Annotated in this window: 48 protein-coding genes, 1 tRNA gene and 1 pseudogene (1 of these 50 running past the window's edge); 31 read left to right on the forward strand and 19 right to left on the reverse strand. The window is 32.3% G+C overall.

Going from position 1 to position 57,671, the window contains the following annotated elements; genetic code table 11:
* The first annotated feature begins 595 nt into the window (after positions 1–595).
* From Q0663_RS03380 to rfbB, 28 genes and pseudogenes are all read left to right on the forward strand, one after another.
* A complete protein-coding gene (locus Q0663_RS03380) occupies positions 596–1,579 on the forward strand; it encodes an SDR family oxidoreductase (protein WP_299006369.1) in 984 nt (327 codons plus the stop codon).
* Positions 1,580–1,762: 183 nt separating this feature from the next.
* On the forward strand, positions 1,763–3,046 hold the full coding sequence (locus Q0663_RS03385) for a nucleotide sugar dehydrogenase (protein WP_299006373.1): 1,284 nt from the start codon (positions 1,763–1,765) through the stop codon (positions 3,044–3,046).
* A 32-nt stretch (positions 3,047–3,078) separates the two neighbouring features.
* Positions 3,079–3,447 (forward strand): four helix bundle protein, encoded by a 369-nt coding sequence (locus Q0663_RS03390; protein ID WP_299006378.1) that lies wholly within the window; start codon positions 3,079–3,081, stop codon positions 3,445–3,447.
* Positions 3,448–3,565: 118 nt separating this feature from the next.
* Positions 3,566–4,498: a Gfo/Idh/MocA family oxidoreductase gene (locus Q0663_RS03395; RefSeq protein ID WP_299008050.1), complete on the forward strand. Its 933-nt coding sequence runs from the start codon at positions 3,566–3,568 to the stop codon at positions 4,496–4,498.
* Positions 4,499–4,518: 20 nt separating this feature from the next.
* Positions 4,519–4,940 (forward strand): annotated as a pseudogene (locus Q0663_RS03400) (adenylyltransferase/cytidyltransferase family protein).
* A 15-nt stretch (positions 4,941–4,955) separates the two neighbouring features.
* Positions 4,956–6,281, forward strand: a complete 1,326-nt coding sequence (locus Q0663_RS03405) for a UDP-glucose/GDP-mannose dehydrogenase family protein (RefSeq protein WP_299006383.1) — start codon at positions 4,956–4,958, stop codon at positions 6,279–6,281.
* Positions 6,282–6,332: 51 nt separating this feature from the next.
* Positions 6,333–7,868 carry an oligosaccharide flippase family protein gene (locus Q0663_RS03410; RefSeq protein WP_299006386.1) on the forward strand — a complete coding sequence of 512 codons (1,536 nt, stop codon included), beginning with the start codon at positions 6,333–6,335 and terminating at the stop codon, positions 7,866–7,868.
* Positions 7,865–9,202, forward strand: a complete 1,338-nt coding sequence (locus Q0663_RS03415) for a Coenzyme F420 hydrogenase/dehydrogenase, beta subunit C-terminal domain (protein ID WP_299006389.1) — start codon at positions 7,865–7,867, stop codon at positions 9,200–9,202. Before Q0663_RS03410 ends, Q0663_RS03415 begins: the two co-directional genes overlap by 4 nt.
* Position 9,203: 1 nt before the next feature.
* Positions 9,204–10,331: a polysaccharide pyruvyl transferase family protein gene (locus Q0663_RS03420; protein WP_299006392.1), complete on the forward strand. Its 1,128-nt coding sequence runs from the start codon at positions 9,204–9,206 to the stop codon at positions 10,329–10,331.
* 4 nt (positions 10,332–10,335) lie between these two features.
* On the forward strand, positions 10,336–11,226 hold the full coding sequence (locus tag Q0663_RS03425; protein ID WP_299006395.1) for a glycosyltransferase family A protein: 891 nt from the start codon (positions 10,336–10,338) through the stop codon (positions 11,224–11,226).
* Positions 11,226–12,179, forward strand: coding sequence for a glycosyltransferase family 2 protein (locus tag Q0663_RS03430; protein ID WP_299006397.1), 954 nt, complete (start codon positions 11,226–11,228; stop codon positions 12,177–12,179). Before Q0663_RS03425 ends, Q0663_RS03430 begins: the two co-directional genes overlap by 1 nt.
* The gene (gene wzy, locus Q0663_RS03435) at positions 12,176–13,483 is read left to right on the forward strand and encodes an O-antigen polysaccharide polymerase Wzy (RefSeq protein WP_299006400.1); all 1,308 of its coding nucleotides are present in this window, start codon (positions 12,176–12,178) and stop codon (positions 13,481–13,483) included. The genes Q0663_RS03430 and wzy overlap by 4 nt, the downstream gene beginning before the upstream one ends.
* Positions 13,476–14,573, forward strand: a complete 1,098-nt coding sequence (locus Q0663_RS03440; RefSeq protein ID WP_299006403.1) for a glycosyltransferase — start codon at positions 13,476–13,478, stop codon at positions 14,571–14,573. The genes wzy and Q0663_RS03440 overlap by 8 nt, the downstream gene beginning before the upstream one ends.
* Positions 14,557–15,672 carry a glycosyltransferase gene (locus Q0663_RS03445; RefSeq protein WP_299006409.1) on the forward strand — a complete coding sequence of 372 codons (1,116 nt, stop codon included), beginning with the start codon at positions 14,557–14,559 and terminating at the stop codon, positions 15,670–15,672. The genes Q0663_RS03440 and Q0663_RS03445 overlap by 17 nt, the downstream gene beginning before the upstream one ends.
* Positions 15,659–16,672, forward strand: a complete 1,014-nt coding sequence (locus tag Q0663_RS03450) for a polysaccharide biosynthesis protein (RefSeq protein ID WP_299006412.1) — start codon at positions 15,659–15,661, stop codon at positions 16,670–16,672. Before Q0663_RS03445 ends, Q0663_RS03450 begins: the two co-directional genes overlap by 14 nt.
* Positions 16,672–17,100 carry a dTDP-4-dehydrorhamnose 3,5-epimerase family protein gene (locus Q0663_RS03455; RefSeq protein WP_299006415.1) on the forward strand — a complete coding sequence of 143 codons (429 nt, stop codon included), beginning with the start codon at positions 16,672–16,674 and terminating at the stop codon, positions 17,098–17,100. Before Q0663_RS03450 ends, Q0663_RS03455 begins: the two co-directional genes overlap by 1 nt.
* On the forward strand, positions 17,079–18,221 hold the full coding sequence (locus tag Q0663_RS03460) for an NAD-dependent epimerase/dehydratase family protein (protein WP_299006419.1): 1,143 nt from the start codon (positions 17,079–17,081) through the stop codon (positions 18,219–18,221). Before Q0663_RS03455 ends, Q0663_RS03460 begins: the two co-directional genes overlap by 22 nt.
* Before the next feature lie 51 nt (positions 18,222–18,272).
* The gene (locus Q0663_RS03465; RefSeq protein ID WP_299006421.1) at positions 18,273–18,635 is read left to right on the forward strand and encodes a four helix bundle protein; all 363 of its coding nucleotides are present in this window, start codon (positions 18,273–18,275) and stop codon (positions 18,633–18,635) included.
* Positions 18,636–18,703: 68 nt separating this feature from the next.
* Positions 18,704–19,849 (forward strand): non-hydrolyzing UDP-N-acetylglucosamine 2-epimerase, encoded by a 1,146-nt coding sequence (gene wecB / locus Q0663_RS03470; RefSeq protein WP_299006424.1) that lies wholly within the window; start codon positions 18,704–18,706, stop codon positions 19,847–19,849.
* Positions 19,849–21,051, forward strand: a complete 1,203-nt coding sequence (locus Q0663_RS03475; RefSeq protein WP_299006427.1) for a glycosyltransferase family 4 protein — start codon at positions 19,849–19,851, stop codon at positions 21,049–21,051. The genes wecB and Q0663_RS03475 overlap by 1 nt, the downstream gene beginning before the upstream one ends.
* Positions 21,044–21,652: a sugar transferase gene (locus Q0663_RS03480; protein WP_299006429.1), complete on the forward strand. Its 609-nt coding sequence runs from the start codon at positions 21,044–21,046 to the stop codon at positions 21,650–21,652. Before Q0663_RS03475 ends, Q0663_RS03480 begins: the two co-directional genes overlap by 8 nt.
* On the forward strand, positions 21,642–22,253 hold the full coding sequence (locus tag Q0663_RS03485) for an acetyltransferase (RefSeq protein WP_299006432.1): 612 nt from the start codon (positions 21,642–21,644) through the stop codon (positions 22,251–22,253). The genes Q0663_RS03480 and Q0663_RS03485 overlap by 11 nt, the downstream gene beginning before the upstream one ends.
* A gap of 3 nt (positions 22,254–22,256) precedes the next feature.
* Positions 22,257–23,390: an aminotransferase class I/II-fold pyridoxal phosphate-dependent enzyme gene (locus tag Q0663_RS03490; RefSeq protein ID WP_299006434.1), complete on the forward strand. Its 1,134-nt coding sequence runs from the start codon at positions 22,257–22,259 to the stop codon at positions 23,388–23,390.
* The gene (galE, locus tag Q0663_RS03495) at positions 23,390–24,400 is read left to right on the forward strand and encodes a UDP-glucose 4-epimerase GalE (RefSeq protein WP_299006437.1); all 1,011 of its coding nucleotides are present in this window, start codon (positions 23,390–23,392) and stop codon (positions 24,398–24,400) included. The genes Q0663_RS03490 and galE overlap by 1 nt, the downstream gene beginning before the upstream one ends.
* A gap of 962 nt (positions 24,401–25,362) precedes the next feature.
* Positions 25,363–26,238, forward strand: coding sequence for a glucose-1-phosphate thymidylyltransferase RfbA (gene rfbA / locus Q0663_RS03500; protein WP_299006439.1), 876 nt, complete (start codon positions 25,363–25,365; stop codon positions 26,236–26,238).
* A 3-nt stretch (positions 26,239–26,241) separates the two neighbouring features.
* Positions 26,242–26,796, forward strand: coding sequence for a dTDP-4-dehydrorhamnose 3,5-epimerase (gene rfbC, locus Q0663_RS03505; protein WP_299006441.1), 555 nt, complete (start codon positions 26,242–26,244; stop codon positions 26,794–26,796).
* Positions 26,797–27,498: 702 nt separating this feature from the next.
* Positions 27,499–28,377: a dTDP-4-dehydrorhamnose reductase gene (rfbD, locus tag Q0663_RS03510; protein WP_299006443.1), complete on the forward strand. Its 879-nt coding sequence runs from the start codon at positions 27,499–27,501 to the stop codon at positions 28,375–28,377.
* On the forward strand, positions 28,374–29,423 hold the full coding sequence (gene rfbB / locus Q0663_RS03515; RefSeq protein ID WP_299006445.1) for a dTDP-glucose 4,6-dehydratase: 1,050 nt from the start codon (positions 28,374–28,376) through the stop codon (positions 29,421–29,423). Before rfbD ends, rfbB begins: the two co-directional genes overlap by 4 nt.
* A gap of 474 nt (positions 29,424–29,897) precedes the next feature.
* Here the strand turns inward: rfbB and Q0663_RS03520 are convergent, their stop codons facing one another.
* From Q0663_RS03520 to porV, 5 genes are all read right to left on the reverse strand, one after another.
* Positions 29,898–31,721, reverse strand: coding sequence for a LysM peptidoglycan-binding domain-containing protein (locus Q0663_RS03520; RefSeq protein ID WP_299006449.1), 1,824 nt, complete (start codon positions 31,719–31,721; stop codon positions 29,898–29,900).
* A gap of 33 nt (positions 31,722–31,754) precedes the next feature.
* A complete protein-coding gene (gene guaA / locus Q0663_RS03525) occupies positions 31,755–33,290 on the reverse strand; it encodes a glutamine-hydrolyzing GMP synthase (RefSeq protein ID WP_299006454.1) in 1,536 nt (511 codons plus the stop codon).
* Positions 33,291–33,361: 71 nt separating this feature from the next.
* Positions 33,362–34,426 (reverse strand): 3-oxoacyl-ACP synthase III family protein, encoded by a 1,065-nt coding sequence (locus Q0663_RS03530; protein WP_299006457.1) that lies wholly within the window; start codon positions 34,424–34,426, stop codon positions 33,362–33,364.
* A gap of 174 nt (positions 34,427–34,600) precedes the next feature.
* Positions 34,601–35,083, reverse strand: coding sequence for a cytidine deaminase (cdd, locus tag Q0663_RS03535; RefSeq protein ID WP_299006461.1), 483 nt, complete (start codon positions 35,081–35,083; stop codon positions 34,601–34,603).
* 80 nt (positions 35,084–35,163) lie between these two features.
* On the reverse strand, positions 35,164–36,264 hold the full coding sequence (gene porV, locus Q0663_RS03540; RefSeq protein WP_299006464.1) for a type IX secretion system outer membrane channel protein PorV: 1,101 nt from the start codon (positions 36,262–36,264) through the stop codon (positions 35,164–35,166).
* Positions 36,265–36,626: 362 nt separating this feature from the next.
* Here porV and gldJ point away from each other — a divergent pair, with 362 nt between their 5' ends.
* Together gldJ and murF are read left to right on the forward strand one after the other, a co-directional pair.
* Positions 36,627–38,330 (forward strand): gliding motility lipoprotein GldJ, encoded by a 1,704-nt coding sequence (gene gldJ, locus Q0663_RS03545; RefSeq protein WP_299006467.1) that lies wholly within the window; start codon positions 36,627–36,629, stop codon positions 38,328–38,330.
* 63 nt (positions 38,331–38,393) lie between these two features.
* A complete protein-coding gene (gene murF / locus Q0663_RS03550; protein ID WP_299006470.1) occupies positions 38,394–39,647 on the forward strand; it encodes a UDP-N-acetylmuramoyl-tripeptide--D-alanyl-D-alanine ligase in 1,254 nt (417 codons plus the stop codon).
* Here the strand turns inward: murF and Q0663_RS03555 are convergent.
* A complete protein-coding gene (locus Q0663_RS03555) occupies positions 39,644–40,495 on the reverse strand; it encodes an N-acetylglucosamine kinase (RefSeq protein WP_299006473.1) in 852 nt (283 codons plus the stop codon). The genes murF and Q0663_RS03555 overlap by 4 nt on opposite strands.
* Before the next feature lie 150 nt (positions 40,496–40,645).
* Between Q0663_RS03555 and Q0663_RS03560 the strand changes: the two genes are divergently transcribed.
* A complete protein-coding gene (locus Q0663_RS03560; RefSeq protein WP_299006478.1) occupies positions 40,646–41,398 on the forward strand; it encodes a CpsB/CapC family capsule biosynthesis tyrosine phosphatase in 753 nt (250 codons plus the stop codon).
* 31 nt (positions 41,399–41,429) lie between these two features.
* Here Q0663_RS03560 and Q0663_RS03565 read toward each other — a convergent pair whose 3' ends face one another.
* The 13 genes from Q0663_RS03565 to Q0663_RS03625 all read right to left on the reverse strand — a co-directional run.
* Positions 41,430–43,805, reverse strand: coding sequence for a tyrosine-protein kinase (locus Q0663_RS03565; RefSeq protein WP_299006482.1), 2,376 nt, complete (start codon positions 43,803–43,805; stop codon positions 41,430–41,432).
* 7 nt (positions 43,806–43,812) lie between these two features.
* Positions 43,813–44,580, reverse strand: a complete 768-nt coding sequence (locus Q0663_RS03570) for a polysaccharide biosynthesis/export family protein (RefSeq protein WP_299006486.1) — start codon at positions 44,578–44,580, stop codon at positions 43,813–43,815.
* A gap of 28 nt (positions 44,581–44,608) precedes the next feature.
* On the reverse strand, positions 44,609–46,513 hold the full coding sequence (locus Q0663_RS03575; protein WP_299006491.1) for a nucleoside-diphosphate sugar epimerase/dehydratase: 1,905 nt from the start codon (positions 46,511–46,513) through the stop codon (positions 44,609–44,611).
* A gap of 59 nt (positions 46,514–46,572) precedes the next feature.
* Complete coding sequence (locus Q0663_RS03580) at positions 46,573–47,088, reverse strand: DUF2892 domain-containing protein (RefSeq protein WP_299006496.1); 516 nt, start codon at positions 47,086–47,088, stop codon at positions 46,573–46,575.
* A 61-nt stretch (positions 47,089–47,149) separates the two neighbouring features.
* The gene (gene ccsA / locus Q0663_RS03585) at positions 47,150–50,296 is read right to left on the reverse strand and encodes a cytochrome c biogenesis protein CcsA (protein ID WP_299006499.1); all 3,147 of its coding nucleotides are present in this window, start codon (positions 50,294–50,296) and stop codon (positions 47,150–47,152) included.
* A 105-nt stretch (positions 50,297–50,401) separates the two neighbouring features.
* The gene (locus Q0663_RS03590) at positions 50,402–51,280 is read right to left on the reverse strand and encodes a phosphatidylserine decarboxylase (protein WP_299006501.1); all 879 of its coding nucleotides are present in this window, start codon (positions 51,278–51,280) and stop codon (positions 50,402–50,404) included.
* A gap of 5 nt (positions 51,281–51,285) precedes the next feature.
* Positions 51,286–53,349: a methylmalonyl-CoA mutase gene (gene scpA / locus Q0663_RS03595; protein WP_299006506.1), complete on the reverse strand. Its 2,064-nt coding sequence runs from the start codon at positions 53,347–53,349 to the stop codon at positions 51,286–51,288.
* The gene (locus Q0663_RS03600) at positions 53,342–54,688 is read right to left on the reverse strand and encodes a methylmalonyl-CoA mutase subunit beta (RefSeq protein ID WP_299006509.1); all 1,347 of its coding nucleotides are present in this window, start codon (positions 54,686–54,688) and stop codon (positions 53,342–53,344) included. The genes scpA and Q0663_RS03600 overlap by 8 nt, the downstream gene beginning before the upstream one ends.
* Complete coding sequence (locus tag Q0663_RS03605; RefSeq protein WP_299006512.1) at positions 54,688–55,005, reverse strand: septum formation initiator family protein; 318 nt, start codon at positions 55,003–55,005, stop codon at positions 54,688–54,690. Before Q0663_RS03605 ends, Q0663_RS03600 begins: the two co-directional genes overlap by 1 nt.
* A 1-nt stretch (position 55,006) precedes the next feature.
* Positions 55,007–55,612: a uridine kinase gene (gene udk, locus Q0663_RS03610; RefSeq protein WP_299008053.1), complete on the reverse strand. Its 606-nt coding sequence runs from the start codon at positions 55,610–55,612 to the stop codon at positions 55,007–55,009.
* Between the two features lie 98 nt (positions 55,613–55,710).
* Positions 55,711–55,784, reverse strand: a tRNA-Thr gene (locus tag Q0663_RS03615).
* A gap of 188 nt (positions 55,785–55,972) precedes the next feature.
* On the reverse strand, positions 55,973–57,328 hold the full coding sequence (locus Q0663_RS03620) for a hypothetical protein (RefSeq protein WP_299006515.1): 1,356 nt from the start codon (positions 57,326–57,328) through the stop codon (positions 55,973–55,975).
* Between the two features lie 23 nt (positions 57,329–57,351).
* Positions 57,352–57,671: the final stretch of a TonB-dependent receptor gene (locus Q0663_RS03625; protein WP_299006517.1), read on the reverse strand. 2,137 nt of this gene lie beyond the right edge of the window; the window shows 320 of its 2,457 coding nt (coding positions 2,138–2,457); its start codon lies beyond the right edge, outside the window; it ends in the stop codon at positions 57,352–57,354.

Here is a 57,671-nt window from a genome sequence, read left to right on the forward strand (position 1 = left end):
GGTTCTGCATGGCAGAAATTCCTATTGAAAAAGTGTCCTTTTTTGATTCGTTTTTTGGACAAGCAAAAAATGAATGGAGGGTAAAAAAAAGATCCTTACCATAAACTAACACTGAACGCTGCACCCCGAGCGTAGTCTGAAGGAGATCAAAATGGCAGTAATACAATTTTAAGGACAAGAGTGTAAAAAAATAACCCCGACCTACCGAAAATTTATAGTAAAATTTGAAGTGAAATTCCTGTAAAATTTTAGGCTGTTTGAGTCTAAACGAAATTTTATTTAAAGTACTGCTTTGTAAAGGCGAGTTCCTAAAATTTAGAGAACAAGCAAAAAATTTAGATAAAGGTTCGTAGGTCTAGATTTTTTTGGTTCGTTTTTTCATCAATGGAAAAAATGAACAGCATAAAGATTGTCACATCAAGTGATTTCTCGGAGAGAAGGGGAGAATCCCGACGCCTCGGAAGTATCTTTATATCTTGTGGAATAAAAAAAATAACTTATATAGCCTTTTTTGTTTTATAACCTTTTATTAATATTGTTTTTTGTAGTTTTGCGGACTAATAAAAGAGAAAAAGAAATTTTTAACTTCTTAAAAATGAATATAGATCTTTCCGAAAAGAAAATAGTAGTTACTGGAGGTGCTGGTTTTATAGGTTCCAATCTTTGTGAGGTACTATTAGAAAAGAACAACAAAGTAGTGTGTTTAGATAACTTCGCTACAGGAAAAAGAGAAAATATAGCGCACCTTCATGATAATCCAAATTTCAAGTTAATAGAAGGTGATATAAGAAATTTAGAAGATTGTAAGAAGGCTGTTGAAGGAGCAGATTTTGTACTACATCAAGCTGCTTTAGGTTCAGTGCCTAGATCAATTAACGATCCTATTACTTCTAATGACGTAAACGTAGGAGGGTTTCTAAATATGTTAGTGGCTTCAAGAGATGCAGGGGTAAAACGTTTTGTGTACGCTGCTAGTTCTTCAACTTATGGAGATTCAAAAGGGTTACCAAAAGTGGAAGATGTGATAGGAAAACCATTATCACCCTATGCAATTACGAAATATGTAAATGAATTGTATGCTGATGTTTTTGCGAAAACCTATGGTTTAGAAACAATCGGACTCCGTTATTTTAATGTGTTTGGTAGAAAGCAAGACCCAAATGGAGCATATGCAGCAGTGATCCCAAAGTTCGTAGGGCAATTTATGAAAGGGGAATCTCCTACAATTAACGGAGATGGAAATTATTCAAGAGATTTCACCTACATAGACAATGTAATTCAAGCAAATTTATTGTCTTTAGTAGCTGATAAACCTGAAGCGATAAATACGGTATACAACGTAGCGTACGGAGATAGAAACACGTTGAATGATTTAGTAGGGTATTTAAAAGATTACTTATCAGAGTTCGACGACTCTATAAAGAATATAGAGGTACAACATGGACCTAATAGAGTAGGGGATATTCCTCATTCGTTAGCAAGTGTTGAAAAAGCAACAAAATTATTGAACTACAATCCGCAATATTCACTTCAGCAAGGGTTAAAAGAAGCGGTGAAGTGGTATTGGGAGAATTTGTAATTGGAAGGTATTTAGTCTAAGACTAAATTATACTTCAGAAGTAGACTTTTTAAAAGTTTTAGAAGCAATAAATAGCTTGCAAAAAAGAATAGTTGGATTAAGAAAGAAAATAGTTAAGAAGTAAAATAAGACCAGTCTTAGTTTAAGTCTAAGTCAACGTCTAAGTCATAGTCAAAAAAAATAATGAAGCAACCAAAAATAGCTATTATAGGATTAGGGTATGTAGGATTACCATTAGCAAGATTGTTTGCTACAAAATATCCAACGGTTGGTTTCGATATTAATGCGGAGCGTGTAGCAGAATTAATGTCTGGAACGGATACTACGTTGGAAGTAGAGGATGAGGTGTTACAATCTGTATTAGTTGGAAAACCATTAGATGCTAAAGGATTGTTTTGTTCTACTTCTTTAGAAGATATTAAAGAATGTAACTATTATATAGTAACGGTTCCAACTCCGGTTGATAAGAATAACCGTCCTGTATTAACTCCTTTAGTAAAAGCGAGTGAAACAGTAGGAGCAGTGTTAAAGCAAGGAGATATTGTAGTGTATGAGTCGACAGTGTATCCTGGTGCAACTGAGGAAGAATGTATTCCTGTGTTAGAAAGGGTATCTGGATTAGAATTCAATAAAGATTTTTACGGAGGATACTCTCCAGAACGTATCAATCCAGGAGATAAGGAGCATACGGTTGAAAAGATTTTAAAGGTGACTTCAGGGTCTACACCTGAAATAGGAAAAAAAGTAGACGACTTGTACAAATCGGTGATTACTGCAGGGACACATTTAGCACCAACTATAAAGGTAGCAGAAGCAGCCAAAGTGATTGAGAACTCTCAAAGAGATATTAACATTGCTTTTGTAAATGAATTGGCGAAAATTTTTGGTTTGATGGATATCAATACACACGATGTGTTAGAAGCAGCAGGAACCAAATGGAACTTTTTACCATTCAAACCTGGATTAGTTGGAGGGCATTGCATAGGAGTAGATCCTTATTATTTAGCACAAAAGGCTCAAGAGTTTGGGTACCATCCTGAAATAATCTTGGCAGGTCGTAGACTAAATGATAGTATGGGAGAGTATGTTGCTTCTGAAGTGGTAAAACTGATGATTAAAAAAGATATTCGCGTAAAAGATGCGAACGTTTTAGTGTTAGGAGTAACCTTTAAAGAAAATTGTCCTGATGTACGAAATACCAAGGTAGTAGATGTGGTGGCAGCTTTAAAAGAGTACGGAACGGATATTACTATTTACGATCCTTGGGCAAACGAAGATGAAGTGATGCATGAGTACGGATTAACGTCAACAAGAGAGTTGCCAAATAAAACTTTTGATGCGATTGTATTAACAGTAGCGCATAAAGAGTTTGAAGACTTAGATTTTTCATCATTACGAAATGAAAAATCAGTAGTATACGATGTAAAGAATGTGTTATCTTGCTCAATAAAAGATAAAGGGCTTTAGTGGATTGAAACTAAGACATAGACTAAAAAAAGTTGAGAGAAAGGAGAATGAGAGATTTTAGAAAATATGATATTTGGCAAGATGCTATTAGCTTAATTGATGTTGTTTATGATGTCGTTTCTAGGTTTCCTGAAACAGAAAAATTCAGCTTAAGCACACAAATTATTAGAGCAGCGGTCTCTATTCCTTCGAATATAGCTGAAGGAAGTTCTAGAGAGTCAGAAAAAGATTTTGCAAGGTTTTTGCAAATAGCCCTTGGATCATGCTTTGAATTAGAAACACAAATTATCATTGCCATGAGAAGAAATTATATGAACCAAGAGACGGGAGATAACATTGTGATGAAGATTCAGAGCATACAGAAAAGGATTAATGGTTTAAAAAGAAAATTAAAGAAATGATTTATAAAAACGTTGTTTTTAAGGAAAATTATAGCCTTAGTCTAAGTCAACGTCTAAGTCTAAGTAAATGTCTAAGTCAACGTCTAAGTCTAAGTCTAAGTCTAAGTCTAAGTCAACCATGAAAAACTTTGCACTCATAGGAGCTGCGGGATATATTGCTCCACGTCATTTAAAAGCGATTAAGGATACGAATAATGTGTTAGTAGCTGCGTTAGACAAAAATGACAGTGTAGGGATTATGGATAGCTATTTTCCAAAAGCTGATTTTTTTGTGGAGTTTGAACGTTTTGATCGCCATATTGAAAAGTTAAAACGTCAGCAAAATATTCAGTTGGATTATGTAAGTATTTGTACACCGAATTACCTACACGATTCACATATTCGTATGGCATTACGTAGAGGAGCAGATGCGATTTGTGAAAAACCGTTGGTGTTGAATCCGTGGAATGTAGATGCGTTGGAAGCAATTGAAAAGGATACAGGAAACAGCATCAATACGATATTGCAATTACGATTGCACCAGAGTATCATTGCATTAAAAAATAAAATTGAAAAAGAAAACAAGAATGAAAAGTACGAAGTAGACCTAACCTATATCACTTCTCGAGGAAATTGGTATGACATTTCTTGGAAAGGAGATGAAAGTAAATCGGGAGGAATAGCCACCAATATAGGGGTGCACTTTTTCGATATGTTGTCTTGGATTTTTGGAAATGTACAAGAAAATAAAGTACATCTTAGAGAAAAACACAAAGCTTCAGGCTATTTAGAGTTTGAAAAAGCACGTGTTCGTTGGTTTTTATCGATTGATGAAACGACTTTACCAAAAGAAATTCAAGAAAAAGGACAAAGAACATACCGTTCAATTACTATAAATGGAGAAGAAATTGAGTTTAGTTCTGGGTTTACCGATTTACATACGACTAGTTACCAAGAAATTTTAAAAGGAAATGGATTTGGTTTGCAAGAAGCAAGGCAATCTATAGAGATTGTACATGATATAAGGAATGTAGAGTTGGTGAATGCAGGAGAGAAGCATTACTTTTTGTAAAAAACAAGAATAAGTAAATTATGAAAATAGGAATAACATTTAGTGCATTTGATTTATTACATGCAGGTCATATTAAAATGCTAGAAGATGCGAAAGAGCAATGTAATTATTTAATCTGTGGCTTACAAACAGACTCTACCATTGATAGACCTGAAAAGAATAAACCGATTTAGTCGATAGTGGAACATGCTATATCCAGTTAAAAGGATGTAAGTACGTGGATGAAATAGTACCTTATGCTACAGAGCAAGATTTGGAAGAGATATTACAATCTTTTAAAATTGATGTGCGAATATTAGGAGATGAATATGCGGAGAAACAATTTACAGGAAGATCGTATTGTGAAAAGAAAGGGATTGAATTGTTTTACAACAAAAGAGAACACCGATTTTCTAGTAGTGGATTACGAAAAGAAGTAGCTGAAAAGGAGAGTATAAAATAAGTAAAAAGTAAAGAAATGAAGATAACTGTTATAGGAACAGGCTATGTAGGATTGGTATCAGGGACTTGTTTCTCAGAAATGGGAAATAAAGTAACTTGTGTAGATATCGACCAAGAAAAAATAAATAAACTGCACCAAGGAATCATTCCTATCTACGAACCAGGATTAGAAAAAATGGTGTTGAAAAACGTAGAAAAACAAAACTTATTCTTTACGACGAAACTAGAAGAGGCGATTGAAGAAGCCGAAATTGTATTTATTGCGGTAGGAACTCCAATGGGAGAGGACGGTTCTGCTGATTTACAATATGTGTTATCTGTAGCAAAAGAGATTGGTCAAAAGATGAATCACCGATTGATCGTAGTTGATAAATCTACCGTACCTGTAGGAACAGCCGATAAAGTAAAAGCTACGATTCAAGCAGAATTAGATAAAAGAAATGTAAAAATAGAGTTCGATGTAGTTTCAAATCCTGAATTTTTAAAAGAAGGAGATGCAATTAACGATTTTATGAAGCCTGATAGAGTGGTAATTGGAGCAGAATCTGATTATGCGTTTGAAAAAATGCGTCAGTTATACACGCCATTTACCATGTCACACGAACGTTTTATAGGAATGGATGTTCGTTCTGCGGAAATGACGAAGTATGCAGCAAATGCGATGCTAGCAACAAAAATTTCGTTTATGAATGAAATAGCGAATATTTGCGAACGAGTAGGGGCTGATGTAAACAATGTTCGTGCAGGAATCGGTTCTGATTCAAGAATAGGGTACAGTTTTATTTATCCTGGAGCTGGTTATGGAGGTTCTTGTTTTCCGAAGGATGTGAAAGCATTGAAAAAAATTGCGGAAGAAAACGGTTATGAGGCACAATTGATAAGGTCAGTTGAAGAGGTAAACAATCGCCAGAAGTTTGTAGTAGCAGAGAAAATCATCAAAAGATTTGGAGAAGATTTAAAAGGAAAAACCTTTGGTTTGTGGGGATTGGCATTCAAACCAGGAACTGATGATATGCGTGAAGCTCCAGCAATTTATGTCGTAAAAGAACTGGTAAAAAGAGGGGCAAAAGTGCACGCTTATGACCCGAAGGCGATGGAAGAAGCAGAACATTTTTATTTAAAAGATGTTGAGAATATCGCCTATAAAAATTCAAAATACGAAGTGTTAGCTGATGCTGAAGCATTGATATTATTGACAGAATGGAAAGAATTCCGTTCGCCAGATTTTTCTGAAATTGAAAAACAACTGAAAACTCCTGTTATTTTTGACGGAAGAAATCAGTACAATAGCTATAGTTTAGAAGAACGAGGATTTGAATATTATCAAATAGGGAAGAATTAGAAAATAATTGAAAGAAATGTAGTATGATCTTTATACCCTAATACTTAAAGTTTGAAAAAAGAGAATATAAATAAAACCATAGCCAAGAACACTCTGTTTTTGTATTTTAGGATGTTCCTGACAATGGGGGTTGGGTTATATACCTCTCGCTTGGTATTGGATGCTTTAGGTGTAGTAGATTATGGTGTATATGGCTTGGTTGGTGGAATAGTAACTACGTTTGCGTTTTTGAATTCAGCAATGGCATCTGCAACCCAACGTTATCTCTCTTTTGATATCGGAAAGAATGATATAGAACGTTTGAAAAAAACGTTTAATGCAACACTGAACATACACATTTTAATAGCCTTTATTATTTTAATATTAGCAGAAACGATTGGTTTATGGTTTGTAAATTATCAATTGAATATTCCATCTGACCGAATGGTAGCAGCTAATTGGGTATATCAGTTTTCGGTTTTTGCTTTTATACTTAATGTAATACAGGTGCCTTATAATGCTTTGCTTTTTGCACGAGAGCACATGAGTGTATATGCGTATGTTAGTATTTTAGAAACGATTTTAAAATTAATTATCGTGCTCATTTTGGTTCAAGTAAATACTGATAAATTAATATTGTATGCCATTCTCACTTTTATAGTAGCTTTTGTAATAAGAATGATTTACAAATTGTATTGTAAAAAACATTTTAAAGAATCGGTTTATAAATTTTATTGGGATAAGGCATATTACAAAGAGTTAATGTCGTATTCAGGTTGGAATTTGTTTGGAAACATCGCAGCTGTGGCACGAGGGCAAGGAAGTAATATCTTACTAAATTTATTTTTTGGCCCTATTGCCAATGCATCTTATAGTCTAACAGTAATGGTTCAAGGAGTAGTTGGAAGTTTTGTAAGTAATTTTCAAGTAGCTGTTAATCCGCAAATTATAAAAAATTATGCGAAAGGCGATAAAGATGCGTCAATAAATTTAATTTATAAAAGTGCTAAGTTTTCCTATTTCGGAATGTTGATATTGGTAGTACCTTTATTGATTAATTTGGATTATGTAATGAATCTATGGTTAAAAGAAGTACCAGCCTATGCCATTGAATTTATTAGGTTGGCATTGGTATGTTCTATGATAGAGACTTTATCAAATCCATTGATGAGTGGACTGCAAGCAACAGGTAAAATTAAACTATACCAAGTAATAGTTGGTACTTTGGTATTCCTTAATTTTCCATTGATTTGGTTGTTGTTTAAATATACTAATCTTCCAATTAGTTTGTATTGGAGTTATTTGTTAATAGCTATAATTTCACTGCTCTTCAGATTGTATTTTATTCAGAATTTAATGAAAGTAAATATCAATCAATTTTTTAGTAAAGTTTTGCTAAGAATTAGTTTGGTAAGCTTAAGTATTGTAGTGTTATATTATTTAGGTGGAAATTATTTAATTGAAAGTGAAAAGTTCCTTTTGTTTATAGTTAAAACAATTATTACGGTATTAATAATTGTATTGATCACTAGTATGATAGGATTAACGAAAGGAGAAAGAAGGTTTATTATGCATATAGTACAATCAAAAATGAAGGCTAAATTATGAAATACACTATAGAAGATATAGTCAAAAATGATTTATGTATAGGCTGCGGTGTATGTGTCTCGGAATCCAAAGATTCGAGTATGATCTGGAATAAATATGGTTTTTTAGTTCCAGATATTACAAAATCCTTTAATAAAGACGCAATTAAAGTATGTCCTTTTAACCCTCAACCGGATAAAGAAATAGAAGATGAAGACAAAATTGCTCAATATTTTATGGAGGACACGCCTTATAAAGATCATGATATTGGGCATTATCATGAAATTTATGTAGGATATTCAAATAAATTTAGACCAACGTCTTCTTCGGGAGGTATAGGAACCTATATAGTAGAGCAGTTACTTCAGCAAAAGATTGTAGATCATTTGTTTGTTGTGAAAGAAAAAGACGGTGAATATACTTATCAATGGTTTGATTCAATTGAAGATATTACAGCAACTTCTAAAACAAGATATTTACCGGTGAGTTTAGAAAAACTATTTTTAGAAATAGATTCTAAACCTGGTAAGGTGGCTGTTACAGGCATTCCTCCTTTCCTAAAGGCCATCAGACTCAAACAATATTACTATCCTAAATATCAAGAAAAGATACCTTTTTTAATTGGAATTATTTGTGGAGGTTGGAAAAGTAAATTTTTTACTGATTATTTAGCACAAAAGGCAGGAATAAAAGGAGAATATTCCAGACAAGAATATAGGATAAAAGACGAAGCTTCCTATGCATTAGATTATTCTTTTGGAGCATATGATGACAATGAGAGCTTTCATCAAATGAAAATGAAATTAGCTGGTAATATGTGGGGAACTGGTTTGTTCAATGCAAATGCTTCAGATTTTAGTGATGATGTCACAGCTGAATTGGGAGATATTTCTTTAGGTGATGCTTGGATTAATCCTTATATGAAAGATGGAAAAGGGACTAGTTTATTCGTTACGCGTTCGGTTTTAGCAGATCGATTGATTCAAGAAGGAATACAAAAAGGGAAACTTAATTTAGAGAAATTACCTATTCAAGATTTTATTAAATCTCAGCTAGGAGCATTTAGACATAGACGTGTTGGATTAAAATTGCGTTTAAAGGAACTGAAGAAGTCTGATAAAATAGTGCCTTTTAAAAGGAATAGATTTTTAGTTAAAGCGCCTATTGAATATCAAATTGTACAAAAACAAAGAAGAATAATACGCTATTTAAGTTTGAAACTATGGCAAGAACATAAGGATGTAGATAAATTTGAACAACAAATTGAATCGCTCTTAAAAGGATTAAACAGAAAAACAGTCTGGTACCATAGATTTCAAAAAATAAGAAGAAAGTTAGGATTAAAAACCATTTAAAATGACCAAAAAGAAAATTGCCATATTAACACAACCGCTTCACGATAATTATGGAGGCCTGCTACAAGCTTACGCGTTATCAACAGTATTAAAAAAATACGGAGACGTTACCATTGCTAACAGATGGGGTGGCCATAATAATGCTTTATTAAGGTTGGCTTCAAAAATTAAACAGCAATTAGTAGGTTCTAAGCAAAAATTATCTTTCCAACAAAAGGAGGTTGTGTCTCAACATACTTTGGCTTTTAGAGAAAAGTACATTCCTAATTTAAGTGAAAAATTAAGCACTCAAAGCCAAATGGAAAATTTTGCTAAACAAGGTTTTAATACTTATGTAGTTGGGAGTGACCAATGCTGGAGGCCTAGGTACTCACCTTGCATAGAAAATTATTTTCTTGATTTCGTGCCTGAAAATAAAAGTATAACAAGAATTTCTTATGCGGCGTCTTTTGGTACTAGTGATTGGGAATTTAATGAAAAACAAACCGAAAAATGTAAAAAATTAATCCAAAAATTTAAAGCAGTTTCGGTTAGAGAAGATTCAGGAATTAATTTATGTGATAAATATTTAAACAAAAAAGCTGTTCACTTAGTTGATCCTACGATGCTGTTGGATATAAAAGATTATAATGCAATTACAAAAGCAGAAGAGCAAGCTTCTAGTAAAGGTGATTTAAAGGTGTATATTTTAGATAAAACGGATGAAAAGCAAAAAACCATTGATTTAGTTGCTTCTCAAAAAGGCTTAACAGCATTTGAAGTAATGCCTAAAAAAAGGATTGGGCAAGATGAAATAGATAAAATAGAAAATTTTGTTTACCCATCACCAGCAGCATGGTTACAAGGGTATCAAGATGCAAAATTTGTTATAGCAGACTCTTTTCATGGAACGGTGTTTTCAATCTTATATAACATCCCATTTATAGCTATTGGAAATAAAAGCAGAGGAATGGCACGCTTTGAGTCATTGTTAAAAATGTTTAACCTACAAAATCGATTGTTAACCGATTTTACTCAAGAAAAAGCCCAAGAAATTTTAGACAAAGAAATTGATTGGGAGAGAGTAAATAAGGTGTTAGAAAATGAAAGAGTAAAAGCGTTAGAGTTTCTTAATTCAAATTTGAAGTAAAAATATGTTTTCAATAGTCATCCCATTATACAACAAAGAGCTAAGCATTACCAACACGCTTCAATCAGTATTAAACCAAACCTTTACAACGTTTGAAGTGGTTATAGTAAACGACGGTTCTACAGATACTAGTGTAGATAAGGTAAAAGCCTTTAACGATACACGTATTAGAATTATAGAACAAGAAAACGGAGGTGTATCAAGCGCTAGAAATACAGGGATAAAAGAAGCCAAATATAATTATGTTGCCTTTATTGATGGGGACGATTTGTGGAAAAGTAACTATCTGTCTACTATGGTTCAATTGATTACAGATTTTCCAAATGCAAAATTTTATGCCTCTAATTATTCTGTTTTAAAGAACGAAAAACTGTTTGATTACACCAATTATTTAGAAGAGGGTTTTAGAGGATATATAGACAATTATTTTACTGTTGCATTACAATCAAAACTTTTTCAAACTTCTGCGACTATTATTTCAAAAAAAATTTCTGAATCTTTTCTGTTGTTTAATGAAGAGCTCTCTATTGGAGAAGATTTTGATTATTGGTATCGGAATATTTTGAATAGTAAAATAGCATTTGTAAACCAACCATTAACCATTTACAATATGGATGATGACAATATGGTTTCAAATAAAAAAAATAGTTTTAATAAAAAGTACAATTATCTTTTTGTAATATCTTCATATGCACACCTCGACAAAAATTTAAGAAAACTAAACAACACTATTAAAATTGGAAAGATTCCGGATGTTATTTTAAATCATAGTAAAGAAGATTTTTTCCAATTTATTGAGAGCATTGACTTCTCAATTGTATCTTTAAAATATAAAATATTTAGTTATTTGCCATATGTTATGAAGAGAATGGTTATTAAAATTTTATATAAATAATGATATTATCAATTATAATACCTGTTTATAACGTTGCACCTTATTTAAAAAAGTGCTTAGATAGTATTGTTTATCAAATCGAATCTATTGACGCATCGCAGATAGAGATTGTTTTATTAAATGATGGGTCTACTGATAATTCTTTAGAAATATGCAAATCATTTAAAGATGAATTTAGTTTTATCAATTTAATAGATAAATCAAATTCGGGTTTGAGTGATACAAGAAACCAAGGATTACTGTATTCTAAGGGCCATTATATTTGGTTTATTGATTCCGATGATTGGATAGCGGAAGGTTCTTTAAGAGTTATATTAAATAAATTAAAAGTTCAAAATATTGATTTATTGGCAATTAGTTCGAGTAATTTTATAAATGGTGAAATTAAAATTAGAACAAGTCATACAGAAGATTTAGATACTTTTACTTATCTAAATTCTGACAAATTTAATGTAGGTGCTGTTTTTTATATTTACAATAGTTCAATTTTTAACCAATTTAAATTTAAAACTGGAATTGTTCATGAAGATGAAGAATTTAATAATAAAGTATTATATACTTATCAGAACATTGCTTTTTTGGAGTATAATACCTATATAGTGAATCAAAGAGAAGGGTCAATAACAAGGAGTATTAATCCCAAAAGGGCTTTTGATCTTTTACTTGTTATAGATTCATTGTATAAATTCATGAATCAAGAAGTTGCTAAGGAACATCAAATATTGTTTTACAATAGAATTTCTTTGTTGTTTAATAACGCATTGAACAATACTTTTGATATGAATAAAAGTACGCTACAGCTTTTTAAACAAGAACTGAATAAATATCCATATATTTTTCAATGTTTAAAGAAATCAAGTGTAAAAAAATATCAAATAGAAGGTTATTTAATGGCACTTTTCCCTAAGTATTCAGTATTAATTTATAAAATTTTAAAAGGTAATATTAAATGAGAATAGTACAGATAATACTTTTATTAATAAACTGTTTCCTTCCTCATTTAGATATAGGTTTAAGTGTGAGTTCATCTGTTGCATTTTGGTCTTATATAATAATAATTTGTCTAGAGGTAGCACAAAAAAAAAGAATTACAATGTTGATTCTTTTTTTATCAGCTTTTGTTTATATGGTTTTGTCGGAGGGGGTTCTTAATGAAAATTATCTTTATGAACTTTGGGGGAGGTATTATACAACTATAGGTTACAGCTATCTTATAACGTCTTCTACTTGTGTTTTTTTAGGCTGCAAATTTTATGAAACTTATGTTAAAAAAACAAATAAACTATCTTCTAAAGAGTTAAAAACAATAATCCATAAAAAGAATACTCTATTACTAATATTAACTACATATAGTTTATTTTTCTTTATAATAAACATAGAAAACACTATTTACGGTTTTACAATTGGTCGTGCCTCAGCATTTCCCTTTTTGATATCTCCATTTTTATATGCAGTAGCTTTTATATGTGTTGGTTTGTACAATGAAGTTTTTAGTAATAAAATATACACCATATTGATGTGCCTTCCTATTATTATTACATTTATTGGAACAGGTACTCGGTTTTTTTTAGTATATATAATTTTTATTTTATACTTTAAAGATTTATACTTTTTAAATTATAAGAGAATTTTCAAATTATTTTTTTTAGGATTTTTTTTACTCTCAGCTTTAAATGTTATGAAGCTAGCACGCTCAGGCGGATTATCAAATCTTAACGAATCAAAAAATACTAAAGAACATAATTTGACAGAGTATTTGGCCTCTAAAGGTTCAAATGAAGGTTTGATTAGCAATGCTGCAATGATTACAAAATATACTACAGAAAATGATTATACATATGGAAAGTCAACCAGTTTTTTGACTATTTTTTGGATTCCAAGGGATATTTGGCCCAATAAACCTGTTCAATTAGATAGTTGGTTGATTCGTAAATACATGAATGTAAGTGAAGGGTTTTCCTCAGCTTCAAGTTATGGAGGGGAAATTTATATAGATTTCGGTTATAGTATAGGTTGTATATTACTTTTAATTTTAGGTTATAATTTGAGTCGAATCCAAAATTGGATTCACAATAATTATAAAACTGATTTAAAAAAATTAATATTATCAGGCTTTCTTTATGGTTGGATATTTTTTGGAACACGCTCTATAATGACATCAACTTTTATGTTGATATATATGCTGATTATGTCTAACGTGATCTTTAAAATTTTAATTAAATTTAAGATAGTAGCTTTAAAACCTATAGATGAATAATAAAATTTGTTTTATATTGAATTATGCTCCACATTATCGTTATTTCATTTTTAAGAAAATAAACGATGAACTTGATGCTCATTTCTATTTCGGAAATATCCCCAATTCGTCCATAAAAAAAATTAACTATAAAGAATTATCAAATTTTAGAAAGGAACTGATAACATTTAAAGTAAAAAAGTTTTATTGGTATTTAGGCAGTGTTTTATTAGTTTTTAAAAAATATGATAAGTTTGTTTTATCAGGAGATTCGCAAATATTGTCCAATTGGTTTATTTTATTGTTTTCAAGACTTTTGGGTAAAAAAACTTATTTGTGGACCCATGGTTGGTATGGAAATGAAAACACAGTAAAAAAAAATATCAAAAAAGCATATTATAAATTAAGTGATGGATTATTACTTTATGGAAACTATGCACAAGATTTAATGGTTATTGAAGGCTTCAAAAAAGATAATCTTCATGTTGTTTACAACTCTTTAGATTATGATAAACAATTAAGTATAAGGAAAAAATCTGTTTTTTCAGATGTTTATATTAATCACTTTAAAAATAGTAACCCAACAATTATTTTTACGGGTAGGTTAACAAAGGTAAAAAAACTAAATCAATTAATTGATGCTAAAAAAAAGCTAGATAATCTAGGAATTAAAGTAAATCTAGTTTTTGTCGGATCTGGACCTGAACAGAAAAAACTTAGATCACAAGTGAAATTTTTAAAACTTGAAAACTGTTGGTTTTATGGAGCTTGCTATGATGAAATTAAATTAGGTGAGTTAATGTATAATTCAGCAATTTGCGTTTCACCTGGTAATGTTGGCTTAACAGCTATTCACAGTTTAATGTTTGGAGTACCTGTGGTAACACATAATAATTTTTCTCAACAAATGCCCGAGTTTGAAGTTGTTATAGAGGGTAAGACAGGTGCGTTTTTTAAGGAGGATGATGTTAATGATTTAGCATTAAAAATTAAGTTATTAATTGAAGGACGACTCGCTAAAGAAGAATGTTATAAAACTATTGATGAAAAATGGAATCCACATAATCAAATTAATATTTTAAAAGAAGTTTTAAATGAAAGCGCTAATTGATAATTCAAATCTTTATGCTGGCGGCGGCATTCAGGTAGCAACATCATTTTTACATGATTTATGTTCGATAGAAGATGATAATCAATACCATGTGGTTCAATCGGTAAATAGTGCAAAACAGATTAATAAAGAAGAATTTGATGACAGATTCTATTTTTACGATTTAACAAAAGAAAACAGTTCAATTCTTAAAAGAAGCAATTGGCTTAAGAAAATTGAAAACGAAGTTAAACCTAATGTAATATTTACTGTTTTTGGACCTTCATATCATAAAAGTAACTTCCCTAAAGTTGTTGGGTTTGCCTTGGGACAGGTTTTGTATCCACAATCTCCTTATTTTAAAAAAATAAGCCTTTTAAATTTGGTCAAATTAAAATTAGTTTCTTATTTAAAGAGTTTCTTATTTCAGAAAAATAGTGATGTATTAATTTACGAAACCGAAGATGCTAATACTATTTATTCAAGCATTAACAAAAATAAAGTTAAGGGCTACACAGTTTCAAATACAGTAAATAGTGTTTTTTTAAACAAAGAAAGTTGGAAAGAAATTTCAGTTGAAAAATCATCATTTAATATAATTTATTTAACTGCAAATTATCTGCATAAAAATATTGAGATTATCCCTAAGGTTATAGATGAACTAATAAAAGCAGATAAATTAAAAGATTTTAAATTTCACCTATCAGTTAATAAAACAGAGATGAATTTTGATGATAAATATGATCCGTATATTAATTATTTAGGCAAAGTAGAAATAAAGCAAATTCCTTTATTGTATAAGAAAATGGATCTATTGTTTATGCCTACTTTGTTAGAAACATTTTCAACAACTTATTTAGAAGCTATGTATATGCAAATTCCAATTGTAGCTTCTGATATGAGTTTTGCAAGAGATATTTGTAGTGATGCTGCTTTTTTTGCAGAACCTCTAAACCCTAAAGATTATGCTAGAAAAATTTTAGCACTTTATTACGATAATGACTTATATGAAAGCTTAGTACAAAAAGGTACTGAAAATTTAAAACGTTTTGGAACCAGTATGGATAGAACAAAAAAATATTTAGAAATTTTAAAAATGCACGCTAATGCAAACAATTAAAGATAAAGTTTTACTAATTACTGGAGGCACGGGTTCTTTTGGAACCGCAGTACTGAATCGTTTTTTACATACAGATCATTTTAAAGAAATACGCATTTTTTCTCGAGACGAGAAGAAGCAAGATGACATGCGTAATTTTTACAAAAATGATAAAATAAAGTATTATATAGGAGATGTAAGAAACCTACACTCATTAGAGTTAGCGACACGTGGTGTAGATTATGTTTTTCATGCCGCAGCCTTAAAGCAAGTACCTTCATGTGAGTTTTTTCCTATGGAAGCAGTAAAAACAAACGTAGAAGGAACCCAAAATATAATAAGAGCTGCAGCTTCTAACGGAGTTAAAAAAGTAATTTGCTTATCTACAGATAAAGCAGCCTATCCAATCAACGCGATGGGAATTTCGAAAGCGATGATGGAAAAGGTGGCCATAGCAGAAGCTCGTAACTTAAAAGATACAGTGGTGTGCTTAACTCGTTATGGAAATGTCATGGCATCTAGAGGTTCGGTAATTCCTTTATTTTTATCACAAATTCAAAATGGAGAGTCAATTACTGTTACCGACCCTAATATGTCACGTTTCTTTATGTCATTGGAAGATGCGGTAGATTTGGTGTTGTTTGCCTTTGAGAATGCGAATCCAGGAGATTTATTTGTTAATAAAGCACCTGCAGGAACAATAGAGAACTTAGCTAAAGCTTTAATTGAAATTACAGGTAAAGAAGTTCCTGTGAAAGTAATCGGAACACGCCATGGAGAGAAACTATATGAAACCTTGTGTACACGCGAAGAAATGATTAAAGCCGAAGATATGGGGAATTTTTATAGAGTGCCGGCAGATAATCGTGATTTGAATTATGCAAAATATTTTTCAGAAGGAGAAGAAGACGTGTCTGCTATAGAAGATTATCATTCGCATAATACCGAACGATTAGATGTAGAAGGAATGAAAGAATTGCTTTTAAATCTAGATTATATTAAAGAAAATTTGAATAGCTAATGAAACCTAATTTAATTGAAGGTGGAAAGCATGTTGATGAGCGAGGAAAATTAGAGTTCTTTAATGATTTTGATATGTCTCCAATTAAGCGGGTATATTTTACAACACACTTTGATACTGATGTGGTTAGAGCGTGGCAAGGACATACGATAGAGAGTCGTTGGTTTTATTGTGTAAAAGGTAGTTTTACTGTAAAATTGGTTGAAATTGATAATTGGGAATCGCCATCAGATAACTTGAAAGTTTACGAGTATAAACTAACTGCGGATAAACAGCAAATACTTTATATTCCTAAGGGTTTTGCAAATGGCTTTAAAGCCTTAGAAAAAGATGCTAAATTGATGATTTTATCAAATTACGGATTCAATGAAATAGAAAACGATCAAATTCGATTTGATCAAAATAAATGGACACAATGGGGGAATTAATAAGGGTAGGAATTACAGGACAAGGGGGCTTTATGGGGAGTCACTTGTATAATTATTTAGGCACAAAAGAAAACGACATAAATCGTATAAATTTTGAAAGAAGTTATTTCGAGAATGAGATAGCACTGCAAGAGTTTGTAAAATCATGTGATGTTATTGTACATATAGCAGCAATGAATCGCCATGAAGATGAGCAGGTAATTTACGATACAAATGTAGGTCTAGTCCAAAAGTTAATAGCTGCTTGTGAAACTACCAATTCAACACCAAAAATTATTTTTTCATCTTCTACACAAGAAGAAAGAGATAATTTGTATGGTAAGTCAAAAAGAGATGGAAGACAATTATTAGAAAATTGGGCTTCTAAAACTGGAGCTGAGGTAACGTCGTTACTTATTCCAAATGTATTTGGCCCTTTTGGTAAACCAAATTACAATTCCTTCATTGCAACTTTTTGTTATAAAATAATAAATAATGAAACTCCGACCATTATTAATGATAGCTTGGTAAACTTGATATACATTAACGAATTATCAGAAGTTTTTTATAATGAAATTATCTCAGAAGAAAAAGAAAACATAAAATCATTCGTTGTACCGCATACTTCGTCAAGAAAAGTATCTGAAATATTAGAGTTACTGAAAGAGTTCAAAGTGCAATATGTTGATCATGGCCAAGTACCAAAAGTAGATCTACAATCGTTTGAATTAGATCTATTCAATACGTTTACTAGTTTTATACCGAAAGCGTATTTTCCAAGAAAATTCACAAAACATACAGATAACCGTGGTGCTTTTGTAGAAATTATGCGAGCAGGGACAGCAGGTCAATCATCCTATTCAACCACAGTACCAGGTATTACACGTGGAAATCATTATCATACAAGAAAGGTAGAGCGTTTTGCTGTCATTAGTGGGAAAGCATCTATAAAACTAAGGAAAATTGACTCGGATGAGGTAATTGAGTATATACTAGATGGAACCGAACCTGCCTATGTTGATATGCCAATATGGTATACACATAACATTACAAACATTGGAGATACAGAGTTAATAACCTTGTTTTGGATTAACGAACCATACAATCCAGAAGATGCTGACACCTATTTTGTAGAAGTATAGGTAGTCATTAAAGAGAAGAGGTTAGTTATTAGAGAAAAAGTAATTAGTAGAATGAAAACACATAAAGATTTAATTGTTTGGCAACAAGCGCTTAATTTTGTGACTACCATTTATACGGTTACAAATAGCTATCCAGAAAGTGAGAAGTTTGGTTTGATAAATCAAATTAGAAGATCAGCAGTTTCTATACCATCAAATATTGCAGAAGGGGCTGCTAGAAATCATAGTAAAGAATTTATTCAATTTTTATATATAGCTTTGTCAAGTGCATCAGAGCTAGATACACAAATTAGAATATCAGAAAATTTAGAATTTTTAAATAAAATAGATTCAAAAGAATTATTGGAAGAATTAGAAAGTATTTCAAAAATGATACAAGGTCTGATTAGGTCTGTAAAAAACACCAGTAACTAATCCCAATAACTAATCACCAGTAACTAATCACCAGTTACTAATTACCAATTATGAATCACTAGTCACTAATGAAAAAATTAAAAGTAGTAACGGTTGTTGGAACACGACCAGAAATTATTAGGTTATCATGTACCTTAATTGCATTAGATAAGAATGAAGCAATAGAACATGTATTGGTACATACAGGACAAAATTACGATTACGAGCTAAACGAAATCTTTTTTGAAGATTTAGGATTGCGCAAGCCAGATTATTTCTTAGAAGCAGCTGGAAAAAACGCGACGGAAACTGTTGGAAATATTTTGATTAAAATAGATCCAATTTTAGAAAAAGAAAATCCAGATGCATTTTTGGTGTTAGGAGATACCAATTCTTGTTTGTGTGCTATTCCTGCTAAAAAACGTAAAATCCCTGTGTTTCATATGGAAGCTGGAAACCGTTGTTTTGACCAACGTGTTCCAGAGGAAACTAATCGAAAGATAGTTGATCACGTATCGGATATAAATCTTACGTATAGTAGTATTGCTCGTGAGTACTTGTTGAGAGAAGGTTTACCTCCTGATAGAGTGATTAAAACAGGAAGTCCAATGTATGAAGTTTTGCATAAGTTTTTACCTAAAATTGAAGCTTCTGATGTATTAGAAAAATTGGGGTTAGAAAAACATAAATTTTTTGTGGTATCATCACATAGAGAAGAAAACATCAGCAATCCAAAAAACTTTAAAGGATTAATAGATGCTCTGAATCAAATAGCAGAAACCTATGATTATCCAATTATTGTTTCTACACATCCAAGAACAAGAAACATGTTGGATAGTAAAGAGGTGAAAACACACAAAAATATTCAGTTTTTAAAGCCGCTTGGTTTTTCAGATTACAATGCGTTACAAATGCACTCCTTTGCAGTGTTATCTGATTCAGGAACAATTTCGGAAGAATCATCGATATTAAATTTCCCTGCATTGAACATTCGTGAAGCCCATGAACGTCCGGAAGCAATGGAAGAAGCTTCAGTGATGATGGTTGGGTTAAATCCGGAGCGTATAATGCAAGGGTTAGTAGCTTTAGATGTTCAAGAAAGAAGTCCAAAAAGGAATTTTAGGGAAGTGTATGATTACTCAATGCCCAATGTAAGTGAGAAAATGGTTCGAATTATTCTTTCGTATACAGATTATATAAAAAGGGTTGTTTGGTCTGAAGATATTTTAAAATAATGAATGTTCTTTTTTTAACATTAGTAGCAATTAACTCTATTGAAGATAGAGGAATATATCAGGATTTGCTGAGGAAGTTTCGTGATGAAGGTCATAACGTTACGATTGTTTCTCCAGTTGAAAGAAGAAAAAAAACTGCAACGAACCTTAAAATAAAGGAAGGGGTTTCAGTGCTTCAAGTAAAAACATTTAACATAACAAAAACTAATGTTTTAGAAAAAGGTTTAGCTACTCTGTCTATTGAATATCAGTACTTAAATGCTGTTAAAAAATACTTAGCTAAAACCCACTTTGATTTAATTCTGTATTCAACACCTCCTATAACATTTGCTAAGGTTATAGAATATGTTAAAATGAGAGATGAGGCGTATACATATTTATTATTAAAAGATATTTTCCCTCAGAATGCTGTGGATATGGGGATGCTTAAAAAAGGAAGTTTACTTTATAAATTCTTTGTTAAAAAAGAAAAAAAATTATATCAGCTTTCAGATACAATAGGATGTATGTCTCCAGCTAATGTTAACTTTATTTTAAAGCATAATACTGAACTTGACTCTGAAAAAGTAGAGGTAAACCCCAATACAATTGAACCTGTAAAGTTAAATTATACAAAAGAAGAGAAAGTAAATATCAGAACAAAATATAGTATACCTCTTAACAAAAAGATATTTGTTTACGGTGGTAACTTAGGGAAGCCTCAAGGATTAAACTTCCTTTTAGAAACAATTTTAAGGACTAATAATTATAAAGTTTTTTTCTTAATAGTAGGCGACGGTACTGAATATTCTCGTATTAGAACATGGTTTAATGAAAAGGAACCAAAGAATGCAAAACTACTACAGAGATTACCAAAAGTAGATTATGATCAATTATTAGCTGCTTGTGATGTTGGAATGATTTTTTTAGATAAAAGATTTCTAATACCTAATTTCCCTTCGCGTTTGCTTTCATATTTAGAAATGAAAAAACCTGTATTGGCAGCTACAGATTCTAATACAGATATAGGAGATATTATTGAAAGTAGTGGATGTGGAGTAAAGGTTTTGGCAGGTAATCAAGAAGAAATGCAAAGTAAGTTAAATGCTCTGTTAAATAAAAATTTTGAAATTATGGGAAGTAAAGCAGAAGAATTATTATTAGGTAATTATACAGTTGACAGGTCTTATAAATTAATTACAAATAAAATTTATAATGTATAAAAACTACCTAAAACGCATTTTAGACTTTATTATAGCTTTTATAGGACTGCTGATGTTAAGCCCTATTTTTCTTATAGTTACAATTGGATTATTTTTTGCAAACCAAGGGAAACCATTTTTCTTTCAAAAGCGTCCAGGTAAAAATGAACGAATTTTTAAGGTGATAAAGTTTAAAACCATGAGCGATAAAAAAGACGCTCAAGGAAATTTATTATCAGATGCGGATCGATTAACAACTATTGGTAAATTTGTAAGGAAAACTTCTTTAGATGAAATTCCGCAGTTATTAAATGTACTAAAAGGAGATATGAGTTTAATAGGGCCACGACCTTTATTACCTGAATACTTACCTTTGTATAATCAAGAACAAAAAAAACGCCATAATACAAAACCTGGTATTACAGGTTGGGCTCAAGTAAATGGCAGAAATGCGATTAGTTGGCAACAAAAATTTGAATATGATGTTTGGTATGTAGAAAATTTAAGTTTTGTATTGGATGTAAAAATTTTCTTTTTAACTTTTTTAAAAGTGTTTAAATCGGAAGGTATATCAAAGGAAGGAGAAGTAACAACAACTAAATTTTTAGGAAATGAAAAATAAGGTTTGTTTATATGGTGCTAGTGGACATGGTAAAGTTATTAAGGATATTGCAGAAAGTAATAACATAGAAGTGGCAGCTTTCATAGATGATGAACCAAAGTCTGACACTCTTCATGAGATACAAATTATAAAACCTTCAGAAATTGAATCGTTTGTTAAAGAGAGCTTTGTAATTTCTATTGGGAATAATGAAATAAGAAAGAGAGTTAGTGAGTCAATTAAAGTTAATTTTACTTCGTTGGTTGATAAAACGGCTATAATTTCTAAGTTTAGCTCAATAAACGAAGGGACAGTTGTAATGCCATCAGCAGTAGTGAACTCTGATACAAATATTGGAAAACATTGTATTGTAAACACAGGAGCCGTTATAGAACATGATTGCATTATTGAAGATTATGTGCATATCTCACCTAATGCAACAATAACTGGCGGTGTTAGTATAGGAGAAGGAACACATGTGGGGACAGGAGCAATAGTAATACCAGGGGTTAATATAGGAAGTTGGGTAACAATAGGGGCAGGAGCAGTTATAATCAAAGATGTGCCTGATAATGCCGTAATTGTAGGTAACCCAGGAAAAGTGATAAAATACAATAAATAAGTTATGTTAGAAAAAATATGGTTATCCTCACCACATATGGGAGGTGGAGAACAAAAATATGTTCAAGAAGCGTTTGATACGAATTGGGTAGCACCTTTAGGTCCTAATGTAAATGGTTTCGAGCAAGATTTAGAGGAGTATGTTGGAGAGAATTCAAAAGTAGCTTGTTTAGCTTCGGGTACTTCGGCTTTGCATTTAGCATTGATATTAGCAGGAGTAAAGAATGGAGATGAGGTGTTATGTCAAAGTATGACCTTTTCGGCTTCAGCTAACCCAATTACCTACCAAGGAGCCATACCTGTTTTTGTTGATAGTGAAAAAGACACATGGAATATGTGTCCAAAAGCGTTAGAAGGAGCTATAGAGGATGGCATTGCAAAAGGGAAAAAACCAAAAGCAATCATTGTAGTGCATTTATACGGAATGCCTGCTAAAAAGGATAAAATTGTAGCCCTTTCCAAAAAATACGATATAACCTTAATAGAAGATGCAGCGGAAGCATTAGGATCAACTTATAAAGGACAAAAATGTGGTACGTTTGGTGATTTCGGAATTTTATCATTTAACGGAAATAAAATAATTACAACTTCTGGTGGGGGAGCTTTGGTATGTAAGAATGAAGAAGATAAACAAAAAGCTATCTTTTTAGCAACCCAAGCACGTGATAATGCTCCTCATTACCAACACTCGCATATAGGATATAACTATCGTATGAGTAATATTGTGGCAGGTATTGGGCGTGGTCAAATGGAAATATTAGATAAACACATTGGTTTTAGAAGAGCTAATAATCAGTTTTATCAAGAGTTATTCAAAGATGTAGAAGGTGTTACTGTCTTAACAGAACCAACATCAGAGTATTTTTCAAATCATTGGTTAAGTGCTGTAGTTATAGAGGAAAGCAAAACAGGTTTTTCAAGAGAAGACTTACGATTAGCTTTAGAAAAAGAAAATATTGAGTCTCGTCCGTTATGGAAACCAATGCACTTACAGCCTGTTTTTAAAGAGTGTAAATATTATGGAACCAATGTCTCAGAAAAATTATTTGAAGATGGGTTGTGTTTACCTTCAGGTTCTAATTTAACTGATGAGGATAGGTTAAGAATAAAAGAGGTAATCTTGAACATGTTAAAATAATGAAAAAAATACTAGTAACAGGAGGTTTAGGCTTTATAGGTTCACACGTAGTGGTAGAACTACAAAATGCAGGCTTTGAAGTAGTAATTATTGACGACTTATCGAATTCTAAAATTGAAGTATTAGAGCAAATTACTGAGATTACCAATGTTAAACTAGACTTTCACCAGATAGATTTACGAGATAAAGAAGTTGTAAGTAGCTTTTTTAATGAGAATATAATTGATGGAGTGATACATTTTGCTGCTTCTAAAGCAGTTGGAGAAAGCGTTCAAAAACCGTTGGATTATTATGAAAATAATATCAATGCCTTAGTGTATCTGTTACAAGAAATGAAAGATCGAAATGTAGATCATTTTATCTTCAGTTCATCGTGTACTGTATATGGACAAGCAGATGAGTTACCAATTACAGAAGGAGCACCTATTAAACCAGCGGAGTCACCTTATGGGAATACCAAGCAGATAGGAGAGGAGATTATAAAAGATAGTTGTAAAGCGTATGACATGAATGCCATAGCTTTACGATACTTTAATCCGATAGGAGCACATGAGTCAATTAAAATTGGAGAGTTACCATTAGGAGTACCACAAAATTTGATTCCATTTATCACACAAACAGCGGCAGGAATTAGAGAAGAACTAGCAGTTTTTGGAGATGATTATCCAACTCCAGATGGTACTGCAATTCGTGATTATATCCATGTAGTTGATTTAGCAAAAGCACATGTAAAAGCTTTGGAGCGCTTGTTGAATGAAGAGAATGAAGAGAATTTCGAGTTTTTCAATGTAGGAACAGGAAAAGGAAGTTCTGTAATGGAAATTATTAAGTCCTTTGAAAAAGTAACGCAACAATCATTAAATTATAAAATTACGAATAGAAGAGAAGGAGACATCACAGCTGCGTACGCAGATACTACAAAAGCCAATAAAGTATTAGGTTGGAAACCTCAAAAAACATTAGAAGAAGCATTACTGTCCGCTTGGAAGTGGCAACAAAAACAGAAATAATAAGAGAAACTTGTCATTTCGACCGTAGGGAGAAATCTTTAGGTTTAGTGTAGTTAAATCTTAAAATTGTAAGTGATTCCATTTGATAAGATTTCTCACATTCGTTACCACTCAGTTCGAAATGACTTTTTGTTTGTTATTTTGATTGAAAAGAGAGAATTTCTTTTTCAAAGAATAGGGTATAAAAGCTTCGAGATTTAGGTGTGAAACACCACGAAGTTTTGCGTACGGTTCTGCGCAGCAGAAATTCCTGTTGAAAAAGTGTCCTTTTTTGATTCGTTTTTTGGACAAGCAAAAAATGAATGGGTAGTAAAAAGAAAAGACCGTTACCACAAACTGATACTGAACGCTGTACCCTGAGCGTAGTCGAAGGGTAATCAAAAAGAAAGGGTACGTCATCCTGAACTTGTTTCAGGATCTCATCATATAGAACCGTCAAAAACAATTCCGACCTATTTTCATTTTAGTAGAATTCAAGGTTATGGAGTACAAGAGAATCCAAAGAGTTTACGGTCTGGATTCGAATACGGAATACAACGTAGAATTCAATAAAAGGAAACCAAGTCTAGATTTTTTTGGTTCGTTTTTTCATCAATGGAAAAAATGAACAGCATAAAAGAAGACCACGTCATTTCCACCGTAGGGAGAAACCTTTAGGTTAATCGTAGCAAACTTTATATCGAACTAAAGATTTTTGAAATTCTTCACCACTTTGTTTGAATCCCTTACTAAAAACTAAAAATTGAGAACCTCAAAGCCCTTAATAGTTTATTTTTTTCTATACTTTAGCAGTATCATTTGTATAAATTAAACCTATTTTTTATTGGCAGTGTTTGAAAAGAATAAGTGTCAGCTCGAGTGATTTCGATAATAAAACGGAATAGTATCGAGAACAGTTGTATAGAAAAAATACTAAGAATTAAGTTGTTTTATAGTAAACGAATAAATCAAAATTGTACTACATGAAAGGCATAATACTAGCAGGTGGATCAGGAACAAGATTATATCCTATTACTAAAGGAGTATCTAAACAGTTACTTCCAGTATATGATAAACCAATGATTTATTATCCACTATCAGTATTGATGTTGGCCGGTATTCGAGAAATATTAATTATTTCTACCCCAGATGACGTACCAAGTTTTCAAAAATTATTAGGAGATGGTAATGATTTAGGAATACAATTAAGCTATGCAGAACAACCTTCACCTGACGGATTAGCACAAGCATTTATTCTTGGAGAAGAATTTATAGGAAATGATGATGTATGCCTCATCTTAGGCGATAATATTTTTTATGGCCACGGTTTGCCTGAAATGCTACAATCCGCAATTGATAATGTTAAAAAGGGAAATAAAGCCACCATTTTTGGATACAATGTAAAAGACCCAGAACGTTATGGAGTGGTAGATTTTGATGCTAAAGGGAATGCTATTTCTATTATAGAAAAACCAAACAATCCTCAGTCAAACTACGCAGTTGTTGGATTATATTTTTACCCCAATGATGTAATACAAGTGGCGAAAAACGTAAAACCATCAAACAGAGGAGAATTGGAAATCACATCTGTAAATCAACATTATTTAGAAAACGAACAGTTAAAAGTTGAATTAATGGGACGTGGTTTTGCATGGTTAGATACAGGAACACATGATTCCTTACTAGAAGCAAGTCAATTTATAGAAACGATAGAAAAGCGTCAAGGTTTAAAAGTAGCTTGTATAGAAGAAATAGCATTGTATATGGGCTATATTAATAAAGAGCAAGTAAAAAAGTTAGCTGAGCCTTTGCAGAAAAACAGTTACGGACAGTACTTGTTAAAATTAGCAAAAGAATAAAGGATGATTTTTACAAAAACAGCTATTCCTGAAGTTGTTATTATTGAGCCAAAAGTTTTTGGAGATCATAGAGGGTATTTTTTTGAATCTTTCAATCAAAAAGAATTTGAAGAAAATAACGGAAAGATAAATTTTGTTCAAGACAATGAGTCAAAATCTTCTTTTGGAGTGCTTAGAGGCTTGCATTTTCAAAAACCACCTTACGTCCAAGCAAAGTTAGTAAGATGTATTAAAGGAAAAGTGTTGGATGTAGTAGTAGATGTAAGAAAGCACTCGTCTAGTTACGGAAAACACATAGCTGTAGAATTATCCGAAGAAAATAAAAAACAATTATTTATTCCGAGAGGATTTGCCCACGGATTTGTAACTTTATCTGAAGAAGCCATTTTTGCGTATAAAGTAGATAATTGGTATGCTCCTGAATACGATGCTGGAATTATATGGAACGATCCCACGTTGAATATCGATTGGAAAATTAATCCCGAAGACGTAATGCTCTCTTCAAAAGACCAACAACTACCGACTTTTAAAGATTTAGCAACTCCATTTGTGTACTAACTATTACGCTGTTTAGTAGTTATCAAAAGCTTCGAGATTCAGGTGTGAAACGCCGCGAAGTTTTGCGTACGGTTCTGCGCAGCAGAAATTCCTATTGAAAAAGTGTCCTTTTTTGATTCGTTTTTTGGACAAGCAAAAAATGAATGGGGGAATAAAAAGAAAAGACCGTTACCACAAACTGATACTGAACGCAGCACCCTGAGCGTAGTCGAAGGCTAATGAAAAAAAGGGTACGTCATCCTGTTCCGAAATTTCGGAAGATTTCAGGACCTCATCATATATAACCGTCAAAAACAACCCCGACCTATTTTCATTTTAGTAGAACCCAAGAATAATAACTTCTTTTTCATAAGAATAGTACGCAAAAGCTTCGAGATTCAGGTGTGAAACACCGCGAAGTTTTGTTTACGGTTCTGCGCAGCAGAAATTCCTGTTGAAAAAGTGTCCTTTTTTGATTCGTTTTTTGGACAAGCAAAAAATGAATGGAATGAAAAAATAAAAACCCGTCATTGCGATCCCAATACTTCGAGAGAAGCAATCTGTGAATCGATGAGTTAAAAAATAATGGATTTAACTATATAACTATTTAAAACCTCAATACTAATCCCTCAATACTCAACAAACCATACACAAATAATTTTCGACAGAAAATCCCATAAAGTTTAGGTTATTTGTAACTTTGGATTTACATAGAAAACATTCATGAAGAATATATTAGTTACAGGAGCAAGTGGGCAATTAGGTTCAGAAATAAAGGAATTATCATTAAACTATGAGAGTTTTAATTTCTTTTTTGAAGACTCAAAAAGTTTAGATATTACTAATGCTACTCTTGTTGATAATTATATAGAAAAAAACAAGATTGATGGAGTAATCAATTGTTCAGGGTATACAGCAGTGGACAAAGCAGAAGAAGATTCAGAAAAGGCTGAAAAAATAAATGTTTATGGAGTTGAAAACTTAGTTAATTCAATAAAAAGTAGAGGAGGAAAATTAATTCATATTTCTACCGATTATGTGTTTAATGGTGAAAGCTTTTTGCCCTATAAAGAAGAAGATAATATAGCTCCTTTAGGAGTGTATGGAAATACTAAGAGAAGAGGAGAGGAGGTTGTAGAGTCTTCATCTATTGAAGCTCTCATAATTAGAACGTCATGGGTGTATTCTGCCCACGGAAATAATTTTGTGAAAACGATGATGAGGTTAGGAAAAGAAAAGGAATCACTGAATGTTGTTTATGATCAAATAGGTACTCCAACTTATGCTAGAGATTTAGCGAAAGTATGTTTGCAACTTATTACTTTAGATCGAAAAATAGATAGAGATTCAAAAATATATCATTTTTCAAATGAAGGTATTACTTCATGGTATGATTTTGCAAAAGCAATTATGGAGTTTAGTAATTTACCATGTGCAATTAATCCAATAGAATCTAAGGAGTATAAAACATTGGCTAAACGACCTCATTATTCGGTATTGAATAAGCAGAAAATAAAAAATGATTTTACTATAGAAATTCCTTACTGGAGAGACTCTTTAAAGGAATGTATATTTAAAATTAAACAAGAAGAAATGGTATGAAAAACATAGTAGTTACAGGAGGAGCAGGTTTTATAGGGTCACATGTAGTTAGACTATTTGTTAACAACTATCCTGATTATAATATCATTAACTTAGATCTTCTTACATATGCTGGAAACCTTGAGAATTTAAAAGATATTGAAGGGAAACCAAATTATACGTTTGTTAAGGCTGACATTTGTGATTATGATACAGTAGCTTGTATTTTTTCAAAATACAAGATAGATGCAGTAATTCACTTGGCGGCTGAATCTCATGTAGATCGATCGATAAAAGATCCTTTCTCTTTTGCAAGAACCAACGTAATGGGAACATTGACTTTATTACAGGTAGCTAAAAACTATTGGGGAGACAATTTTGAAAACAAGTTATTTTATCATGTATCAACAGATGAGGTGTACGGTTCTTTAGGTGATGAAGGTTTCTTTTTAGAAACTACAGCATATGATCCGCATTCACCATATTCAGCATCGAAGGCTTCGTCAGATCATTTTGTAAGAGCTTTTTACGATACCTATGGTTTGCCGGTTGTGATTTCAAATTGTTCAAATAATTATGGTTCGTATCAATTTCCAGAAAAGTTAATACCGTTATTTATCAATAATATTTGTAACAACAAGCCTTTACCGGTGTATGGAAAAGGAGATAATGTGAGAGATTGGTTGTTTGTAAACGATCATGCAAGAGCAATTAATGTTATTTTTCATGAAGGAAAATTAGGAGATACTTACAATATTGGAGGATTCAATGAGTGGAAGAATATCGATTTAATTAGGGTGTTAATAAAAACAGTAGATAAGCTTCTTGGGAGAGAAGAAGGTACTTCTGAAAAGTTAATTACTTATGTAGCAGATAGAGCTGGACACGATTATCGTTACGCTATAGATTCTTCAAAATTAAAAAATGAGTTAGGGTGGGAACCTTCTTTACAGTTTGAGGAGGGAATTGAGAAAACGGTAAAATGGTATTTAGAAAATGAAGACTGGGTGCAACATGTTACTAGCGGAGCGTATCAAAAGTACTACCAACAAATGTATGAGGAGTAACTTAGCTATTGTAAAAAACACTTTTTCAAAAAATAGGATATGTCATTTCGATCGTAGGGAGAAATCTTTAGGTTCAGTGTAGCTAATCTCAAGGTTATGAGTTAATCCTCTTAATAAGATTTAGCTGCGCTGAACCTGTCGGTTTCTCATATTCGTTACCACTTATATTCGAAATGACATTTTGTTTGTTATTTTCCAAAGAGAGATCGGAGGAATATCAACTGCGACCTATTTTCATTTTAATAGAATTTCAATAATGAAAACTCTCTTTTTCAAAGAATAGTATGCAAAAGCTTCGAGATTCAGGCGTGAAACGCCGCGAAGTTTTGTGTACGGTTCTGAGCAGCAGAAATTCCTATTGAAAAAGTGTCCTTTTTTGATTCGTTTTTTGGACAAGCAAAAAATGAATAAGGAATAAAAATAAAAAGCCAAAACTAACTTAGTTTTGGCTTTTTATTATACTGTATTTTTAGCTTATCTCAGCCTACTTAAGCTAAGGTCTTTGTTGTATTTTATAACAAACAAACCATTATTACTACTGCTTCCAAATACTTTTTTACGATAGTCGAATTTACTTTCTACACGTAATGAAGCTCCCTTTTTAAAGGTAGTGTCAAGATCTTCACCAGAAGCTAAACGCATTAATATATCATAAGTAATATCAAATCCTTTAACGGCATAATCTGAAGGAATCGTATTATTGACTTGTAAATATTTTTCGGTAAAAGTTTTAGTTTCTAAAGCATCTTCATCAGTATAGGTGTCTGAAACATAGGTAAAGTTAATACTGGCTAATTTATTGTTGTCAATTCTGTAATATGCATCTCCTTTATTAGGAGAGAATACTTGAACATTGGTTTCATCAGGTAATCCAATCATGCTATTTAAAGCATCAGCAACCACAACATTATCATCAGAAGCAATAATTACCCAATTTTGTTTTTTAGAAGACATTTTTCTTGTAAAACGGTCTCTTTTTATATACCCTTTTTCAGGTTTTAAAATATGAATGTTGTTAATACTGTCATGTTGTTTTAGTTCAGAAACAATTTTAGAAACTAAACGATTAGATTCATTTTTGTCATCTCCAACAACAAAAATCTCTTGATCTTTATAACTGTCCTTTAAATAAGAGGTTAAATAATTAGTATACCTGCTTTTTTCAGGAGCTGTTTTTACCAATTTAGAAGAAGAAAATTTTTCTTGATTATTAGAATAATGAGGGAATATAACAGGAACATTCACTCCTTTTGCAACAACTTCAGCTTTGTCTGAGTAAAAAGGACCAATAACTACATCAACATTTTCTAGTTTGTTTTCATTTAGAATGGTATTAATGTTTTTACCTCTGTTACCAGTGTCAAAAACATTAACATCTATGTTCACTCCTTGTTTTTTGATAGAATCAATACCGATTTCTGCACCCATATAAAAATCCGTTACCATGTTTGCTAATTGATTTTTTTCAAAAATATCTTTACTTGATTTTTCTACATACTCATCTGCTCTAAAAGGAAGTAAGATAGCTAAGTTGATAGAAGTATCTTCTTCGATAAAATCTTTGTAAAAAGTATAATTTTCAGCTTCGTTTACTTCTTCAATAGGTTTTATTTTTAATAATTGACCTATTGATAGTTTGTTATCTGCTAAATCAGGATATTCAGGATTTAAACGTAAAATTTCTTCTTTTGAAACATTGTAAAAACGTGTTAAACCATACATGGTTTCTTTGCTTTTAACCGTGTGGGTTAAAAATTTTGCTAAAACCTCTTCTTTGTCAATAGTAATCGTTTTCTTAATTTCTTTGACTTTTAATACTTGACCAATACTCAAATTGTTACTTTCAATATTGGTGTATTCAGGGTTGTATTTAAGTAAGTCGTCTTTGGTAATTCCATACTGTTTAGTGATTCGGTATACGGTTTCACCTTTTTGTACCTCATGAGTTTCGTACTCAATAATGGTTTGTTGATAAACAGTATCATTTTCTTCAGGTTCGGAAGTTGAATCCTCAATAGTTTCAATAGTGGTTGGTTCTTCTTCTGAAGAAGGAGTAGATGTAGAAGTACTATTTTTAAGCTTAGGATTTGGAATTACAATTACCGTATTTGCTTCTGGACGTCTGCTAACATCAGGATTTAAACGTAATAAATCTTTTGTTTTCATATCCAAACGATCAGCAATGTCGCGCATCGTTTCGCCTTCTTGAACTTTATACGATACATAACGTTTTTGCTGTCCGCAAGAAATGGTGAAAGTTAAGATACAAACTAATAGTAAAAACTGTAATTTCTTCATCTACTCTTTTTTTATTTTTAATTTAATAGTGGGTTACTCCCATTCAATTGTTGCTGGTGGTTTAGAGCTAATGTCATACACAACTCTATTAACACCTTTTACATTATTTATTATTTTATTTGATGTTTTCTGTAAAAACTCATAAGGTAAATTTACCCAATCAGCGGTCATACCATCGGTACTTTCAACTGCTCTTAACGCAACTACTTTTTCGTAGGTTCTTTCATCACCCATCACTCCAACTGAGTTTACTGGTAATAAAATAGCACCTGCTTGCCATACTTTATCGTACAATCCGCTTTCTTTTAATCCGTTGATAAACACTGCGTCGACTTCTTGCAAAATACGAACTTTCTCAGCGGTAATATCACCTAAGATTCTGATAGCTAAACCAGGACCAGGGAAAGGATGACGACCTAATAGTTCTGGGTCAATTCCCATAGATGCACCTACACGACGAACTTCATCTTTAAAAATCATACGTAAAGGCTCTACTACTTTCAACTTCATGAAATCTGGTAAACCACCTACGTTATGGTGACTCTTAATCGTTGCTGATGGTCCACCGTTTACAGAAACTGATTCAATTACATCTGGATAAATCGTTCCTTGTGCTAACCACTTTGCATCTTCTATTTGGTGTGCTTCATCGTCAAAAACATCGATAAAAACTTTACCGATAGCCTTACGTTTTGCTTCTGGGTCACTTAATCCAGCTAACTCGCCCAAAAAGCGTGCCGAAGCATCTACTCCTTTAACGTTTAATCCCATACCTTCGTATTGTTTTAATACGTCGGTAAATTCATTTTTACGTAATAATCCGTTGTTTACGAAAATACAGTGTAAATTGCTTCCAATAGCTTTGTGTAATAAAACAGCAGCTACGGTAGAATCTACTCCTCCAGATAATCCTAAAACAACTTTATCATTACCTATTTTAGCTTTTAACTCAGCAACAGTTTCATCAACAAATGAATCTGGTGTCCAAGTTTGAGCAACTCCAGCTATAGTAACTAAAAAGTTTTGTAATAATTGTTTACCGTCAGTAGAATGATATACTTCTGGGTGGAATTGTATTGCATAGGTAGTTTCACCTTCAATCTTATAAGCTGCATTTTCAACATCGTGCGTGCTGGCTAATAAGGATCCTCCAGTAGGTAATTCTTTGATGGTGTCTGAATGACTCATCCAAACTTGACTTCCTTCAGAAATTCCTTTAAAGAATTCTTCACCTTCTTTAATGAAAGATAAGTTAGCTCTACCATACTCACGAGTGTTGGAAGGTGCTACCAATCCGCCAGAAAAATGTGCTAAGTATTGTGCTCCATAGCAAACCGCCAATAAAGGTTTTTTACCTCTTATTTCAGATAAATCTGGATGTGGAGCTTCTTCTGAACGAACCGATGACGGACTTCCAGAAAGGATTACAGCTTTAAAATCGTTTAAATTTTGTGGTATTTTGTTGTAAGGGTGAATTTCACAATAGATGTTTAATTCTCTTACACGGCGCGCAATTAACTGCGTGTATTGCGATCCGAAATCTAATATAAGTACGTTGTGTTGTTGCATGCGCAAAAATAGTACTTACATTTTAGATTTGCGAGAATATTTAAGAAGAAATTCTTACTGTTTAAGAAACTTTAATACTTGTAAACAATTGCGTTAATATTCATACCTGCTCCGACAGAGGCAAGAATGATGACATCCCCTTTTTTTACTTCTTGGTTTTCAATATTTCCTTTTAATACCAAATCAAGTAGAGTAGGGACGGTTGCTACGGAACTATTACCTAATTTATGAATACTCATAGGCATAACTCCTTCAGGAATTGGTTTCTTATACAGACGATAAAAACGTTTGATGATGGCTTCATCCATTTTTTCGTTTGCTTGATGAATGAAAACTTTTTTAACATCATCAATTGAAACTCCGCTTTTATCTAAAGCAGTTTGCATAGCTTTAGGTACATTATTTAAAGCGAACTCATAAATTTTGCGTCCGTGCATTTTAATGTAACGAACATCTTTGTCTTTGCTTTTATCGTTTGAATTTCCGAAGAATAAATAATAAGCTTCATCTTTGGTGAAGGTTTGTGAAGCATGACTTAAAATTCCACTGTCATTTTTATCGGTAGCTTCAACAATACATGCCCCAGCACCATCACTATAAATCATAGAGTCACGGTCATTTATGTCAACGACTCTCGATAAGGTTTCACCACCAATGACTAAACATTTTTTAGCGATACCAGCTTTGATAAAAGCTTGTGCTTGAATTACGCCTTCCACCCAACCAGGGCAACCAAATAAAATGTCGTAAGCAACACAATTTGGGTTCTCAATTTGGAGTAAATACTTTACACGAGTAGCCAAACTAGGGAGAATATCACTTTGAATAGCGTCTTTTTTTACATCCCCAAAATTATGTGCAAAAATGATGTAGTCTAATTCCTCTGGATTAATATTGGCATCTTCAATGGCTTTTTTGGCTGCAAAATACCCTAAATCAGAGGCTTTATTTTCATCTTTTGCATAGCGACGCTCTTCAATACCAGTAATGGATTTGAATTTTTCAATAATTATAGGGTTAGGATTATCAAAAGAGGTTCCATCTGCATTTAAAAATACATGATTGTTAAAGTTAGTATTTTCCTTTTTGATAGATGGAATGAATGAACCTGTTCCTGTAATTACTGATAATTTCATTGAAATAAATGATTTTTTAGGGTTGAGTAATTACAAATAAAGCATTTTTATTGACGATAACCTTTTTATTTATAGTCAATTTTAAAGATTTGTTAGATTCTTAAAAAAATAGGATTAAATTATTTTTTTAGAAATTAGGAATCATCTTTTTTATGATTTTGATGTTTAAGTACTTTATAAATAAGAACTATCAAAAGAAAATGGTAATAATGAAAGCAAAGATTCTGTTTTTACAATTTGCCCAACTTCTCCCATAAATAGTATTTGAATCGGTTGTTTTTGATTGATTTCATATTCTGATAACGTTTGGCGGCAAGCACCACAAGGGCCAACAGGTTTGTTGACTATAGAGTTTTCAGAAGCAGCAGTAATGGCTATCTTTTTTACCTTCATGTTTGGATACTCAGAACCTGCTTTCCAAATAGCAACACGCTCAGCACACATACCTGAGGGGTAGGCTGCGCTTTCTTGATTGTTTCCTAAAATGATTTCTCCATTATCAAGAAGTAAAGCAGCTCCTACATTAAATTTTGAGTAAGGAGCATAGGCTTTTTGTCTAGCTTCAACTGCTTTTTCTAATAAGAAAGTATCTTCGGCTGACAGTTGAGAGATATCATCAAACAACGTAGCGGAGGTGGTTACATTAATTTTCTTCATAGTGAATAAATTAGTCAAAAAAAGCAGTCGTGTAGACTGCTTTTGTATTCTGATACGAATTTATAAAAAAAATACGAGTTTTAGTAAATTTCATAAAGTTCTCCTAAATCAAAAGAAAGAGAAAAACGTAAGGTGTTTTCTAACGGGTTGTTTACCTCTGCTGTATTGATTAAGTAGGATAAGTCAATGTTAAAATCTTTGGTAGCAAAACCTGCCCCCAAGGTAAAGTACTGGCGTTGCCCTTTTTTTGGGCTCTCATGGAAATATCCTGTTCTTAAAGCAAAAGAATTATTGTACAAATATTCAGCACCAATAGCCCAAGTAGTTTCTTGTAGTTCTTCTTCAAAGCTTCTATCTCCTAAAGAAGTATACATTCCTTCAAACCACCCTCTATCTGAATTAGGGTTAGAAGGTACCAATAGTTTAGTGAATTCTAAATTCAATCCTAAGATGTTTAAATCATCAAAAATAAAATCGAATCCACCCCCAATTTTAGCGTTGGTGGGGATAAAGTTTGGTACTCCAGGGGTGTACTCTACTTTAGGTCCTATGTTGGCTATGTTAAACCCTAATCGGTAACGACCATTAAAATTACCATAGTTTGCCTCTTTTGATTGGTAATATCCAGAAATATCAACTGCAAAAGAATTAACAGCGTTTAAATTAGAATCAGTACTTCTAATTTTATAATTAGAATGTATATATTTAAGACCGATACCCATAGAGAAGGTTTCACTTAGTTTTAACGAATAAATTCCTGTAATGGCTAATTCATTAGGGTTTTCTGCGCCGTTAGAAATACCTCCTAAGTCATATAATGCTACTTCTCCTAAAGAAAAATATTTTAAGTTTATTCCCCAAGCAGATTTTTCACTATACCTACTAACATAGGAACCTCCACCTACAAAAATATCATCGGTAAGGTTTCTAAGCCAAGGAGTGTAATTAACACCAACACTAATTTTATTTTGATTAAAAGCAGTTTTTGCTGGGTTGTGAAAAATAGCGAAAGCATCAGAAGATGTTGCAACACCAATGTCTCCCATGCCACCAGCTCTAGCATCGGGTGTAATCAATAAAAAAGGCATTGCCGTTGTATTTATTGATGTTTCATTTTGGGCTTGTACTTTGTTTTGAAGGGTAAAGCACACAAAAAATAATACGATCGATAATTTTTTCATGTAAAAAATTTGGTTAATTGTTTAGCAAATATATAATTTTAATTGAAGGATTATCGGGGTTTTATGTATACTTTGACAGTAAAAATGTTATTTTGGATTACTTTTCTGTAACTACATTAACGATAAGACAGAGAATATATTATATAGACTACCTTTGATTTATCTTTTATCATATTTGAAATAATAAATTTTTAACGGTTGTTATTTTAATCTTTTTCTTAGATTCGTAATACTAAAGTTGAAAATACATCGTTTGTAATCTAGCGAGGTTAAGGTTGCAAAAAGAGAATTTGTAACTAAATTAGTTGTAAGAAATTAGAAATATTGTAAATTGCGACACCCTTAAAAACAGTTTAAAATACATGAAAAGTACGTTAAAATTATTTAGTTTATTAGCGATCACCGGCTTGCTTGTTACTTCTTGTAAGAGTAATGGAGTGAGTGGTTCAAGTAAGTCCTCTCTAACTGGTTGGAACTTTAATGATCCTAGTTATGGTGGTTATTTAAAAGGGAAGTACAAAGAAGGTAAAAATGTTCCCCCAGGAATGGTTCATATTGAAGGTGGTACCTTTACTATGGGACTAGTACAAGACGACGTAATGTTTGATTGGAATACGACGCCTCAAAAAATGCACGTACGTTCTTTTTATATGGATGAAGTAGAGGTAACCAATGCAGAGTATGGGTTATTTATGCAATATACCAAAGATGTATTTCCTCCAGAAGACCCACAATTTAAAGATATTTACCCTTCAATCTTACCAGACACCTTAGTTTGGAGAAAAGGTTTAGGAAACACAAACTTATTATCTGAAAGTTATTTACGTCACCCATCGTATGCAGAATATCCTGTGGTTGGTGTTAGCTGGATTCAAGCTAATAAATACTGTAAATGGCGTACAAATGCGTTGAATTTAAAAATATTAATGGATAAAGGTGTGATTAAAAATATCTTTAAAGAAGATTCATTAAGTTTTAAAGGACAAAATAATTTTGATACTGATACATATTTAACAGATCCGTATGCAATTTTTGATGGTGATTCTACTATCTATAAGAAAGGTATTCCTGTACCAAGAGTAAAAGGAGAGCCAAAACCGGCTAAAGGATCGTTTACTGGAAGACAAGTAACTTCTTCTGATGGTATTTTAGCACAGAAATTCAGACTTCCTACAGAAGTTGAATGGGAATACGCTGCAAAAGCTATTTTTGAAAACCGCGAGTATAACAACATTAGAGGTAGAAAAAAATATGCGTGGAGTGGAAAATATACACGTGATAGAGATAAGCGTAGAAGAGGAGATCAGTTAGCGAACTTTAAGCAAGGAAAAGGAGACTATAGTGGTATTGCTGGATGGAGTAGTGATGGTTCCGATATTCCTAACGCAGTAAGAAGTTACCCTCCAAACGCATTCGGTTTATACGATATGTCTGGTAACGTTGCTGAGTGGGTTGAAGATGTATACAGACCAATTATCGATTCAGAAGCAAATGACTTCAACTATTTTAGAGGAAATATCTTTACGAAGAAGTTAATTAACGAAGAAGGTAAAGTTGTAATCGTTGGAGATGGAGAAGTAGAGTATGATACTTTAGAAAATGGAAGAATCGTTCCTAAAGACTTACCAGGAAGTGTGAAGTATATTCCAATTACTAAGGAAGATACTTACATGAGAAGAAACTATAATTTAGCGAATAACTCTAGTTTAGGAGATGGAGATCAAGCTTCTTCTAAGTTCTACGGATTAGATAAAGATCAACTAGATCGTTCTTCTAGAATGTATAACTCTCCTCAAAAACCAGAAGCAGAAGTAGATTCTTTAGGAAATGCTATTGAGAATTACAAATATGACGATAAGAGAAGAACTACGTTGATTAGTGATAAGTCTAGAGTGTACAAAGGAGGTTCTTGGGCTGATAGAGAATATTGGTTAGATCCTGCCCAAAGAAGATATTTCCCAGAATATATGGCAACTAACTACATCGGATTTAGATGTGCTACTGACAAAATGGGACCAATGGTGTTAAACAAAAGAAAGACCGCAACACCAGATAAAATAAAATAAGTACAGTTTTAATTATAGAAAAAACCTCATTGAATCTCAATGAGGTTTTTTTATTTTTACAATATGAAGATAGAAGACTTATACCATTTATATAGCATTCATGGGTTGGTTGATACTGATACCAGAAATATTAGACAAAACACGATATTCTTTGCCTTGAAAGGAGAGAATTTTAATGGAAATAAATTTGCTGAGGAAGCTATTGAGAACGGAGCGATTTACGCTGTAATTGATGAAGCAGCATACAATACTTCTGAAAAGACTATTCTGGTAGACGATGTTTTAGAAACGCTTCAAAAGCTGGCGAATTACCATCGTAATCAATTAGGGTTACCTATTATTGCGTTGACAGGAAGTAACGGTAAAACAACAACCAAAGAACTAATCAATGCGGTACTTTCAACAAAGTATAAGACGACTGCTACCGTAGGAAATTTGAACAATCATATTGGTGTTCCATTGACTCTATTGTCAATGAACAGAGATACTGAAATTGGTATCGTAGAAATGGGAGCGAATCATCACAAAGAAATTGCTTTTCTATCAGAAATCGCAGCACCTGATTATGGATATATAACTAATTTTGGAAGTGCACATTTAGAAGGTTTTGGTTCGCTAGAAGGCGTGGTAAAAGCAAAATCTGAACTGTATGATTATCTTAGAAAACATAACAAAAAAGTAATCGTCAATCCTAAGGATGCTAAACAGATAGAGCGTACCAAAGGTATGGATAGTGTATGGTTTAGCGATGATATTAAGTATTTAGAGGCAGATCCGTTAGTCCGATTTTCTTACCAAAATAAAACAATAACAAGCAATTTAATAGGAGCATATAATTTTGCGAATATTTCAGCAGCCATTACGATAGGTAACTATTTTGAGGTTAATTCAGAACAGATTAAAGAAGCAATTGAAAGTTATATTCCGTCAAATAACAGATCACAAGTTATTAAGACAGAGAGTAACACCATAATTTTAGATGCGTATAATGCGAATCCAACTAGTATGAAAGCTGCTTTAGAGAGTTTTAAAGCACTAAAAGCTACCTATAAAACAATTATTATAGGCGATATGTTTGAATTGGGAGCCTATAGTTCAACAGAGCATCAAAATATTGTTAACATAGCAAAAGAACTTAATTTCAACAACGTATTCTTAGTAGGAGAAAACTTTAACAAAACCACTACAGACTTCAAAAAGTTCAAAACTTTTTCAGAGTTAGCAGAGTATTTGAAATTTAACCCTATAAATAAGAGTACAATTTTAGTAAAAGGATCAAGAGGAATGGCTCTTGAAAGAGTAGTTGAGTTTTGTTAAAAGGTGTTGTTTCTATGAAATTCTACTAAGTTATCAATAGGACGTTGGATAACATCAGTAATGACTAGTTTATTTTTTGCGGCCACTTTTTCTAAGATATCTCTAAAATAGTAGGCAATAGAACCTATAAAATAAATAGGAGTTTTTGAGTCTTTTTCAAAAGGAAGAATTCTGTAGTAAAAGAAGTTTTGAAACCCTTTTTTTATCATTTTTCGGATGTATTTTTCTTCTTTATATTCAAACATAAATCGAGCGAATGAAGCTAAATACATATTTGGATAGGGTTTTCTGTACAAGTTCATTTTTACAACATCTGTATCTAATTCAAAAGAACTTTTAAATGCAGTAGCTATTTTTTTAGGCATTTTTTTATAGTAATAATCACGTAGCAATTGCTTCCCGAAGTAATTCCCACTAGCTTCATCCATTAGTGTATAACCAAGAGAAGGAGCAGTAGTAATCATTTCTTTACCATCAAAATAACAACTATTAGAGCCTGTTCCTAATATACATACAATACCAGGATTGTTTCCAGAACTAGCGTAAACAGCAGCTAGCGTGTCTTCAGAAACAAAAACGGTAGCTTTCTTAAAAACTGATTTTAAAATGTGCTGTAAATTTTCCGCAGCTTTAGGGCTACCACAACCGGCTCCGTAGAAATGAATTTGCTGCACTTCATTTTGTATTAAAAGTAATTCTTCTGTACTATTAATCGTACGGAGCATTTCTTCTTCTGTTAATACAGAAGGGTTCAAGCCTAAAGAAGTAGTTCTAAAAACTTCTTTTTTGTCATTGTTAAGCGCAATCCAATCAGCTTTTGTAGAGCCGCCATCAGCAATTAAAATCATATTATTCGTCTGTTACAGCCCAAAGATATAGCATCATAATGAGATGACAGCAATTAATTTTATCTTGAACTAAAAAAGGAATGGGTTTTGATACTACATGATATACATTATTCGTTTATTTTTGTAGTTAAATAGATATTTTGCATTATTATGTTTTTTTTCAAGAAAAAGGAACTTCCATTACATGAAGTTTTTCCAGATGGTTTTGTAGACATTCACTCACATTTGTTACCAGGGATTGATGATGGGGCTAAAGATTTAGAGCATTCAATTTCGTTAATTTCTAAGATGTATTCTTACGGAATTAAAAACTTTATAACTACACCTCATGTTTTGGGAGATGTATATCCGAATTCTTCTGAAACGATAAAGATTAAGCTAGAAGAGGTGAGAATTGAGTTGAAAAAGCAAGGATTTAGTGATGTAAATATAAATGCTGCTGCTGAATATATGATGGATGAACGTTTTGTAGAGCGATTAAAAGCAGATGATATTTTAACATTAAAAGATAATTATATATTAGTTGAAATGTCTTACTTCAATGCTCCGTATAACTTATATGACATCTTGTTCGAAATTCAGTTAAAAGGGTATAAACCTGTTTTAGCACATCCAGAACGCTATAATTTTTATCATGGCGATTTTCAGAACTTTTATAAATTAAAAAAAGCAGGTTGTGTTTTTCAATTGAATTTATTGTCGTTAACAGAACAATATGGAAAAGGCGTACAAAAAACAGCTCAGAAGTTATTAAGTGAAAGTATGTATGATTTTGTAGGAACAGATACCCATCATCATAATCATTTAAAACTTCTTCAAAAAATTGGGAATGTTAAAGTAAAAAATCAAATAGAACATTTATTAAATAACAATAAAAAGTTTATACAAAAAAAGGAAGCTTAAATAGCTTCCTTTTTTATTTAGTCATTAGAAATTAACTAAATATTTTTTTATACCAAGGTTTATTGTCTTCTTCGTTTGCACCGTAACCGTAGCCATAACCATAACCGTAACCATATCCATAACCACGTTTTAAGTCTGTGTCATTTAAGATGATTGCTAGGTTAGGTAATTTTTTGTCTTTATATAAGGTTTGCGGAACAATTAACATTCGTTTGTCTAAATAATTAGCTCTAGCTACATACATAACAAGATCTGAGTACTTAGCAATTAATAAAGTGTCTGTAACCAGGCTAACAGGCGCAGTATCTATAATTACATAATCGTAATCTGCTTCTAACTCAGCGAATAAACGTTCTACCTTTTCAGTCATTAGCAGTTCAGCTGGGTTAGGAGGAATAGCTCCCGAAGAGATAATATCTAAGTTAGGGATTTCATCAATAGAAAACTTCAATGAATCTATCGTAATACTATCATCTGTAATATAATTTGTAACACCTTTTCTTTCAGGAAGTTCAAGGTATTCTGTAATTTTAGGAGCTCTTAAGTCTAATCCGGCAAGTACAACTTTTTTTCCAGATAAAGATAGAGAAGCAGCTAAGTTAATAGAAGTAAACGATTTACCTTCTCCACTAGTGGTAGAGGTTACAAAAATTACTTTACCTTTATTTTCATCTTTGCTAGAAAGCATAAAATCAAGGTTCGTTCTTATTAATCTGAAAGCTTCAGCAGTACCAGAACGAGCACTAGAATTGATGACAATCTTTTCTTTTGAATCAGAATGAGGAATATCTCCTAAGAAAGGGATTGAGGTTAAATCTGCAATATCTTTTCTTGTATGAACTTTAGTGTCTAATAAATCTCTTAAGTAAATGAAAATGAAAGGAATGATTAAACCCAGTAATAAAGCCGCCAAATAAATAATTTTTTTCTTAGGACTCACAGGAATATCAGAACCATAAGCTTTATCAATAATTTTAGCATTAGGAACTGCCGTTGCGGTTAATGAAATAGCCGTTTCTTCTTTTTTCTTTAATAAGTAAGAATACAAACCTGCAATAATTTCTTTTTGTCTAGCGATATCTAAAAACTCTCTTTCTTTTGTAGGGATAGAAGAAATTTTAGTATCAAATCGGTTAGCTTCACGCTGTAAGCTACCTACTTTTATCTGTAAAGATCTAACAGTATTTTCAAGACTTCTTTTTAAAGAACTTCTTAAACTAGCTAGGTTTTCTTGAACATTTATAAGTACAGTGTTTTTTGATCCAGCACTTTTCTCTAAACGTTTTAGTTGAGCCATTAACTGGTTGTACTCATTTATAGAACTTCCAATATTTGAATCCGATAAACCTAAGTTAGCAGGTAAATAATCATTGTTATCTAACTCTTTGTTTAATGATTTTGCTAGGCTTAATTCTGTAGATGCTTCAATTAATTTTTTGCGATTTTCTGTATTAGTTTGCAAAGCTAATTGAGCTTCAGATTCGATATCAGTTATGTTATTTTTATCCTTAAAAGTCTTAACATTATCATCAAGTCTCCCGAGTTCTGAAGCAACATTACTTAGGCGTTCTGAAATAAAATTATTTGTTTTTTCTGAAACTTCTTTTTTATCATTAATAGCATCTAAATTATACTGTCTAACCAACTCATCTAAGATGTCTTCTGCTTTTTCTTTTATAGAAGATTGTAAGGATAATTTTAAAACACTAGATTTTTTACTAATAGGAGCGATGTTAATTGCTTGTTGGTAACCATCAATCACTTTATTTATAGGGCGCACAACTATTTTTACAGCATTTCCAGTTTTTTCGTCTTTAAATACTGAAGATTTTTCAATTTTAAAACTCCCTAAAGTAGTGCTTTCTATAGTTTTACTGAATTCATTTTCAGAAATAATATAACCATTTATATCTTTCAAACGAAACCTGTCTGCTGATAAAACTTCAACATTAAAAGTAGTATCAACTTCATGTAAAGCTGTAGATGAAGAATCAATTTGAGTGAAAATAATAGGGCTATTTTTATAAACTTCAGATTCTTTAATTCTACCCTCAGTTAGGTAACTAATGTTTAAATTTAAAGTTTGAATAACGTCATTGATAAGTTTACGAGATTTTATAATTTCAATCTCATTATCAATATTTTTACTAGAACCACCAACAATTCCTAAATCTTCAAAAGCGGCAAGTTCTTCTGAAATACCACCTTGTTTATCATTTTTTATTAAAATGGTAGTAGCAGCGCTGTATTTAGGAGTGCTGTATCGTAAAAATAAAAAAGCACCTATTAGTGTTAATAATACACCTAAAGCAAACCATTTCCAATGAATTAAGTATTTTTCTAATTCAGCTCTAATATTAATTGTGTCGTTTTCTTCTAACTGTGGAGAATATTGTTCGTTGCTCATAGCAATTTTATCTTGTAAGGATTGAAATTAATGAAATGACTACGGAACCTAAAGAAATAAAAAGACCTGTGTTTTTATTATAGGCTGCATCTTGAGATGAAGATCTGTTAGGTTCTACATAAACCACATCATTCTGTTGTAAATAATAAGCAGGAGAGTTGAAAACCTTGTTAGAGCGTAAATCTAACTTATAACTCTTTATTTCGTTATTTTCCTCTCTTTTAACTTCAATCGTTCTAATTCCTGACATGTTTAAATCACCCGCTAAACCAACAGCTTCTAATACTGAAATTCGTTCATTTGGTATGGTAAATCTCCCTGGCATTTTAACATCACCTAATACGGTAATTGAAAAGTTAGTGATTTTAATATTTATGGTAGGATTTTTAACGTAATCAGGTGACAACTTGTTTTTTAACAATTCGATAGCTTCTGTTCTAGATAATCCAGCTAATTTCAATCTTCCTAGTACAGGGAAGTCTATGAATCCTTCATTGTCAATAAGGTAGGTTTGTTGTTGTGGTCTTCCAGTAGGACTGTCAGTAGAAAGAGAATAACTAACAGTTTGTAAGTTAAAGGGTTTTACAGCCTCAGAGTTCAGAGCAGAAACAGTGATCTGAAGCAAATCATCAGCTTTAAAAACAGTTTTATAAGTTGTGTTTGTTTTCGATTGATCAACTTGATCTTTTTGAAAATAAACTATCTCTTTTCTTGAAGCACAAGAAGTTATAGTTAATACAATAATAGCTAAAACAATTTTTTTAATTCTTTGCATTGATTAAAATTTTTGCGAAAGTACTAATTTAATTTTTGGTATTGATGTCTAATTTTTCGTAGACAGAATTGTTAGATATATATTCAGGAACTATTTCCTTAATCAACTGTACCGTATTATGATTGTTATGTGACTTATTTGATTGGCACAAGTCAGTAATTTTCTCAGCAATAGTAGCATGATCTATTTCTTGGTTTTTAGCAATCATAATTTTTTCATGATAGGTAGGAGTGGTGTTTTCACCATCAGCCAAGAGTTCTTCATACAGTTTTTCACCAGGACGAAGACCAGTTATTTTTATATCAATATCATCAGGGAATTGTAAGCCTGATAAATGAATCATTCTTTTAGCGATATCATATATTTTTACAGATTTACCCATGTCGAAAATGTAAATCTCTCCACCATTACCCATAGTTCCAGCTTCTAAAACCAATCGACACGCTTCAGGAATCGTCATAAAATATCGGGTAATGTCTTTATGAGTAACCGTTAAAGGTCCGCCATTTTCAATTTGACGTTTAAAAAGAGGTATAACAGAGCCATTAGAGCCTAATACGTTACCAAAACGCGTAGTTGTAAATTTTGTTGTATGATTGTTAGAATTGCTTAAACAGCTTATATACATCTCAGCAACGCGTTTTGTGGCTCCCATAACATTAGTGGGGTTAACTGCTTTATCGGTTGATACCATAACAAAGCGTTCAACATTGTGTTTTATGGCTAAGTCAGCAATGTTTTTTGTTCCTCCAATATTTATTCTTACAGCTTCGTAGGGACTCATTTCCATTAAAGGAACATGTTTGTAGGCTGCCGCATGAAAAACTTTTTGGGGTTTGAATTCTTCAAAAATTTCATTCATCCTAACTTCATCTCTAACATCCGCTACAATACAAGTGAAATTTTTACAATCTTTTTGAATAAGTTCTTGTTGAAGATCGTATAAAGGAGATTCAGCATGATCTACTAAAATCAAATGTTTGTGATTATAAACACTTAATTGGCGTGAAATTTCTGAACCTATTGATCCAGCAGCACCTGTGACTAAAATAACTTTATCGTTTACTTCTCTTTTAACAATTGGATTGTCGATAGAGATTGGTTTTCTATCTAATAAATCTTCAATTTTAACTTGTTTAATCTGATTGGCTTTCAAGTCGCCATCAATCCATTTAGATAAAGGAGGGACAATTTTTACCTGAACACCTAGTTCTAGTAATTTATCAGTTAAGTATAAAAGTTTTTCAGATTTTATATTTTGAATAGAAATAATAATTTCATCAATCTGCTTGTCTTGTATGAAGTTTTTATTGATTACTTTCTTGCTGTATATTTTTATTCTATCTAGCTTTTTGCCAATTTTCTTCGGATCATCATCAATAAAACCAATAACTTCATATTTGTTTTTGGTATCTCTGTTTAAAGCTCCATAAGTAATTAGTCCAGAGTCTCCAGCGCCATAAATCAAAACATTGGTGATTGATTTTAATTCTGTAGAAACAATTTCATAAAAAGCTTTAAAAATGAATCGGCTAATTACTAGTACAAGTACAGAAATCAAATAATGAATAATAAGTATTGATTTCGGAATCGTAAAATTTGGAACTACTTTTAAAAGGTTATTAATTAATACAAGGCTTGTAGTAATAATAAAAAGTAAGGTTACACCAATAAAAACATTAAAGGCATCTCTTGTTCCTGTATGACGGACAATTCCTTTGTAAGAACCAACAGTAAGAAAACTGATAAGAGCAATAAAAGCAATGAAAGGAATTTGATAGAATAGTTTTTCTACTTCAAAGTTCAAACTCGCATTAAAGCGAACTGTGTAGGCTAAAACAAAAGAGATACAAACTAAAAAGATATCTATAATTAAAACAACCCACCGAGAAGCATATCTGTCAAAAGCTTTTAAAAATAGACTCTTAATCATTGTGTATTTTTGTTAACAAATAAAGATACAAAATATAAAATGAGCAAGTAATTGAAGAATTAAATTTTCTTCATCTGTTGTTTCATCATTTGCATTTGCTCTTTAAGCATCCCGTGTTTATCTAATTTCTTGGCTTCTGCCATTAAATTTGTAGCTTCTCTTTTTCTACGTTTAGTCATTGCTATTCCTGCTAATTGTAATTTAGCCATGGCCAAATCATGGTCCATAGCTAAGCCTAACTTAACAGCCTTTTTTAAATATTTTTCGGCTTGTGTAATGTTAGTTTGAGATAGCATAATACCATGTAGGTAATTGTAATACCCTTCTTGTTTTTTGGTTAAAGCAGCAGAAGGGTTTTTAATGTATCCTAACCATTTTTGAGCTCCTGTAAAGTTTTGTTTACGAAGCTGTAAAAAAGCTAAAAGAATAAATTCGTTTTTGAAGTAAAATAAAATAAATAATCCAGCAAGTAAAAGTATTGATATTCCATTCATTATATGTCCTTGTGTAAACTCGTACACAGACCATACTGTTATTAAAGCAGCTAGAACTAATTTTATATTTTTATTGAACATAATTGTCTTTTCTTTTTATCGGTTTGCAAAAATACATTTTTTTAACAGAAAAACTGTCAACTTATTTCTTGTAATACTTTTTGTTCTTAACCCAAGCAGCAATTCCTAAAACAGCTACAAAAGCTACAGAATAATATACAGAGGTAGGAGTTATTACTTTGTCTCCACTTGCATAAGAGTGTAGTCCTGATAAGTAGAAGTTTACCCCAAAATAAGTCATCATAATAGCTGCAAAAGCGATAATAGACCATAGGTTGAAAGTAAATCTTCCTCTTAATCCAGGAATTAATCGCATGTGCAATACAAAAGCATATACCATAATTGAAATTAACGCCCATGTTTCTTTAGGATCCCAACCCCAGTAGCGTCCCCAACTTTCATTAGCCCACATACCACCTAAAAAGTTTCCAATAGTAAGCATAACCAAACCTACTGTTAAAGCCATTTCATTAATTACTGTTAACTCTTTTATATGTAAGTCCATTTTCTTTTTATTCTTTTCATTGGTGAAAATGATTAAGAATAAAGAGAAGATTCCTAAAATCATTCCCATGGCAAACGGACCGTAACTTGCAACGATTACAGATACATGTACATATAACCACCATGAGTTTAGTACAGGTTGTAAATTGGCAATTTCAGGATCTAACCAGTTTTGGTGAGCAAACATTAATATTACTGAAACTAAAAATGTCGTGGCAGCAATGGTTAATGAAGATTTTTTTCCTAGGATTAATCCAAATAACATGGTAGCTAGTCCAACAAAAATGATAGATTCATAAGCGTTACTCCACGGAGCATTACCACTAATGAGCCAACGTGCTGTTAATCCTAATACATGGAAAACAAAAAGGAAGATAACAATACCTATTAATACTTTTACAACCTTGTTAACCCATGGTTTGTTGTTAAAAATTTGTAAGAAAACAAATACAATTAAAAGTAAACTTACATATCCGTAGTACTTCGAAAGTTTTACGAAGATGTTTAGTTTGTTATAAGCAATTTCTAAATCAATTTTATCTTTTGCAGGAATAACGTCCGCACCAAATTTTCGTTGAAATTTCTTAATTCCGTCTAAAACTTTGTTGGTTTCAGTATAGTCTCCAGATTTTTTTGAAGCTTGTAATAATTGTAAGTACACAGGCAACGACTGACGTACAAATACAGAGTCTGTTCCTTTAAAATTGGCTTGTAATGTTTCTGGTTGCGAAACCCATTTGTTGTTTTCATCGTTAGGAATAGGGTAAATACGTAACATTCCTCCTCCTAAGGCTTGCGATAATAACCAAACTCTACGTTCAATTTTTATGATGTCTTTCTCAAATTTATTTTGAATTTTTTTCTTCTCAGCTTCAACAACAAGTTTACTGATTTTAGAAGAGCCATCAGGATTGTAAAAATCAATAAAACGTGCATATTCAGCATCTTTGTCAACTCCTAAAAGTTCTCTAACTTGTGTGTTTCCTTCTTCCAAATAAACAAAAGGAACATTTAACCAAAGCATCGGACTTTCAGTAATTGAAAGTAAAATTTGGCTAGGATCCATGTCTTTAAATTTATCAACATGGGCTACTTTTCTAACCAATTCCGAAGCAAAAGTATGTGCAGGTTTCATACGTCCGCCAGCATCTTGAATTACTAAAGAGCTGAATAAATCGGCATGTTCATTATTTACTTTGTTAGCAATTAAAATAGAATCAATTTGCGCTTCAGTAATTTGATTAGGCTGGTGTTGTTTGTGTTGACTAAATCCAGCTAAAGAAATGAATAAAGCAATTACTGATAATTTTGCTTTATTATTACGGATTTTAACTAACGATTGTTTTAAATCGTGAAAACGAGTTCCTTTTACAAATAATGCAGCAGTCATACCAAAGAATAATAAGAAATAACCGATATAGGTAATCCAAGTTCCCCAAAAATCGTGATTTACCGATAGGTGAGTTTGTTCGTGTTCCCCTTCAATTTTATAACTAGATTGGAAGAATTTATATCCTTTATAATCTAAAATATGGTTCATGTAAATTCTATAATCAAAAGTTTCTTCTGGAGCAATTACTGTAACTTCACTAGCATAAGCAGCAGCACTTTCTGATCCAGGATATTTTTCTAGTTGAAAATCATTTAGTTTTACGCTGAAAGGAGTTTCTAATAGTTTAGAGCCATACCAAGCTCTAAAGTTTAGTTCTCCAATACTGAATTGTTGTTGGTTATCAACATTAAATTTACCTCCATAAAACTCTACACGCTTAGTTTCTCCGTTTGTAGTAACGTCAAAAATTACAGTATCATATTTTTTATCGTCTTTTTTACCTCGTACAGTTTTTATTTCTCCTTTTTCTGGTGATTTTGGAACAACAAATTGTAGCCCGTTTACATTATGAAGTGTTAAGAATTGAAAGTGTTGTGCACTGTCTTTAACTATTAAACCTTTTTTTTGGTCTGCCATTCGAAGCCAATCTCCATCATTTTTTGAAGTCATTTTTAAACTTCCATCTTCGTAAAAGAAATTAATAGAGGCTGCATTTCTATCTTCCGCTTCAAAACCAACTAAAATATTATGAATATTTTCTATGGTTCCTTTTTTAACGTAGTGTTCATGCCTGCTTCCGTCAGAACTTTCAACTAAAAACAAGTGCTCTGCTCCGTTTTCATCAGGTACCATTTTTGTTTCGGACCAAGGTATGTAATCCACTAAGTTAAAAGAAACCTCATGGTTTTTTCCGCCTTTTTGAGGCTGGAAATTTTCTGTAAAACTAGCAGAATTGCTTCCCCAAGCAGAAAGTAATAATTTATTAGCGGTCGTTTTTTGAAACTCGCTATTATCAATAATCACATTTAAATACGTGTGTTCTGAATAGAATTGGTTGGTGGTTTCTCCTTCATCAATAACCATTAAACCTTCATAACTAATGTATCTTGTAATACCTGCTCCTATTAAAATTAAAAGGAAAGAGACATGAAATAATAGTACAGACCACTTTTCTTTTTTGTATAATCGGTATCTGAAAATGTTTCCAAAAAAGTTGATTACAAAAAACACCATGATTAACTCAAACCACCAAGTATTATAGATTAATGCTTTTGAGGTTTGTGTTCCGTAGTCGTTTTCAATAAAAGTGGCAACTCCCATGGCAATGGCAAAAACAAAAAATAATACAGCCATTAAACGGGTAGAGTAGAGGGTATCTAAGATTTTTTTCATCAGTACATCTGCTAAGTATAAAACGACGCAAATTTACGGATTAAAGCGTTAATCACCCTAAGAAATCAATCATTTTTAAAAGGTAAAATGTTAAATTTATGAAGGTTAATTTCCAATTCGCTCTCCCATTTTAACAAAGGTTTCCATCTTGTTTTTGGTATTGGTTAAAATATCTTCATCAATAGTAATTTTATAACTATTAACTAACAATACAATAGTTGAACCACCAAAAGCAAAGTACCCCATTTCGTCGCCTTTTTTTACTTCAGTATTTGGTGTGTAGGTTTCAATAATACTTCCAACCATGGTGGCGCCTACAGGGGCAATAATAATATCTCCCTTATCGTGTGTTTTTAAAGTGCAGTATTCTCTTTTGTTTTCACAAAATACTTTGGTAAAGTTAGCAGCTAAAGCGTAAGGAGATACTGAAAAATAGCGTCCTTTAATTTTTGTTACTTCAGAAGGAGTTCCGTCGTATGGAAAATGATATCTATGATAATCGTTAGGGGCTAATCGAAGTATAATTAAAGAATCGTCTTTATGTTTTGTGGCTAGTTCTTTATTGCCTAAAAACTCTTCTAGGGTGAATTTTCGTCCTTTAACAAAGAAATTATGAATGTCTGAAATTTTTTTAAATGCTAACATTTTCCCGTCACCAGGAGAAACAAAACCTTCTTCAATAGGTCGGGCGTCAGATTTTAACTTTCGATAAAAAAAATCATTAAAAGAAATATAATCTTCCGAAGGTTTTTCAGCTTCACTCATGTCAATTTGAAGCTCTCTAACAAAACTGTTTATTTTGTTAATAGAGTTAGGTTTGTTCATGAGTTTACCATACCATGATGATAAAAATTTACGTTTAACCAATGGTAACAAAGCCATTTTACCAAATGGGTTGTTGTATAGCAATTTTAGGTACCCTTCTCCAGGAGGGGTTTCGGTAATTATTTTACCTGTTTTTCTATCAATGAATTTTATTTTCATAACCGTTATCCTTCGGTACTATCAATTAAAATGGTTAGCATATCAATAGCGGCTTGTGCTATTTTTGTTCCAGGGCCAAAAACACCTACAGCGCCAGCATCGAACAAGAATTGGTAATCTTGTGCGGGAATAACTCCACCAACAATAACCATAATATCTTCACGTCCATATTTTTTAAGTTCAGCAATTACTTGAGGGACTAATGTTTTATGTCCAGCAGCTAACGATGAAATTCCTAAAATGTGTACGTCGTTTTCTATAGCTTGTTTTGTAGCTTCCTGTGGTGTTTGAAATAAAGGACCTATATCTACATCAAAACCTAAATCAGCATAACCAGTAGCAACTACTTTAGCACCACGATCGTGACCGTCTTGTCCTAATTTAGCAATCATAATTCGAGGACGACGTCCTTCTAATTCAGCAAACTTATCGGCTAACTCAGTGGCTTTTTTAAATAATTCGTCATCTTTTATTTCTTTACTATACACGCCAGATATGGTTTTATGTACTGCTTTATGACGTCCAAAAATGGTTTCAAGGGCGTCAGAAATTTCACCTAATGTAGCTCTGTTTCTTGCAGCTTTTACAGCTAAATCTAATAAATTTCCTTCACCTGTTTTGGCAGATTCAGTTAAATCACTTAAAGTTTTATCTACTTCAGCTTGGTTTCTTTTCGATTTTAAGTCGTTTAGTCTGTCAATTTGAGATTGACGAACTGCTTCATTATCTACCTCCAAAATATGTAAAGGATCCTCTTGCTCTAATTGGTATTTGTTAACACCAACAATAACATCTTGTCCACTATCGATTTTTGCTTGTTTTTTTGCTGCAGCTTCTTCTATACGCATTTTAGGAATCCCTTTTTCAATAGCTTTGGTCATTCCTCCTAATTCTTCAACTTCTTGAATTAGCTCCCATGCTTTATTGGCAATTTCTTCAGTAAGTTTTTCTACATGATAACTACCTGCCCAAGGATCAACTGTTTTTGTAATATGGGTTTCTTGCTGTAAGTATATTTGTGTGTTACGGGCAATACGTGCTGAAAAATCGGTAGGTAAGGCAATAGCCTCGTCTAAAGCGTTAGTGTGTAAACTTTGTGTTCCTCCAAAAGCAGCAGCCATGGCTTCAATTGCAGTACGGGCTACGTTGTTAAAAGGATCTTGCTCAGTTAAACTCCATCCACTAGTTTGACAGTGGGTTCTTAATGCTAATGATTTTGGGTTTTTTGGGTTGAATTGTTTTACGAGTTTAGCCCAAAGCATTCTACCAGCGCGCATTTTAGCAATTTCCATAAAATGATTCATTCCAATAGCCCAGAAAAAAGATAGGCGAGGAGCAAAGGTGTCAATATCCATTCCTGCCTCTAGTCCTTTTTTAATGTATTCCAATCCGTCAGCTAAAGTATAAGCCAATTCAATTTCTGCAGTAGCACCAGCTTCTTGCATATGGTATCCTGAAATAGAAATCGAATTGAATCTTGGCATATTTTCAGAAGTGTATCTAAAAATATCAGCAATAATTTTCATTGATGGAGTAGGTGGGTAAATGTAAGTGTTACGCACCATAAACTCTTTTAAAATATCGTTTTGGATAGTTCCTGATAATAATTCAGGAGTTACACCTTGCTCTTCAGCTGCTACAATATAAAATGCCAAAATTGGTAATACAGCTCCATTCATAGTCATGGAAACGGACATTTTATCTAATGGTATCTGGTCGAACAAGACCTTCATGTCTTCAACAGAATCTATAGCAACACCTGCTTTTCCAACATCACCTTGTACACGCTCATGGTCTGAGTCGTAACCTCGGTGTGTAGCTAAATCGAAAGCAACTGATAATCCTTTTTGACCGGCAGCCAAATTTCTACGGTAAAAGGCATTACTTTCTTCAGCAGTAGAAAAACCTGCGTATTGACGAATTGTCCAAGGTCTACGAACATACATGGTAGAGTAAGGTCCACGTAAGTTAGGTGCAATACCAGCCACAAAATCTTCGTGTTTAAAGTTTTTGTTTTGTTGTTCTTGGCTTTTATCTATTTGTATGTTAGATATATCTTTTCTACTCATTTTCTAAACGTTCTTGTTCTAGCTTTTCAGCTAATCGTTTTTGAATAATAGGTTGAATTAGTGTTTTTTTATTACGAATTTTCAAGAAAGGTGAAACTTCTAAATCGTTTTTCATCTTGTCGTTTTCGTTTTGAATTTTGTTTGTTCCAAGTAACACTAATTCTACTGAGTCAAATAATTGTTGTTCTTTATCTGCAGACTCTTTTATTTTTCGTTGGATAACTCCTTCTTTTAATTGTTTTAAGAAACCACCACTTTTTTCTATTAATTTAAAAACTTCTAGTGCTTTTTGGGCAAGTTGTTGAGTAATTGTTTCAATGTAGTATGCACCGTTAGCAATATTTTGGGCTTCTGCTAATTCGCTTTCTTGCTGTAGGATTAATAGTTGATTTCTTGATATACGTTCTCCAAACTCGTTTGGTTGATGGAAAATCTTATCATAAGAACTATTAGCTACGGTATTTGCGCCTCCTAAAATAGCGCTCATGCATTCAGAAGTTGTACGTAGCATATTTACATTGTAGTCGTATATGGTTTTGTTACGAAAACTTGGTTGTGTAAAAATATGAGCAGTTGCTTCAGTGTTATATTCTTTTAAAAGAGAGTCCCATAAAATTCTAAAAGCTCGTAGTTTGGCTATTTCAAAAAAGTAATTACTTCCTACAGAAAAATTAAAGTGAATATTGTTTGCAATTGAACCTCCAAAATGATTCAAGTATTCGTTTGCGTGTGCAAGTGCATATGCTAATTGTTGAACTATGGTTGCTCCTGCATTTTGATAAATGGAAGCATTAACACAAATAGCATTTTGAGTAGCTTTTGCTATTTCTTCTAATTGTGTATGATCGCTTTTAAGATTAGAATACCAGTTTCCTGAGCTAGCTAAGTTTCCTATAATATCTATATTGAAGTAGCACTTGTCCGAGTTTGTGAAATCAGCTAGTTTTTTTACAAATTCTGATGATAAAAAATTAAAAGTAAAGTAAAGTAAAGTTTTTTGAGTGTCAATTCCTTTTAATAAGGTTTTGTAGTCAAACTCTTTTTTTGCGTTGAATTCAATAGCGCTAGCTCCTCTTTGAATTGAGTCGATAGCAAATGCATTCGCTTCTTCTTCGTTTTCAATGTTAATAGATTGACAAATAGCAAAACCTTTATGGGGAGTGTTAACCTCAATGTTGGTTCTGTCTTCTTTAGTATAAAAAGGTTTTACGGTAATACCTTCTTCAGTTTTCCATAAAAGTGTATCGTTATAATCGGCACCTTTAAGGTCTACTTGTATTTTTTGTTTCCATTCTGCAGGGGTAACACCTTGAAATTCGTCAAATAAATAGTTACTCATTACTTTTTTATGGTATCAAATTCAATAATATAAATATCTTCATCTTCTTTCTTCATTAAATATTTCTCTCTAGCATAGCGTTCTAGTTGAAGAGAGTCTTGTAGTTGTTGAATGATTTTTTTGTCTTTTTTGATTTTTTTTTCATGATAATCAATCCAGCTTTTTAACTCATTAATTTCCTTATTAAACTCTCTATGTGTAAGGTAAGAGTTTTCATCAAAAAAAAGCATCCAAACCACAAAAACAGTGAGTATAATCACATAAATATTAGTGGCTATTTTAAAGGAAGGTTTGTTTTTTATTGATTTAAAACTCATGTTATAAACGGTCGTTAATTACTGTTCTTACAATGTCTATAGCTACAGTATTATACCTGTCGTTAGGGATGATAATATCAGCGTAATTTTTTGTGGGTTCAATAAATTGCTGATGCATAGGTTTTAAGGTGCTTTGGTAGCGGTTTAAAACTTCATCAACATCTCTACCTCGTTCTTTAATGTCTCTTCTTACACGTCTAATCAAGCGTTCGTCAGCATCGGCATGAACAAAAACTTTTATGTCACACAAGTTACGAAGTTCTTTGCTATTAAAAATCAAAATACCTTCAATAATAATAACTTTTCTAGGGTGTGTTTTTATAGTGTCTTTGGTTCTGTTGTGGGCAACGAATGAATATACCGGCTGTTCAATAATGCATCCGCTTTTTAATTCAGATAGATGATCCACCATTAAATCAAAGTCGATTGCTCTAGGGTGGTCGAAATTTATCTTAGTACGTTCTTCGTAAGTTAGGTTATCTGTTTGTTTGTAGTAAGAGTCTTGAGAAATAACGCAAACTTCATCAGCAGGAAGTTCGTTAATAATTTGGTTTACTACCGTGGTTTTTCCACTCCCTGTACCTCCAGCAATACCAATAACAAATATATTTTTCATTAAGTTTTTGTAAAAATAGAGTTATGACAAATTTAGCAAAATAAGCGCATAAAAAAAGCGCTAACTTTTTGTTAGCGCTTTTAGTTTTGAGCCGATGGAGGGACTCGAACCCACGACCTGCTGATTACAAATCAGCTGCTCTAGCCAGCTGAGCTACATCGGCGTTTGCCTCAAAAGCGTGGCAAATATATAATGTTTTTTGAAACTGAAAAAACTTTTTTTAGTTTTTGAATAACTTTTTTTTGAGGTGGTTTTTAAGTGTTTGAAAAAGAGTGTGTTTTTGAAGAAAAAAGTCCCATGTTGAGTTTTCAATATGGGACTTTTATAGAGTGTTTATCTTTGTTTTGTCTTTTACCAAGCGCCAATAAAATGGCTTCCTTCAGCGTTAATTAGTTGTGCGCCTTTGGTTACATTACCTGTTTCGGTGTTTACAATATAAATATTTCCGCTTTTACCTACTGGGGCTTGGGTTAAGTATACTTCGTTTCCTTCAACGGCAAAGCCTTGGTATTGGAATAGGTAGAAATCAGGATCGTAAGGAATGGCATCTATCTTAGTAGCTGTCTTTGCATTCAAATCTACAAGAGCAAAAAATCCTTGAGCACCAGCTACACCTTCTGTGGATCCTGCATGACGATACGCTACGATTGCTTTTCCGTTGTCAGTAGGTCTCCAAGCAAGGATGTAAGCGTCTTGTACACCTAAAGCTTCATCTAGGTTTAAGACATAAGAATTATCATAGTCGTTGTTTGAGTTAATTTTTAAAATATGTGAACCATTTGGGTCTCCTTGGTTAGCTTGATAAACATCACCGTTATATAAGAAAGCATTGATGCTACGGTAGCCGTTTGTGTTTCCTAGTCCTACAGTAGATGAAACTATCTTAGGATTAAGTAGAGACGGATAATCTAATACAATAGTTTTAGAGCCTAAAATTTCAAAATTTCTTTCTCTTTCTATGGTTTCAGGGTTTACTTTACGAATTTGTGTACCTATATATAGCTTATTTCCTGCTGCGTTTAAGACAGGCATGTCAATCCTACCGATATAATAACCTTTAGCTTCTTCTTCTGCAGTTAAAGCTATACTGTGCTCTTGAAAGTTTTTGATGGCAGAATTTTCTAAATCTAAAGTTACTATTCCCATAGTTGCTTCGGTACGAATGTAAGTGTCATCTGTAACATCTTCAGTGCCTTTGTCGTCAACTTTATGTTCGGTACTTACGTATACAGCAGCACCTGTTTTGTCTCCATCAAATAATTTAATCCATCTAGGAGCAGTACCTACGTAAGGAGCAATGCTGATTTCAGAACCTGTTTGCACAAAGTTTTGTCCGCCTTTTACGGTATATTTAGTGTAGTTACCACCAGTATCTCCTGCGTAGCTAATGTTGAATATAGTGTTTCCGTCTTCTGAAGCTTGGAGTCTAGCAGTTCTGTTTGATGGTACAATGAAACCATTATTGAAAGGTTCAATAGTTTTAGTAGGGTCTTTAGCGTCTTCAGAGCTAATGGCGTAAATTAGTGTTCCGCCGTTACCATCACCTGGATTGGTTCCCATTCTAGCACCTGCAACTGTAATCCACCTACTATCTGAATCTTTATCTTCATTAGGAGTAATGTTAGTGTCATCACTACAGCTTACCATGAGTGATAGAGAGCTTACTGCTAGCACTAGCGTTCTAAAGGGAAAAAAATGTTTTTTCATATCTAATCTGTTTTTATTATTTTTTAAAATTTATGTATTGTGTAATTAAGTTTTAAGAAAAATGAGCGACCAGGTTTTTGTACTGATCGATTGTCGTAAGCAGCTTTGTTAAAAATGTTTTTAGCATCGAAGCTTAAAACAATATTATTTTTAGGGAATGTATAGCTAAGTCCTAAATCTTGTATAAACTGTTTCGGGATTTGAAAATGCTCTAGACCACTATTATTGTTTCCAGGAGGATTTTGGTATAAGAACTTATCTGTAAAATAAGCGTTGTAAAATAGGTTTAAGCGTGAGTTTTTCTGAATAAAATTTTGAACAGAATAGCGCATTGCAGCGTTCA

The organism is uncultured Tenacibaculum sp., assembly GCF_947504135.1.
Taxonomy (GTDB): domain Bacteria; phylum Bacteroidota; class Bacteroidia; order Flavobacteriales; family Flavobacteriaceae; genus Polaribacter.

Coding starts and splice junctions, on each gene's coding strand:
- Q0663_RS03440 (WP_299006403.1), top strand. CDS start 13,476: ATGAATAATAAAATTTGTTTTATATTGAATTATGCTCCACATTATCGT.
- Q0663_RS03475 (WP_299006427.1), top strand. CDS start 19,849: ATGAATGTTCTTTTTTTAACATTAGTAGCAATTAACTCTATTGAAGAT.
- Q0663_RS03620 (WP_299006515.1), bottom strand. CDS start 57,328: ATGAAAAAACATTTTTTTCCCTTTAGAACGCTAGTGCTAGCAGTAAGC.
- Q0663_RS03520 (WP_299006449.1), bottom strand. CDS start 31,721: ATGAAGAAATTACAGTTTTTACTATTAGTTTGTATCTTAACTTTCACC.
- Q0663_RS03445 (WP_299006409.1), top strand. CDS start 14,557: ATGAAAGCGCTAATTGATAATTCAAATCTTTATGCTGGCGGCGGCATT.
- Q0663_RS03575 (WP_299006491.1), bottom strand. CDS start 46,513: ATGATTAAGAGTCTATTTTTAAAAGCTTTTGACAGATATGCTTCTCGG.
- Q0663_RS03405 (WP_299006383.1), top strand. CDS start 4,956: ATGAAGATAACTGTTATAGGAACAGGCTATGTAGGATTGGTATCAGGG.
- Q0663_RS03490 (WP_299006434.1), top strand. CDS start 22,257: ATGTTAGAAAAAATATGGTTATCCTCACCACATATGGGAGGTGGAGAA.
- Q0663_RS03565 (WP_299006482.1), bottom strand. CDS start 43,805: ATGAGCAACGAACAATATTCTCCACAGTTAGAAGAAAACGACACAATT.
- porV (WP_299006464.1), bottom strand. CDS start 36,264: ATGAAAAAATTATCGATCGTATTATTTTTTGTGTGCTTTACCCTTCAA.
- gldJ (WP_299006467.1), top strand. CDS start 36,627: ATGAAAAGTACGTTAAAATTATTTAGTTTATTAGCGATCACCGGCTTG.
- Q0663_RS03455 (WP_299006415.1), top strand. CDS start 16,672: ATGAAACCTAATTTAATTGAAGGTGGAAAGCATGTTGATGAGCGAGGA.
- Q0663_RS03430 (WP_299006397.1), top strand. CDS start 11,226: ATGATATTATCAATTATAATACCTGTTTATAACGTTGCACCTTATTTA.
- Q0663_RS03555 (WP_299006473.1), bottom strand. CDS start 40,495: ATGATTTTAATTGCTGATGGCGGCTCTACAAAAGCTGATTGGATTGCG.
- Q0663_RS03420 (WP_299006392.1), top strand. CDS start 9,204: ATGACCAAAAAGAAAATTGCCATATTAACACAACCGCTTCACGATAAT.
- ccsA (WP_299006499.1), bottom strand. CDS start 50,296: ATGAAAAAAATCTTAGATACCCTCTACTCTACCCGTTTAATGGCTGTA.
- Q0663_RS03570 (WP_299006486.1), bottom strand. CDS start 44,580: ATGCAAAGAATTAAAAAAATTGTTTTAGCTATTATTGTATTAACTATA.
- Q0663_RS03425 (WP_299006395.1), top strand. CDS start 10,336: ATGTTTTCAATAGTCATCCCATTATACAACAAAGAGCTAAGCATTACC.
- Q0663_RS03465 (WP_299006421.1), top strand. CDS start 18,273: ATGAAAACACATAAAGATTTAATTGTTTGGCAACAAGCGCTTAATTTT.
- Q0663_RS03530 (WP_299006457.1), bottom strand. CDS start 34,426: ATGAAATTATCAGTAATTACAGGAACAGGTTCATTCATTCCATCTATC.
- wecB (WP_299006424.1), top strand. CDS start 18,704: ATGAAAAAATTAAAAGTAGTAACGGTTGTTGGAACACGACCAGAAATT.
- scpA (WP_299006506.1), bottom strand. CDS start 53,349: ATGAGTAGAAAAGATATATCTAACATACAAATAGATAAAAGCCAAGAA.
- Q0663_RS03560 (WP_299006478.1), top strand. CDS start 40,646: ATGTTTTTTTTCAAGAAAAAGGAACTTCCATTACATGAAGTTTTTCCA.
- Q0663_RS03450 (WP_299006412.1), top strand. CDS start 15,659: ATGCAAACAATTAAAGATAAAGTTTTACTAATTACTGGAGGCACGGGT.
- rfbD (WP_299006443.1), top strand. CDS start 27,499: ATGAAGAATATATTAGTTACAGGAGCAAGTGGGCAATTAGGTTCAGAA.
- Q0663_RS03380 (WP_299006369.1), top strand. CDS start 596: ATGAATATAGATCTTTCCGAAAAGAAAATAGTAGTTACTGGAGGTGCT.
- Q0663_RS03415 (WP_299006389.1), top strand. CDS start 7,865: ATGAAATACACTATAGAAGATATAGTCAAAAATGATTTATGTATAGGC.
- wzy (WP_299006400.1), top strand. CDS start 12,176: ATGAGAATAGTACAGATAATACTTTTATTAATAAACTGTTTCCTTCCT.
- galE (WP_299006437.1), top strand. CDS start 23,390: ATGAAAAAAATACTAGTAACAGGAGGTTTAGGCTTTATAGGTTCACAC.
- rfbA (WP_299006439.1), top strand. CDS start 25,363: ATGAAAGGCATAATACTAGCAGGTGGATCAGGAACAAGATTATATCCT.
- guaA (WP_299006454.1), bottom strand. CDS start 33,290: ATGCAACAACACAACGTACTTATATTAGATTTCGGATCGCAATACACG.
- Q0663_RS03605 (WP_299006512.1), bottom strand. CDS start 55,005: ATGAGTTTTAAATCAATAAAAAACAAACCTTCCTTTAAAATAGCCACT.
- murF (WP_299006470.1), top strand. CDS start 38,394: ATGAAGATAGAAGACTTATACCATTTATATAGCATTCATGGGTTGGTT.
- Q0663_RS03590 (WP_299006501.1), bottom strand. CDS start 51,280: ATGAAAATAAAATTCATTGATAGAAAAACAGGTAAAATAATTACCGAA.
- Q0663_RS03600 (WP_299006509.1), bottom strand. CDS start 54,688: ATGAGTAACTATTTATTTGACGAATTTCAAGGTGTTACCCCTGCAGAA.
- cdd (WP_299006461.1), bottom strand. CDS start 35,083: ATGAAGAAAATTAATGTAACCACCTCCGCTACGTTGTTTGATGATATC.
- Q0663_RS03485 (WP_299006432.1), top strand. CDS start 21,642: ATGAAAAATAAGGTTTGTTTATATGGTGCTAGTGGACATGGTAAAGTT.
- Q0663_RS03385 (WP_299006373.1), top strand. CDS start 1,763: ATGAAGCAACCAAAAATAGCTATTATAGGATTAGGGTATGTAGGATTA.
- Q0663_RS03580 (WP_299006496.1), bottom strand. CDS start 47,088: ATGTTCAATAAAAATATAAAATTAGTTCTAGCTGCTTTAATAACAGTA.
- rfbB (WP_299006445.1), top strand. CDS start 28,374: ATGAAAAACATAGTAGTTACAGGAGGAGCAGGTTTTATAGGGTCACAT.
- Q0663_RS03460 (WP_299006419.1), top strand. CDS start 17,079: ATGGACACAATGGGGGAATTAATAAGGGTAGGAATTACAGGACAAGGG.
- Q0663_RS03395 (WP_299008050.1), top strand. CDS start 3,566: ATGAAAAACTTTGCACTCATAGGAGCTGCGGGATATATTGCTCCACGT.
- rfbC (WP_299006441.1), top strand. CDS start 26,242: ATGATTTTTACAAAAACAGCTATTCCTGAAGTTGTTATTATTGAGCCA.
- Q0663_RS03480 (WP_299006429.1), top strand. CDS start 21,044: ATGTATAAAAACTACCTAAAACGCATTTTAGACTTTATTATAGCTTTT.